This window comes from Alphaproteobacteria bacterium (assembly GCA_040220875.1).
Taxonomy (GTDB): domain Bacteria; phylum Pseudomonadota; class Alphaproteobacteria; order JAVJVX01; family JAVJVX01; genus JAVJVX01.
Genome location: JAVJVX010000006.1, coordinates 115,344 through 172,064 on the forward strand (window position 1 = coordinate 115,344; position 56,721 = coordinate 172,064).

Here is a 56,721-nt window from a genome sequence, read left to right on the forward strand (position 1 = left end):
AGGGTGGTCGCGGCCGCGATCGCGTGAAAGATCACGAAGCCGGGATGCAGGATCCGCACATCCACGAAGATTGCCATCGCGAGCCCCGCCAGAATGGCCACCGCCACGCCCCGCGCCGCGCCCCCCAGCGCATAGGCGAAAGTGAGCTCGCCCGGAGAGAGGGGCGGCATCAGCACGTCGACGATGGACCCGTCGACCTTTGCAATCATGATGGAGCTCGACGTATTGCCGAACGCATTTTGCAGCACCACCAGCATGATCAGCCCCGGCACCAGGAATTCCGCATAGGTGACGCCGCCGGGACCCAGACTGCGTCCGATCGCCACGGTGAAAATCACGAGAAAAATCAGGGCCTGCACGCAGGGCGCCAGCAGGGTCTGCGACCACACCTTGAGAAAACGCCTGATTTCCTTGAAAAGAAGGGTCCTGAACCCGAGCCAGTTAACCATGGGCCGGCATCGTTCCTTTACGTCGGGGGGCATGAGGTGGCCGCAGTATAGGCGGCCGACCTGTGACCGCAAGCCGCGCTTTTTCGGCGAATTTGTGCCAGTCTCGCGCCATGGAAAACAGCGAGACGGACCCGCCCCCGGCAACCGCAGCCCCCGAGCGGCGCGCGGCGCGCGGGCCGGGCGATCGGCGCCGGCCACGCAGGCCGACGGCAAAATCGCTGGAGAATGTCGCACTCTACTATCTGGAGTGCTTCGCCAGTTCGCGCGAAAACCTGCGCCGGGTGCTCGATCGGCGCCTCAGAAAGGCCCGGGCCGTTCATCCGGACGAGGATTACGCCGCGCTGGACGAGGCGATCGGCGATATGCTCGACCGGTTCGAGCGATCCGGCCTGCTCGATGACCGGGTTTATGCCGAGCATCTGGCCGAGAGTCTGTTGCGCCGGGGCGAGTCCCGCCGCCGCATCCAGCAGCGGCTGCGCCAAAAGGGCGTCGGTGCCGATGATATCGGGCACGCGCTCGCGCGGCTGAATGACCAGACCGCGCAGCCCGATCTGGTCGCCGCCTGCCGGCTCTTGCGCCGGCGGCGCCTCGGCCCCTACCGGCAGCGCGATCGTGCCGAACGCTTTGAAAAGGATCTGGCCGCCCTGGCGCGGGCCGGATTTTCGCTCGATACCGCGCGCGAGGTCCTCGGACTGGCGTCTCCGGAAGAGGTCGAGGCGCTGGAGCGCGACGCTGCCGAACCCGCCGCTCCCCAATAACCGTTACTCTAGTAACCGTCACCCTCGGGCCCGGGGCCGAAGCCGGGTCGGCTGGACGCCCGACGGGCGGACGGATGGCCAGGACCGGCATCCCCATAGCCATCCCCATTGCCATCCCCATTGCCATTGCCATTGCCATTGCGATTGCCATCCGCGCCCGCCTCCGGCTCGCCATCACCATCGCCCGCCGGGCCGGCGTCGAGCTGGATATGGGCCGGCGGCGCGTTGCCCTGCTGGTCCACACCAAAGTAGATCGTGCGATGGGGAAACGGAATTTCGATTCCAAGTTCATCGAACCGCGCCTTCATGCGCCGGTTGAATTCCCGACCCACGGCCCATTGCTGGATGGGCTCGGTCGTGATGCGCGCCTTGATGATCACCGCATTGTCGCCGAAGGAATCGAGGCCGAGAATTTCGAGCGGTTCCTTGATCAGCGGCCCGTATGTCTCGTCCTTCTGCATCTCGTCACTGATTTCGTGCAGCACACCGGCCACCTGATCGTAATCCTCACGATACGCAACGCCGATATTGAAGAGATAGCGCGAATAGTCCTTTGTCATATTCATCACGCTATCGACGGTACTGAAGGGAATCGTGTGCACATTGCCCGAAAGATCGCGCAAGCGGATCGAACGGACACTCATCGATTCCACAATTCCGGAATGATTGCCGAGCTCCACCACATCGCCGATCGAAATCGTATCCTCGGCCAGGATGAAGCCACCCGTGATGACGTCCTGAACCAGTTTTTGCGCCCCAAAGCTGACCGCAAGTCCCGCGACTCCGGCGCCGGCGATGAGCGGCGTGATATTTACGCCGAACTGGTCGAGCAGCATGAGCGCCACGACGATCACAAGCACGATGAACGCGACGCGCCGGATCATGGGCAGAAGCGTTTGCAGGCGAGCCGCCCGGCGCCCGTTCTCCGCCGCCTCACTGAGGCTGCGCAGCCGGCGTTCCAGCTCGATACAGAAGGCATTCCAGGCGACGATCGCCAGGGTCAGGACCAGAAGGACGGTAAGCGTCTGCCCGATAAAGTTCTGGCCGCCCGCCGAGGCGAGCCAGTCGATCGTGCTGAGGCCCCAGACCTCCAGAATCGCGATGAGGGCGATCAGGTTGATCACGGTTCGGACAGCGCCCTGAAAAACCGGCAGGAAGCGGTTGGTCCGTTCCTCGAGAGTGGGAAAGCGGCTCTTGAGGTCGTTCGAGAATGCAAGCGCACGATTAAGCGCCGTGCGCACTGCCAGACGAATGAGACGCGCCAGCAGCAGGACGAACACGCTCAGAAGCGTGGCGCGGGCAACATAGGCAAAGCCCCCTTCGGTATTTGCCAGCCAGACCGCGAGCACCGCCAGGATGTAGAAAATCGCCGCGATGTGCCAGAAATCCGACAGCCGGCTGGCCACGGCATGAACGCTTGCCGGCAGCCCGCCGGTTTCGGCCTGTTCCTTGCGGAGCCAGTCCGCCACCTGGCCCCGCGACTGAAAGACCACGACGATCAGCAGCGCCGCGATGATGAGGCCCAGAAAATCGGTCAGCGCAGTCTGCGCCGGGACCGCGAGCCCGGCCGCGCCGGCGGCCATGATGGCGGCGTATCCATAGACCGAGATCCGCACGAGCCGCTTGACCCAGACATATTGGTAGACGGCGCTCTGATCCGTCAGGCCGACGAAGCGAAGCCGTGCCGTGCGAGGCGCGTAAAACGCCCGCGCGGCCGCCGAGACGGCCCGCTCGATCAGGCTTGCGTTGATGAAGACCAGGGCCACGAGACGGGCTTCCGCCTCGAGCGCGACGAGGGCAAGGGCGGCCTGGGCGCCGGCCCAAAACAGCCCGATCGGAATCACATCGAGAACGGTGCGCAAGGCCAGAACGAGGGCGCGGCTTCCCAGACCCGGCACGGGCCAGGCTTCCACGGTGCGTCGGGGGTGGCGCAGCGCCCATCGGGCCAGTTCCTCGGCGGCGAAGCCGGCGGCGAGAATGAGCACGAGGTATCCCAGGGCAAGCCAAAGTCGGCCCTGCACGTCGGGGTTCTGCGCGCTTTCCCAGAGCCGGCCAAGACGGTCGGGAAGCTCGATAAAGAGTCGGGCGGTATCCGCGAGCGAAACGGCGGCGGCCTCGATCCGGGCGGCGGCAGCCCGGGCGGCCCCCTCGAAAATGCCGCTCTCCGGCGCCGCGGCCGCCGGGCCGGCCGCATCCCCTTGTGCGGCCTTTGCGTCCGTCGCCTCGAGGGCTTTCAGGCGATCGAGCAGCTTCTGGCGCTTGGCATCGTCCTCGAGGGTTTCGATGAGGGCCTGAATCCCCGCCTGCTCCCCGCTTCCCGCCGCCGGGGGCGCCGCCATCGACTGCGCCAGCGCGTTGCCCGGGGCAAGGGGGACGGCAAGCAGAAGCACCAGAAGCAACAGGCCGGAGAGAGCGCGCGTGCGCAACCGGCCGACAGGGCCGGGCGGGATCGCCATCTTCCGGTCAGGCTGTCTCATCGCGCCCCGTCTCCTCCCTCTTGTTCCAGCCCCGTCCCCGGCCCCATTGTCGGATCGGCGAGCGGCCGGGAAGTTTGCCCTTCGCTGCAACTCTCTTTAGCATTTTTACCAGCTAAGCGATGAAAGCCGAAGACCCAACCCCGGGGCGACCGCGCAACCGGCCGGACGGGCCTTCCCAACGAAACCTGACGAAAGGGGCGGGGCTTGGACGTTACGATTTACCACAATCCGAAATGCAGCAAATCGCGGCAGACACTCGATCTGCTTCGGGAAAAAGGCGTCACACCGCGCATCGTCGAGTATCTCAAGACACCGCCGGACGCGGCGGAGATTCGACAGATCCTGACAGAGCTCGGCCTCGCCCCCCGCGATCTGGTGCGCCGCAAGGAGTCCGCCTACAAGGAGGCCGGCCTCGACGACCCGGCGGTCGGCGACAGTGATCTGGTGGCGGCGATGGTCCGCCACCCGGTGCTGATCGAACGTCCGATTGTGCGCGCCAATGGCAAGGCCACCATCGGCCGGCCGCCCGAGCGGGTGCTCGACATCCTTTGATGCGACTGAATGACGCGACTGACCGACAACGACATCCTGAACCCCGACATCCTGAACCCCTGGAACCGGAAAGATAAATTCATGGACAAGCCCGCGATCACCATGCACGACATCAACGCCTACGCCCGCAAGCGCTGGAGCCCGCGATCCTTTGCCGACAAGGCAGTGGACCCGAAGACTCTGGCCTCGCTGTTCGAGGCGGCGCGCTGGGCTCCCTCATGCTTTAACGCTCAGCCCTGGGCTTTCATCGTGGCGACGAAGGACGAGCCCGAGGGGTACGAGAAACTCCTTTCCTGCCTGATCGAATACAACCAGGGCTGGGCCAGATCGGCGCCGGTGCTGGCCCTGTCGGTGGCGCAAAACAATTTCGCGCATAACGGCGAACCCAACGCGCACGCGCTGCACGATGTCGGCATGGCGGCGCTCAGCCTGACGCTGGAAGCGGCGGCGCATGATCTTTATGTCCACCAGATGGCCGGTTTCGATGCCGGGAAAGCGCGCGCGGCGTTTGGCATTCCCGAGGAATGGACACCCGTCGCGGCCCTCGCCATCGGCTTCAAGGGGGCGCCCGATGCCCTGCCGGACTCTCTGGCCGAAAAGGAAAAGGCGCCGCGCGAGCGCAAGCCGCTCTCGGCCTTCGTTTATTCGGGCGCTTGGGGGCAGGCGGCAGGGCTGGCCGGCGATTGAGGCCGGGACGTTCGACCCGTGGGACCGGCAGGGCAGCGTGGCGCGCCCGGGAAGACTCGAACTCCCAACCCCCAGATTCGTAGTCTGGTGCTCTATCCAGTTGAGCTACGGGCGCAAAACGGCCGAATTCCGTCAGGGCGGAAAGGCGCGGGGAAGCTAATCGAATAGCCCGGCCATGGCAAGCGGGGTGGGCTGGATAGGCGCAAATGGGGGATTGGACCCGCCGGGCCCGGCCGATCCCGGCGTTAACCCGACCTTAGTCGGAACGAATCACACTTCAAACTCGGTGGCAAGCCGGGTAAAACGGTTGTGGCGCATCCGGGCGTAAGGTAGTATCCGCTCGCAACTGACTGGATCAGAAGCGTTTTCGGGCTTGGAGGAAGCCTGTTCTTGAGTCTCGGGCCACGCCCCGCGACACCTCCTGCAACGTAGGTTCGGACAAACTTAAGGTAAGCACGCTTATGGCCCTGTGGAGAACGCCTGCTGGCATCTTGGCGGCAGCCCTGATCTTGAGCGGCTGCTCAACGGCTTCCGACGTTGGAGACTTCCTCTGGCCTTCCCTGGAAGGGGACGAACCCGCGGCGCCGGAAGTAGTCGAAGCGCCGGCGGAGATTCCGGCGCAACCGACAGCACCGCAACAGGCGCCCGCGCCCTATGGCGGACCTCAGGCAGCCCCTCCCGCGCCGGCCCCGACCGCGCAACCGCAATTCCGCCCGCCGCCCCCGGTTCAGAACACGGTGCCGGTGCAGTTACCGGAAGTCACCCCGGGCCAGCCGACGGGCACCTTCGTCGGCCAGAAGATTCAACAACTGCGCAACGACCTGACCAGCATGCAGGCGGCTATCCGCGCGCACGGCAACGAGCTGGCGCGAGTCCGCAACAACATCGGCCAGAACAGCCAGGCCTATCACGGGATCGCAGCCGCTATTCGCGCCCGTCTGCAAGCCGGAACCACACCGGGCAACCCGATCCTGGTGCGCCAGTGGAACGAGGTGCAGCAGCAGCTCGACCGGATCCTGTCCGATGTGGCGCAGCTCAACAGCCTGTCCAATCGTGCCGCGGCCGACGCCGGGCTCGCCGCCTTCCTTCTGGAATCGACCCGGGCCGCCTACGGCCTTGCGGGCGCGGTCGAGGAGGACCACCGGCAGCTCGGCATTCTCGAGGACGAGGTCAATAAGACCGTCGTCAGTGCCGACCGGGTCCTGAACGAGCTCAGCGAGGAAATCCGCCGCCAGACGGATTACGTCTCGCGCGAGCGCCAGAACCTGCAGGTTCTCTCGCTGGCGATCAAGAACGGGGAGCTGTACGGCTCCAGCCTCGCGAACCGCGCCTTCGGCCAGGGCGGCATGGACAGCAGTCTTGCCTCGGCCGAGCCCTCGCTCGGGTCCTTCTCACAGGGGCCGACCCGCCGTCCGCTCGTGGTGGTCCGTTTCGACCGCGAGGACGTCGAATACAAGCAGGCCCTGTACACGGCCGTGAGCCGGGCGCTGGAGCGGCGCGCCGGCGCGTCCTTCGACGTGGTCGCCGTTGCGCCGGCCATCGGCAATACGGCCGACCTCGCACGGGGCAGCAACTCCGCCCGGCGCTATGCCGAACGGGTCGCCCGCGCGCTGGTCGATATGGGCCTGCCCGCGGACCGGGTCAATCTCTCGGCCAGCACCAGCACGGAAACCGCCTCCAACGAGGTGCACGTCTACGTCCGTTAGAGCAGCGGGTTTCCGGACCGGAACACGAAACGGCGCTCCTCGGAGCGCCGTTTTATTTTGCAGGTGTTTGCGGACGGGCCGATTACGGACGGTCGGGCAGCGCAACATTGTCGATCAGCCGGACGCCCTCGATGAGGGCCGCGCCAAAGGCCCGTGCGGCGCCCTGCGCCGGCTCCCAACGCCGGCCGGGGCGGGACAGCGTGTCGGCGAGCCGGACTTCCACATAATCGATCCGTTCGAACCCGGCCGCCGCGAGTTCCGTGCCGGCGCGCGCCTCGGCCGCCGCAATCTCCTCGCCCGCCGCCACCTCACCCGCCAGCCTCTCGAGCGCGCGATACAGCCCCGACGCGACCGCGCGCCCCGCGGTCGAGAGCTTGGCGTTGCGCGATGAGAGGGCAAGCCCGTCCTCTTCGCGAACGGTGGCCACGCTTTCAATATCGACCGGCTGACCAAGATCGGCCACCAGGCGGCGGATCACCTGCAATTGCTGAAAATCCTTTTCGCCGAAAAAGGCGCTGTCCGGCTGGACCTGGTTGAGCAGTTTGGTCACGACCGTCGCAACGCCCTCGAAATGGCCAGGTCGGGCGGCGCCGCAAAGTCCGTCGCTGATACCACCGACCGATACTCGGGTCGCGAAACCCGCCGGGAAAATCTCGTTTACATCGGGCAGATAGGCGAGATCCGCCGCCTGCGCCGAGAGGGCGTCAAGATCGCGCGCCTCCTGGCGGGGATAGGTCGCGAGATCCTCGGCCGGCCCGAACTGTATCGGGTTTACGAAGATCGAGACCACGACCCGGTCGGTCCGGGCCCTCGCCTGGCGCACCAGTTCGAGATGACCGCGATGGAGTGCCCCCATGGTGGGCACGAACCCTATGCGCACGTTGTCCCGGCGCCACTCCACCAGGCGGTGGCGCAACTCCGCCGCCGTGCGGACAGTCGCGATGGAAGCCGCCGTCATCGGCCGAAATCCGCGTTCAGGTGCCGGTCTCGCGCCGGGCCGCTACCGCGGGGCCGTTGAAGCAGTGTTCCGGCCCCGGAAATTTCCGCGCACGCACATCGGCCGCATATTGTCCGACCGCCTCGCTCACCGGCCCCGCCAGCTCGGCATAGCGCTTGACGAATTTCGGCGTGAATTCCGTGAAGAGCCCGAGCAGGTCCTCGGTCACCAGCACCTGGCCATCACACGCGTTCGAGGCGCCGATGCCGATGGTTGGAATATCCACTTCCCCGGTCAGGCGACGCGCAACCTCCTCGATCACGCCTTCAACGACCAGGCTGAAGGCACCGGCTGCCGCCACTGCGCGGGCATCCTCGATGATCGCCTCGGCCTCGTCCTGGCGCCGGCCCTGGGCGCGGTAGCCGCCGAGCGCGTTGACGGATTGCGGCTTGAGGCCGACATGACCCATCACCGGAATGCCGCGCCGGCCGAGAAAGTCGATCGTTTCCGCCATCTCGCGCCCGCCTTCGAGCTTGACGGCCGCCGCGCCTGTCCCGGCCAGGATCCGCGCCGCATGGCGATAGGCCTGAGCCGGCGATTCCTGATAGCTCGCGAAGGGCATGTCCACGACGACGCAGGCCCGGGTCGAGGCGCGCACCACGGCCGCGCCGTGATTGACCATCATGTCCAGGGTGACCGGCAGAGTGCTGTCGAAGCCGTAAAGCGCCATGCCCAGGCTGTCGCCCACCAGCAACACATCGACATGCGGATCGAGCAGCCGGGCCATGGGCGCCGTATAGGCAGTCAGGCCGACGATCGGCGCGCCCGTCTTGCGCCCACGGATCTCCGGCACCGTCATGCGCTTCTGCCGCGCGCCGGTGTCCGGCGGTGATTCCGATACCGGGGATTTATGGATGCTCATGGGTGCCTCCTTTCGGCACACTGCAGTGCAATACAGCAAGCGCCCCTGTTTTACCCGCTCCGCAGGCCGGCTGCCAAGGGACCTCTCTCGGCCGCATTGCCCGGATTTCCCCCGCTTTCAGCCTTTATCCGGTCTTTCCAGCGGCAAAGTTCTAGCCCCGGCCCCTTTTTCCCGGGTGATGGTGGGTCGCGTGGAGGGGCCAGAATCGCTCCATCGTCAGATAGGTGAAAGAGGCGGACCAGGTGATCGTGAGCAGGCCCACGAAGCTCTCGCTCGCCGCCATCAGCCGCATGGCGCCGGTGGGGACGATATCGCCATATCCCAGGGTCGTGTAACTGACCGCGGAAAAATAGACGTAATCAGCCCAGATGCCGGTAAACGCGCCGGCGATTTCACCGCCAAAGGCCCCGGCGGCGGCAAATTTCTCGGCGCCGTAATAGGCCAGAGCGTAAATGCCAATCTCGGTGAAATGGGCCAGGGTGGCCGCGAGGACGACAACGACGACACGCAGCCGGGGATCGCCGTGCATTCTTGGCAGGAAGTTCCATATCCGGCGAAGGGCCTCGTAATGGATCGAGATGCAAATCACGATCAGTGAGAGTCCCAGCCATAACCCGTTCGCCATGTTCGCCCCTCCCCCTGACCGGCCTGCCTGCCCAAGCTCCCTGGCCAACCTGCCTGGCCGGCCTGTCCCGGCGGCCCGCGAGACGGTAGGCCCGCCGGCGCCGGTTCGCTAAGATACCCGCGCAAACCTCGATTGGGAAATTCCATGCGTTCTCTCCCGCCCCCGGCATACCGGCGTCGGCGCGCCACACCGGCGCCGCCTGCCGCCGCCCTCCTTTTCGCCGCCATGCTGCTTCTTCCTTCCTGCGAAGCCGGGCAGCCCGGCGCGCTGTCAGCGTCGGCGCCCGACCGGGCCGGCCCGGCAGACTCAATCGATTCCGCCGGCAGCGCGGCCCCGTCGCGCCAGCGGGCGGCGGCGCACGGGCGGGCGGACGATCCGGCCGGACAGTCCGAGCCGGAGGCGACGAAATTCATGGTCGCCGCCGCCCATCCGCTCGCCGTCGAGGCGGGACTGGAGATGCTGCGCGCCGGGGGCAGCGCGGTGGACGCGGCAATCGCGACCGAGATGGTCCTCACACTGGTCGAGCCGCAGAGTTCCGGTATCGGCGGCGGCGCCTTCCTGGTGCATTTATCGAAAGATGGCGCCCTCACGACGTATGACGGCCGGGAGACCGCGCCGGCCGCCGCCGGGGGCGACCTTTTCCTGCGCGACGATGGCACGCCCATGGAATTCTTCGAGGCGGTGGTCGGCGGACGGTCCGTCGGCGTGCCGGGCTTCATGCGCATGGCCGAGCTCGCCCACAAGGATCACGGCACGCTGCCCTGGGCACAGCTTTTCGAGCCCGCGATCCGACTTTCGGAAAATGGCTTTCCCGTTTCCGAGCGCCTGGCGCGCCAGATTGCGGAAGACAAGTATCTCGACACGTTCGAGGCGGCGCGCGCGTATTTCTTCACGGCAGACGGCGCCCCCAAACCGGCCGGCACGATCCTCCGCAATCCGGCCCTGGCCGAAACGCTGCGCCATCTGGCGCAAGCCGGGGCCGGCGCCTTCTATGACGGGCCATTGGCCGAGGACATCGTCGCCGCCGTTCGATCGACCGCACGCAATCCGGGCCAGCTAACGCCCAAGGACATGGAGACCTACAGGGCCAAGGAACGCCCGGCGCTGTGCGGCCCCTACCGCCGCTGGCTCGTCTGCGGCATGGGGCCGCCGACCTCGGGCGGGCTCGCCGTCCTGCAAACCCTCGGTATTCTGGAGGAGTTCGACCTGTCCGGCCTCGATCCCAACTCGGCCAAAGCCGTACATCTGATCACCGAAGCGATGAACCTGGCCTATGCGGACCGCAACCGCTATGCGGCCGATTCCGATTTCGTGCCGGTCCCGACGGCGGGTCTGTTGCGCACCTCATATCTGAAGGAACGGGCGCAACTCATTTCGTTCGACCGGGCCATGGGTCCGGCTGCACCTGGTACGCCAAAGGGGGCGGCGCTCGCCCCCAACGCGTCCGCGCCGCATAATTCGGGCTATTCCACCTCGCATATGAGCATTGTCGACGGCGACGGAAGTGTGGTGTCGATGACCGCGACGATCGAAATGGCATTCGGCTCGCGCGTGATGACCCGCGGTTTCCTGCTCAATAACGAGCTGACAGATTTTTCCTTCATTCCGGAAATCGACGGTCTCCCGGTAGCCAATCGCGTGGAAGGGGGCAAGCGGCCACGGAGCACCATGTCGCCCACCATCGTGCTGGACGGGGCGGGAAAGCCCTATCTGATCATCGGCTCACCGGGCGGCCCGTTTATAGCACCCTATGTGATAAAGACGCTGATCGGTGTGCTCGACTGGGACATGTCGGTCCAGTCGGCTATCGCCCTGCCGAATTTTGCCAACCGCAACGGACCGATCGAACTCGAAGCCGACACGGCACTCGGCGATCTGGCGCCGATCCTTCGCGCGCTCGGACATGACGTGAAAAGCCGCCGCCTGCGCAGCGGCCTCCATGGCATCCGGGCGACGGAAACTGGTTATGAGGGGGGTGCCGACCCCCGACTGCATGGCGCCGCCCGGGGAGAATGACAGGCCGGGCAACTGTGCCGGCGCGAAAACGGGCCCGGATTTTCATCCGGGCCCGTTCCGTCTCACCTTAACCAACCGGGTTTCATCCCGGCACCCAACCGGTGCCTGATCCGGGCAACCCCGCCGCCTCGTCCCATCAGCGGGTTTGGCCGGGACCGGAAGAGCATCGCAACCGCCTGCCGGGTGCCTTTCCAGGGGGAGATCAGCGGGGCACAGCAAGCCCGGCCGACGGCGGCGAAGCATGGCGAAACCGTAGCATCGGGGCCGACCCTCCCGATAGTCGAGGTCACCCGTTTGTGAGACGATTTGAAGAGCCGGGCGTGCCCGGCTCAATCGCCGAGCGGCAGATAGAGGCGGAACGTCGTGCCCTCGCAGCCGGTCCGGACCATCTCGATTCCGCCTCCATGGGCGGCGACAATCTCACGCGCAATGGCAAGGCCGAGGCCGCTGCCGCCTGCCTTCTCCGATCCGGCAAAGGGCTCGAACAGGGATTTGAGCGCGTTCGGCGGCAGGCCCGGACCGTTATCGCTGATATCGATTTCGGCGCTGGCGTTGCGGCGGCACGCCGAGACCGAGACCTTGTGAGCGCCGGCCTGGCGCGCGTTGCCGATGAGATTTGTCAGCACGCGGTCGATCTGGTCGCGGTCGGCCACAAGGCGAAAATCCTCGCCGACCCTGTTTTCCAGCGTGAAGTCGGTTGCCGCCTCGGCCTTAAGAGGGGTCGCAAGTTCCTCGATCAGAGGGCGGAGAAATATCGGCTCCGGCCGGACCAGTGGCGCATCACGACGCGCATATTCCAGCGTGCGAACGCACAACGTTACGGCCCGGTCGATCGACCGGATCAGCGTCGGCGCGACCTTTCGGACGTCAGGATCGGTGCTGGCCGACAGGCGGTCCGACACCAGGCTGGCGGCCGAGAGAATGTTGCGCAGGTCATGATTGATCCGGGTCATGGCCGCCCCCAGCGCAGCCAGCCGGGTTTTTTGCGACAGCGCGAGGCGCAGGTCCTTTTGCATGCCGGCCAGCGTTTCCTCGACGAGGCCGATCTCGTCACGCCGGCCCGAGGGCCGGATCTCGCGCGATGCATCCTCGGGATTCGCCTGGAAGTTCAGCATCGAGTCCGTGATCCGGCGTATCGGCCGCACCATCAGCCAGCGCAGGGCAAAAAACACGAGCCCGGCCGTGATGACCGAAATCATCACCGACAATTGCAGGATGTTCCACGAATAATGCAGCATCGCTGCGCGCATCGGCGCTTCGTCGATCAGGACCTCGATCAGGATCGAGGTGTTTTTGGGCGACGGGCCGATCACGCGCAAGACCCGATTCCCGTCCTGGCGCAATGTATCCACCGCGGCCAGAAGGTAATCGACGAAGCTGAACGTCTCGATATCGAGCGTGAGATCCGCCGTCGGCGGTGTCGACAGTGTGAGGATGCGCTTGCTGCCGTCGAGATCGATCAACACCACAAGATGCGCCCCCGCATGCCCCAGCAACTCGCGGCTGAGATCGGGGCTGACCATGAAGTCCGGCGTCGCCTCGAGGGCCAGGGCGGCGAGATGGCCGGTCTGCAGCTTTTCGTCCAGATAGGTTTTCCAGAAATTTGCCATCGAGGGGGCGTAGATCAGGAATTCCCCCAACATGACGAAAAGGATCGTCAGGATCAGCAAGCGGGAGGACAAGCCGGGCGCAAGTCCGGGGCGCGATTTCCTGTGCTGCACCGTGGCGGCCATCCCGTTGAAATCTCCGCTTCCTGTGCCCGGTGCCCGCCCGAACCGGTCCACGAAGCCGGCGGGCTGGCGCGATCCGGCGCTCGGCCTAGCCTAGCCTGATCCGGCCATGTTTTCCGGCCATGTTTTCCGGCCTAGATTGCGCCCGCCGGCCCCGGCGGGCAAGGCTGCGATCGCCCCGGCCAGTCAGGGCCCGGTGCCTCGAAAGAGGCGGTTTTCAGCCCATCTCCCGGTTGACTTCGCCCCCGTCTCCCCCTATACAGCCCGCGCATCATCCTCGCGACCCGTACGCGCGCCAAGGGAGCCAGACGTTGAAACGCACCTACCAGCCCAGCAAACTGATCCGGAAGCGCCGGCACGGGTTCCGGGCGCGTATGGCCAGCGCCGGCGGTGTCAACGTGCTGAAAAGGCGCCGCGCCAAGGGGCGCAAGCGCCTCTCCGCCTGACGGCCTTCCGTCCATGGGGGCGGTCATGCCACCCCGTCTCCAGCGCCTCAAAAATCGCAGCGATTTCCAGCGCGTGGCCCGCGCCCGCCACCGGGCCGTACGCGACGGCCTGATCCTCCAGGCGGCACCGGCGCCGCCCGGCCTGCCCCCAGGGACGACCCGGATCGGCTTTACCGCAAGCCGCCGCGTGGGTAATGCCGTCACCCGGAACCGGGCCCGACGCCGGCTCAAGGCGGTGGTGGACAGCGTCCTCCGTCCCCATGGCGCGCCCGGCCATGATTACGTGCTGATTGCCCGGCGTGACACCCCCGCGCGACCCTTTGGTGCGCTGGAAAAGGATCTCGCCCAGGCGCTCCGGCGGCTCAAGCTCTATGTTGACGCCGACGCCGATATAGGCGATGCAGCCCCGGTTACTCGATCCCACCCCTGACGCGCGAGCGGACCCGTCCATGTCGCCTATGAAAGTCATCGCCCAAGCGCTGGTTCTGTTTTACCGGGGCGGAATCTCGCCGTTTCTGCCCGTTTCATGCCGCTACGTGCCGAGCTGCTCGGCCTATGCGAACGAGGCGATCGGGACCCATGGCGTGTGGCGCGGCATCTGGCTGACGCTTCGCCGGCTCGCCCGATGCCACCCCTGGGGAGGCGCCGGCTATGATCCGGTGCCGCCCGCCTTCACGCCGGCCGCCCCGTGCGGCCACGCCACACCGCACGAACATCAGCCGGGCACGGGAGAGAGCTAGACCATGGGTGACCAGAAAAACCTCCTGCTGGCGATCCTCGCCTCGCTCGTCATTCTCCTTGGCTGGCAGTATTTCTTCGAACAGCCGCGCCTCGAGGCGGAGCAGGCAGCCCAGCGTCTTGCCGCGGAACAAACCCTGGAAGGAGAGCCAGGCGAGATCGGCCCGCCGCGACTGGAACCCGAGGACGGGCAGGACATCGCCGCTGGCGCCCCGGCACTGCCGGGAGACGTCCCGCGCTATGCCACGGTCGAAGATGCCCGCCAGGCGAGCCCGCGCATCCGCGTGTCGACGCCCAGCCTTCACGGCACGCTGTCGCTGACGGGCGCGCGTCTCGACGACCTGACCCTCGCCGATTACCGCGTCGAGGCGGATCCCGCCTCGCCGGAGGTGACGCTGCTGACGCCCAAGGGCATGGCCCGGCCGTATTACGTCGCCACCGGATGGCTTTCGGCCGACGGGACGATCGACCTGCCCGGCCCGGACACCCTGTGGTCGACGGATAGCACGATCCTCACACCCGATCGGCCCGTGACGCTTAGCTGGGACAACGGACAGGGCCTCGTTTTCGAGCGGCGCATCGAGGTGGACAAGGACTACATGTTCAGCTTCGAGGACAGGGTCATCAACAATTCGGGACGGGCCGTGACGCTGTTTCCCTACGCGCTGTCCTCGCGCGCCGGCGTACCCGAGACGATGGGATTCTTTATTCTCCACGAAGGTCCCATCGGCGTTCTGAACGAGACCCTCAAGGAATACGACTACGGCGATTTGATGGAAGAAGGGCCTGTGGCGGCCGAAACCGGCCCCGGCGGCTGGCTCGGCTTTACCGACCATTACTGGCTGGTGAGCCTGATTCCGGCCTATGACACGCCCTCCAAGGTGCGTGTCAGCCACGCGCGCAAGGACGGCGTGAACCGTTTTCAGGTGGATATGCGGGGCGAGGCCGTCAACATCCCGGCCGGCGCCAGCGACGGTGTGGCCACGCGCGTTTTCGCCGGCGCCAAGGAGGTGCGGCTTCTCGATTCCTACGAGGCCGCCTACGATATCGACCGCTTCGATCTGGCCGTGGATTTCGGCTGGTTTTATTTCCTGACCAAGCCGATCTTTTACGTGATGGAGATTTTTGCCGATTTCCTCGGCAATTACGGTCTGGCCATCCTTCTGCTCACGGTCATCATCAAGCTCCTTTTCTTTCCGCTCGCCAACAAGTCGTATCACGCCATGGCTTCGATGAAGAAGCTCCAGCCGAAGCTCACGGAGCTGCGTGAAAAATACAAGGACGACAAGGCGAAGATGAACCAGGAGCTGATGGAAATGTACAAGCGGGACAAGATCAATCCCGCGGCCGGCTGCCTGCCGATTCTCATCCAGATCCCTGTTTTCTTTGCCCTCTACAAGGTGTTGTTCGTCAGCATCGAGATGCGCCATGCGCCGTTTTATGGCTGGATACAGGATCTTTCCGCGCCCGATCCCACCAGCGTGCTGAACGCCTTTGGTCTCCTGCCCTGGAGCGTGCCCGAGCTTGGGATGCTCAACTTCCTGAATATCGGAATCTGGCCGCTTATCATGGGCGCCAGCATGTATCTGCAACAGAAGCTCAACCCCCAGCCGGCCGATCCGATACAGGCACGGATGTTCATGCTGATGCCGATCATTTTTACCTTTCTCCTCGCCCAGTTCGCGGCCGGGCTCGTGATCTACTGGGCGTGGAACAACATCCTGTCCATCGCCCAGCAGTGGGCGATCATGAAAAAGGATAACGCGGCCTAGACGGTGGCGAGGGAAAGGCGGATGCCGGGATGAACGACGCGGTGCTCTCGGCCGAGGAGGACGCGCTGGAAGCGGGCCGCCGGCTCTTCGCGGGTCCGTGCGTCTTTATCGCCGGGGCCGCGACCGCTGACCGGCTGCCGCCGGCGGGCTCCCCTGAAATCGCTTTTACCGGCCGGTCCAATGTCGGGAAATCGAGCCTCATCAACGCATTGTCGGGTCAGAACGCCCTGGCCCGCACGTCGCGGACACCGGGCCGCACGCAGCAGCTCAACTTCTTCGATCTCTCGGCCGGGCGGCTCGTGCTCGTAGACCTGCCGGGCTACGGTTACGCACGGGCCGGCAGGAAAGTCCGCACGCAGTGGAACGAGCTGGCCCGGCAATATCTGGAAGGCCGGGCGGCGTTGCACCGCGTCTGTCTGCTCGTCGATTCGCGCCACGGCCTCAAGGACAGTGACCGAGATATCCTCGAACTGATGGACGAAGCCGCGGTTTCCTACCTGCTGGTGCTGACAAAGGCGGACAAGCCCTCCGGGGCCGCCCTGGCCGCCTGCCTTCGCGAGACGGCGGCGGAAGCCGCGCGCCATCCGGCCTGTTATCCGGCCCTGGCGGTGACCAGCGCGGAATCCGGCCAGGGTATCCCCGAGTTGCGGGCGCTTCTCACGCAATCCGCTGCCGGGTGAGAAATTTGGCACATCCTCCGGAATTGGGATAATGTCCCGCCCCATGAAAACGACCAAGCCAGCCGAAAAAAACGTGTGGCTCGAAAAGGCCAAAACCCTTTCCGAGGCGCTCCCCTATATGCGCCGCTATGCCGGCAGCACCTTCGTGATCAAGTATGGCGGTCACGCGATGGGGGACGAGCATCTGGCCAGCACCTTTGCGCGTGACGTGGTGCTGCTCAAGCAGGTGGGGATCAACCCCGTGGTGGTGCATGGCGGCGGACCGCAGATCGCGGCCATGCTGGAGCGGCTCAAGATCAAGAGCGAATTTGTCGATGGTTTGCGCGTCACCGACGCGGCCACGGTGGACATCGTCGAGATGGTGCTGTCCGGCTCGATCAACAAACAGATCGTCTCGGCTATCAACAAGGCGGGCGGTAATGCGATCGGGCTTTCGGGCAAGGATGGCAACCTGATCACCGCGCGCAAACTGACCAAGACGCAACGGGCGACGGATTCGAATATCGAAAAGATTCTCGATCTTGGCTTCGTGGGCGAACCAAAAGAGGTGAACCCGCGCCTGCTTCAGGACATGCAGAATTCGGCCGTCATCCCGGTCATCGCGCCGATCGGCGTGGGCACGCGGGGCGAGACCTACAATATCAATGCCGACACGGCGGCGGGTGCCGTGGCATCAGCCATCAAGGCAACGCGGTTCTACCTGTTGACCGACGTCGCCGGCGTGCTGGATCGCGACGGCAATCTCCTGACCGACCTCGATCTCGAGGAGGCCGAGGCGCGGATCAGCGACGGGACGATCACAGGCGGCATGATCCCCAAGGTTGAGACCTGCATGAGCGCCGTCCGCGCCGGGGTCGAGGCGTCCGTCATCATCGACGGGCGCACGCCCCACGCGCTTCTGCTCGAGATTTTCACGGCCCATGGCGCGGGCACGCTCATCCGGGGGACCGGGAGTGACAAAGCGGGCGAACAGCCCGTCAGCGAGTAGGATCGCGCTCACGCGGCCACAGAGTCGCCGAGATCCAGGAAGAACGAGATCTGCCATTCCATCTCGGATGTCGAGAGGGGGAAATCGACGCCGGCTTTCGGATGCAATACCGAGGCGGGCGAGACGCGGGCCACGCGCATCTGCAGGGTGGTGGAAAGGCGCATGCCCAGGCCCGCTTTCCAGACCAGGGCGGTAATGCCCCGGGCGCTGGCCGAATCGATGATCTTGGTCGCGACCTCCTCCGGCAGATCTGCGAGACAGGCGAGGCCGGCGGCGATGAACGCACTCTCGCGCGCGGCCACGGCCTCGGAAAGAACATCGGCTGTCAGTTCGCCGGCCGCGTGGAGGCGGCGGGCACGGGCGGCGGGCGGCTCGCCGGCCGTGGCGTCGGACTCGGTCTCTTGAAGCCGCTTTTCCATGACGCGCGCGATCGAGTGGAGAACAGCCGGCGAAAGATCGGTCCGCCGGCTCAATTCCTTGAGCAGTGACCGGCTGACAAAGCGCGCGATCCGCGCCAGGGTGGGCCCCGGGATCTGTGTGCGGCGCACCAGCGGCGCGTGCCACGCCTTGATCTCGCGGGCATGATCAGCAATCACATCGAGAGTTTCCTCGCGGATTTGCGCGCTGTCATTCGCGAGGAGCTCGGCCACCGCCGGTATGTCCCCGGTGCTCACGAGCGCATCGGAGACAGGCGCCATCAGGTCACGCCGGCTGGCGATACGCGACAGGCTGCCCGAGCCCGGATGACTGCGGATAATTGCCAGCAGATCCTCCTCGGACAGCAGGGGAGAGAATTCCAGAAGGGGAGCGGCGACGGACAGGTCCGGATCACGGGCGAGCGCCCGAACGGCGCGCGCCACCTCGGGCGGCACATTCGATACCTCGGAAAGGGAGCGGGCCAGGGCGGCGCGGACCCGACTCAACTGGTCGGCCGCCAGAATATCGATCATCTCGGTGATCATGTTTTGCAGTTTTTCAGCCTGTCCCGGCGCAAGCCCGGGTGCGAACGTCCGGACCTTGCGCGCCAGGGCCAGCCTGACATCATCGTCGGGATCGCGTGCGAGGCGCACATCGGCCTGAAGCGGTGTCTTCGGGTTGGCCGCTGTCGCGGCCCTCACGCCGGAATCAGGATCGCCCGCCAGGTAATAGAGAACTTCGGGATGCGAATCGGCCCGCCCGGCCACGCGGCGGCGAACCTTGCCCTTGGCATGCTGGATCAGGTCGCGTTCGCGCGAATAGCCGAGCCGGCCCGGCAGTCTGAGGCGGAGGGCGTCCATCAGCTTCATGGCGCGGCCTCGGGAATCTGCGAATGCCCGGCCCGTGCCGCCCCGGTGTGGCCCGAACCCATGCGGGCCTTGCTTTCACGCTTGACGGCGTACATCTCGCTATCGGCCCGAGCGGCGATATCGGCGACAGATTCGGTCGAGTGGGGTTCGACCATGGCGAGCCCGATGGACAGCGCGACCGGCCGCCGGGGATCCGTGGTGTATTTGCCGAGCACCTCCCCCGCGTTCGCGAGTTGGGCCACCTTGGCGAGTGCGCCCGGACGATCGGTATCGTCAAGCCAAAGGGCGAATTCATCACCGCCCAGACGCGCAACCAGATCGTTGATACGCGTTTCCTGCGTGAGCAGCGCGGCCACCTCGCGAAGCGCCTCGTCCCCGGCCTGATGGCCCAGGCGGTCGTTCACTTCCTTGAAGTGATTGAGATCGATGAAGCAGAGCGCTGCCGGCCGGCCCGCGCGGCGAACTCGGGCCAGGCGGGTCTCCGCTTCCTCGTAGAACACCCGGCGATTGGCGAGGCCCGTCAGCGAATCGGTGCGCGACAGATCGGCCAGCATCTCCTTGTTTTCAACCTGCGCAAGCACAACGCCCATCTGACTGGCGATCCGCTCGAACAGGGTTTCGGCCCCCTCTTCCGCATCGGCGCCGAGCCAGACCATCAATGCCGCCTGCCGTACGCCGCGGCGCGTCACGGGATGCGCCAGAAGACGCCGTTCGCCAATGGGCCGGTCCGATTGGGCGCCCATGTCATCGAGGGCCGGAATGAGCCCCGCCAATTCGGCCGCCGCCGGCACCGGCCCATCGGCCGCCGCCAGAACAAGCCCGCCCGAGCCGCCCTCGGGTCTGAGAAGGGCCGACGCCTCGGCCCCGAGCCCGTGCCGGATGACCCGGACCGCCGTGGAGAGCATGTCGCCGGCCTCGATCTCATCGTGGATCTTGCGAAATATCCGGTCGAGAATCCGGTCGTGGTTGCGGACGCGCGCCAGATCGCGTGCCCGGGCGCGCTCGGCGGTGACATCGCGGCAAATGCCGCGCGCCCCCACCCGTCGGCGCTTGCCGTCGAGCAGGCCGATGGCGTGGGCCAGAAAAATGCGCGACGTCCCATCGGCCGCGAACATCGTCAACTCGACATCCTCGAGGGTCTCATCGGCGCGGAACGGGTCGGCCCCGTCGATCAGTTCGTCCACAAAATCGTGTGCCTGCCGGCCGACGAGGTCGCGCGCGCTGTAGCCCAGAGCACCCCGCGGGGAAACGAAAACGAACCGGCCCGTATTGTCTGTTTCCCAGGCGAAGTCGCTGGTGAGCTCGATCAGATCCTTGTAGCGCTCGCGCGATTCCACAAGCGCGGCACTCAGATTGCGGTCCAGCGTCACATCCCGCCCCAGCATCGTCACTGTTCCGTCGCTATCCGCCACAGCCGTGAAATCGAAAAGCCGCTCTCCCCGATCGGGCGCAAGGACGATGCGGGCGGTTCCGGGCACGCCGGACTGCCGCACCCGATCCGCCAGCTCGCGGAAAGCCACGACCGTGTCCGGCGTCAAGTCATCGCCGCAAGCACGGCGCGCGGCCAGGTTCAGCCAGACAGGGGTATTGCGGGCATCAACGCAAAGGGCCGGCTCGAGGCAGGCGGCGAGAAATCCGTCGGCCCTCGGACCGGAGGACGGACGCGAGCGCCCCAGATATGCGAAAAGACGGGAAAACATGGTGGCGCCCACGATCTAACCCGCCCGCCCGTTCGGCAGTGCCGCTGCCCTGGCCGGCCGGGGGCCGGAACCCGGGTGAGGCCCGGCGGCAGCGGTCAGGAACCGGCGGATATCCCTGTCCGGCCGGCCGAACAGGTAGCCCTGACCCATCTCGATGCCGCAGTCCAGAACCAGCGCCGCCGTCGCCTCGTCCTCGATCATCTCGGCCACCGAGCTGACCTGCAGTTCATGGCACAGCACGCCAATGGCCTTGAGGAAGGCACGATCGCGCGGTGATTTCAGCGCTTCTCGGACATATTTGCCGTCGATCTTGACCGCGTCCACGTTGATTGCGCGCAGGATCGAATAGGTCATCTCGCCAGTACCGAAATCGTCAAGGCTGATGGCATGCCCGGCCACGCGCAGTTCCTGAATCAATCGATTGGCCGCGTCCAGATCGTGGATCCGGCCGTATTCGGTAATCTCGAAGCCGAGCCGCCCCTTGAGTTGCCGATTGCCGCGCAGCATGGCGTTGAGGCGCGTGACAAAGGGCTGCGAATTGATTGAGGTGCCCGCGATGTTCACCGAGATTTTTGCCCCGGTCCGCCGGCCTTCGGCGCTCATCATCCAGTCCATAACCATGCGGATGATGGCAAGATCAAATTCTTCCATCTTGCCGACATCTTCGGCGAAGGCGACCATGGCCATGGGCGATTCTTGCGGGCCCTGATTACGCAGTCGCACCAGCGCCTCGAAGCGCCGGATCTGGCGGGTCCGAAGATCAAGAATGGGCTGATAAACCATGTCGAAGGCCCGCTCGCGCATGATGATTTGCAGGTCGCGGACCCTGGCCGAAGTCTCCTCGAGCACGCCCGACAGGCCGTCGGAGATGGTCTTGAGCGTAAAGGGCTTCTGACCGCGCCCCTTGAAGTGGCTGAAGGCATAAACCAGGACCCGGGCCGCCACGTTCTCGTCGAGCTCGCCCGCATCCATGGGCAGGGTCGCTGTCTCGACCTCGAGCCCCTTGCCTCCGGGATCGATCTCGGCGCTGTAGGTGGCGATCTGCTGACGCAACTCACCTATGTCAGTATTGGCGCGATGGACCAGGCTGAACTTGTCCTCGGCCATTGTGCCGGCCATGTCGCCATCGAGCGAAAACGACCGCAGGCAGGCGCCGAGATAGGCCTTGAGCTCGGTTTGCGCGGCCACGTCGAGTTGCTTCTCGAGTTTGGGCAGCCCCGGGATATCGACAAAGGTCAGACTGACCGCTTCGCCCGCCGCCTGCGCCGAGGCGAGGCGGTGCCCGGCCCGTTCGGCGAAGCTCGCCTCGGTAAAGAGCGCGGTCTCCCCCTCGCGCTGGGCCAGGTCGCGGACAAGCCCGGCGCTTTCGGCGCCGGGAATCCGGAAAGCGAGAAAATAGCGCCCGGCCATTTCGCGAAGCCGGTAGCCGAGAAGAATGACACGGGCCGCCGAACCGCCGCCCGGATTCAGATGGATCGTCAGGTTCTCGACGCGTTTGCCCTGGTTCATCGAATCGAGAACCTGGCGCAGGATCGGCCGGTCGCTCCCCCGCACCAGGTCGAGAACGGATATCCCCGCAAGCTCGCCCGGATCGCGGCCGGTCAGCGCGGATGTGGCGCCGGCAGCGAAAACGATGCGGCGCGCGGAATCCAGCTCGAGGAGCATGTCCGAGGTGGAAAAGGCAAAGGCGACGAACCGGTCCCGCTCACTTTTGAGCGTCCGGGCGCGATGGCTCGATCCGTCCTGAGTTCCCTCACCCACCATAAAATCCCAAGTCCTGGCCGGCCGGCCTGAAAGACACCGGCCCGGCGTCGCCCGCTGCACCCGAAGGGCGGGGCCAATCTTGGTGGCTGAGGGCTTAAGAAACCCTGTACCCGAAGGCGTCCCGGCGGCGGAAATGCAGATGTTTTTGCCGGCGAGGAAGGGCCGGCCCGAGAACCGGGCGGCGGTTGCCAAATCAGCCGAAAGCCCTAGATTCGCGAAAGCCCTTCATCGGGCCGATGGATGAGTGAGATCAGAGCGCCACATGGCCGAGAATTCCCCCGATAAAAACGCCGATCCCGGGTCCGAGGCATCCCTTCTGTCTCATGTCGAGCATTGGGTCTTCGATCTCGACAACACGCTGTACCCGTCAAGCGAAGCCCTGTTTAGTGAGGTCGATCAGCGCATGGGCGACTTTATCGCCACGCGCCTGTCACTTTCCTACGAGGACGCACGGAAGGTTCAAAAGGAATATTTTCATCAGTACGGCACGACGCTGCGCGGCCTGATGATCCATCATGACGTCGATCCTCATGAGTTCCTGAGCCATGTCCACACGGTCGATGTCGGCAGGCTGAGCCCCAACCCGCGCCTCGATTCCGTTCTTTCACGGATCGAGGGGCACAAGGTCATCTATACGAACGCCACGACACACCATGCGCGCAATGTGCTCGAGCGCCTTGGCGTCAGCCGTCACTTCCCCGACGTCTTCGATATCATCGCGGCCGATTTCATTCCGAAACCGGATATCCGCTCCTATCGCGCCTTACTGGCGCGCTATGACATTCGCCCCGAAGCGGCCGTGCTGTTCGAGGACGTGCCCCGCAACCTGGAGCCGGCGCGCGCGCTCGGCATGACGACGGTGCTGATCCAGACCGATCACGAGTGGTCGCGGTTCGGCGAGATTGGCGCCCATATCGATCATGTGGTCGATAACCTGACGGACTGGCTGCACCACGCCCTGCCCGAAATCGTGCCGGACCCGTCCGAGGCCTGATATCGGGCCGCCAGCCGCCGGTTCCAACATCTGTCCGCCTCACGCGTTGACTTTGCCGCGGGCGCTGGCCATGTTCGGCTCGCCCGGCGGGGCCCCGCCGAAGTAAACGTGCCAGGAAATCGGGAATAGCCGGAAATGAGCAACGACGATCTTGAAGTCCGGATCAACGACGCCTGGGAGGCGCGCGACAGCATCTCGCCCGATACCACGGGCGCCCATCGCGAGGCCGTCCTGGCCGCCCTCGACCAGCTTGACCGGGGCGAGCGGCGCGTGGCCGAGCCCGGCCCGGATGGCTGGACAGTCAATGAATGGCTCAAGAAGGCGGTGCTGCTGTTTTTCCGATTGAACGACATGGTGGCGGTGCCGGGCGGGCCGGTGGATCCGGCGCGCGGCCCGGCGAGCTGGTTCGACAAGGTGCCGTCCAAATTTGCGGGCTGGGATACCGCGGATTTTCGCGCCGCCGGATTCCGCGCCGTCCCCAACTGCGTCGTCCGCTACTCCGCCCATGTCGCGCCCGGCGTGGTGCTGATGCCCAGCTTCGTCAATATCGGCGCTTATGTGGATTCCGGCACCATGATCGACACCTGGGCGACGGTCGGCTCCTGCGCCCAGATCGGGAAGAACTGCCACATTTCGGGCGGGGCCGGTATCGGTGGCGTGCTGGAGCCGCTTCAGGCCAATCCCGTCATCATCGAGGATCAGTGCTTTATCGGCGCTCGCAGCGAGATTGCCGAAGGTGTCACCATCGGCACCGGCGCGGTCATTTCCATGGGCGTTTTCATCGGCGCATCCACGAAGATCGTCGATCGGGAGACCGGGGAGATCACGCGCGGTCGGGTGCCGCCCTATTCCGTCGTCGTGCCGGGGGTGCTGCCAGGCAAGACCCGCGACGACGGCAGCGTGGCGCCCGGTCTGGCCTGCGCGGTCATCGTCAAGAAGGTCGATGCGCAGACGCGCGGCAAGACGTCGATCAATGAACTGCTCCGCGATTAGGCCGCGGACAAAAGAAAACGGATCCCGCCATGGCGGACATCGACCCGGTTGATTTGTCGGTAGCGCTCATCCGCTGCCCCAGCGTCACGCCCGAAGAGGCGGGCGCGCTCGACGTGCTGGGCGAAGCCCTGAAGGGCCTCGGCTTTACCGTCACGCGGCTGCCCTTTTCCGATCCCGGAAGCCCCGCCGTCGATAATCTCTTCGCCCGGCTGGGCAGTGGTCGGCCGCATTTCTGCTTTGCCGGCCATACCGATGTGGTGCCCGTGGGTGATCGTGACGCCTGGACGGACGATCCGTTCGCGGCAACCCGCCGGGACGGCACGATCTTCGGCCGGGGTGCCGCCGACATGAAATGCGCGATTGCCGCCTTCACGGCCGCGACGGCTGACTTCCTGGCCCGTCGCGGGGACGGTTTCGCGGGCGCCATCAGCCTGCTGATTACCGGCGACGAGGAAGGCCCCGCCGTCAACGGCACCCGCAAGGTGCTGGAATGGCTGGCGGCGCAGGGAGAGGTGCCCGATGCCTGCCTCGTGGGCGAGCCGACCAACCCGGAAAAGCTTGGCCAGATGATCAAGATCGGCCGCCGCGGCAGCCTGGTGGGCGAACTGACGGTGCGCGGCACGGCCGGGCATTCCGCCTACCCCCATCTGGCGGACAACCCGATCCGGCGCCTCGTGCCGATGCTGGCGGCGCTGAACGAGGCCGAGCTGGATAAGGGCAACGCCCATTTCCAGCCGTCCACCGTCGAAATCACGACGATCGATGTCGGCAATGAAGCAACCAACGTGATCCCTGCGACCGCCTTTGCGCGGTTCAATATCCGGTTCAATGACGAACACAGCGGCGCCTCGCTCGAGACCTGGCTGCGCCGGACTTTTGATGCGATCGGCGGCGATTACGATCTGAGCGTCAGCGTTTCGGGCGAATCCTTTCTGACCGAGCCGGGGCCTCTGAGCGATCTCGTCAGCGCCGCGGCTGAACGGGTGACGGGAGTGAGGCCCGAATTATCGACCACGGGCGGAACGTCGGATGCCCGCTTCATCCAGGCCTATTGCCCGGTAGTGGAATTCGGGATGGTGGGAAAAACCATGCACAAGGTGGACGAGCAAGCCAGCGTTGACGATATCGAGGCGCTGCGTCGCATCTATGACGAGGTGCTGGACGGCTTCTTCCCCGCCTGAGACACTGGCCCCCTGAACGAGGTTAAAGCGCGGCGGGCAAGGACTGGACTCTTCATGGCCTCACAGGCAGACGTGTTTGGCGGACTTTACGCCGCTTTCCGGTTTGTCACGTTCGACCGGTCGGCGGAACGCCTTCTCGGCAAGTCGCGCGTCGCGTTCTGGTGGTCCTTTCTGGGCCCGCTCCTGGCCCTGCCGGGGTTCTTGCTGTTCAACGCGCTCTTCGTCGGCACCCTGGGCGAAGAGGTGCCGGGCGCCCTCGCGCTCCTGTCGGGAGCAATCGGCTACGGGCTGGGCGTGCTGGCGGTACCCCTGGTTCTGGCCTTCCTGTCGGATGCCTTCGAGCGGCCGGACAACTGGATCCCCGCGGTCATCGCCCTGAACTGGGCCGGCTTCATCGAGACAGCCATCGTGCTGTTTTTCGTGGCCCTCTATGCCACCGGCATGTTTCCGGCCGCGCTGGGCGGCTTCCTGCTTTTCGCCGCCATGATCTTCTGCCTCGTCTATGAATGGTTCGTGGCCAGAACCGCGCTCGGTATTTCCGGCCTTGCCGCCGCCGGCACGATCATCCTGCTCGCCATTGTCGCCTTCCTCATGGGCCAGGTGGCGGATATCCTGCTGCTCGCCTGACGCGCGGGCGCCCGGCCGACCGCGGCGGTTCCTAATCGCCGTAAAAGGCGACGACGGCGCGCGCCGCCTCGGCCGTCATGTAGTAGCGATTTTCGCCCCGCTCGTTATCCCACTCGACCGTGAGCACCCTGTCCTCAAATCCCGCCAGATCTCGGGTGAGGCTGGTCCAGAGCCCGCGCATCACCCCGGCAAGCTCGGCGCTGCTCGCCAGCCCGAGAGCGTGGCGGAGATCACGTGCATAGAGTCCCCCCTCGCCCGCCTGGGCGAATTCCCAGAGCGCGTTAGCGCCGTTGGACGCGGGCCCGTAACGCCGAAAGAACCGCGCCAGCGCCGCCTCGGGCAGGCTGGCACGGCCGGCCGCGTCCGTCCCGGTCTCCTGATCGCCCGCCACCCCGGTGGCCCCTTGCCCCGCCGCCAGCGGGATCACCAGACGGCCCCGGCGCGCGGCCCGAAGGAACTCGTCCATCGTCACTGAAACGGTCAGTTCAAGCCGGCCATCCGGGTTGAGCCGGGCCTTGGGAATCTCTCTCATGCATACACATAAGCATTTTTATGCATTTTTGTATATTATAGTTATCAGGTTTATTCGGTATTTTTATGCACAAGAATTATTGTGCATTATTATGCATAATCTACAGAAACAAGGTACAGGCCCCAGGGCGGAGCCGTAGGACCGCCGGCGGCGCGGTCGCGAGCGACCAGAGCCGCCCGGAGATCGGCCGCCGTCCATTTCCCCTCGCCCACCAGCCGCAGCGTGCCGACCAGATTGCGGACCTGATGGTGGAGGAAGGACCGGGCCTCGGCAGTGATGCGAATTTCATCCCCTTCCTGCCGGACATCGAGGCGATCGAGGGTTTTGACCGGCGATCTGGCCTGGCACATCTGGGCGCGGAAAGTCGTGAAATCATGTTCGCCGAGGAGATGCTGCGCGGCCGCATGCATTGCGGGCGCGTCAAGCGGCACCGGCACGTGCCAGACCCGATTCAGATCAAGGGTCGGGGCGGGGCCGCGGTTGAGAATGCGGTACAGGTAGCGCCGGCGGACGGCATCGAAGCGGGCATGGAAATCTTCCGCGACTGCCTGCGCCTCGAGCACCGAGACGGGGTGCGCCTTCAGATGGAAATTGAGCGCACGACGCACCGTATCGCCCACCACCTGCTTCTCGATATCGACATGGGCCACCTGGCCGAGCGCATGGACGCCGGCATCGGTGCGGCCGGCGCCATATACCCGCGTTCGTTCCCCACAGAAGGCGAAAACAGCGTCTTCCAGCACTTCCTGCACGCCCAGGCCGTTGGCCTGGCGCTGCCAACCCTGAAACGGCCCGCCGTCATACTCGATCACCAGGCGATAACGGGTCACGAGCCCGCCCCCGGACGTCTCTCCGCGCCCGTCAATGGTACCGGCGGCAGGCGGGTCCCGGGGGGCAACACATGCCCGCGGAGGAATTCGGCCGCACTCATCCGCGCCCTGCCGGCGCGCTGCACCTCGAGAAGATGAAGAGCCCCCGCACCGCAGGCAACACAGAGCCCGTCATCGAGAACTTCGCCGGGCGCTCCCGAAACCCCGGTCGCCGCCAGGGCGGCATGGAGCACCTTGACCCGGCGCCCGGGGCCCGGATCAGGCCCCCGACCCCTGGCCTCATCGGTGCCGGGCAAGACAAACCAGGCGCCCGGCCGGGGGGCGAAGGCGCGGATGAGCCGGAGAATGTCTTGCGCCGGTTGCGTCCAGTCGATCGCGGCCTCGTCCGGAGAAATCTTCGCGGCATAGCTGGCCTCGACCGGGTCCTGCGGGCGAGCAACGAGCCGGCCGGACAGGGCGAGGGTGTCGAGCGCCGCCAGTATCATCTCGGCCCCGAGATCGGACAGCCGGTCATGGAGCTGGCCCGCATCGAGCGCGTCGATCGCTACCGCCCGCCGGCTGACCACGGGGCCGGTATCGAGTCCCCTTTCCATCCGCATGATGGAGATGCCGGTCTCCCGGTCTCCTGCCAGGATCGCGCGCTGGATGGGGGCGGCCCCGCGCCAGCGCGGCAGGAGAGAGGCGTGGATGTTAAGACACCCGAAGCGCGGCGCCGCAAGGATCGCCTCCGGCAGGATCAGGCCATAGGCGGCCACCACCGCCACATCGGCCGCGAGCGCGCGGAACCGGTCGCGCTCCTCCTCCTGCCTGAAATCCCGCGGATGGTGCACCCGGAGGCCGAGGCGCTCGGCTTCGAGGTGCACCGGCGTCGCGAGTTCGCGGTGGCCGCGCCCACGCGGGCGGGGCGGCTGGGTATAGACGGCGGGAATATCATATCCGGCGCCGGAGATGGCCCGGAGCGCCGGCACCGCGAAGTCCGGTGATCCCATGAAGACCACCCTGAGCTGTCCCGTCGTCATGGGCTCAGGCCGGCGTCGCGGCGAGTTTCCTGGCCTTGATCAGTTTGCGAAGGATCATATTACGCTTGATGCTCGACAGCCGGTCGATGAACAGGATGCCATCGAGATGATCGATCTCGTGCTGCACCACCGTTGCCAGAAGGCCCGACAGACGCGCCTCGCGAATCTCGTTGTCCGCATCCAAGAAGCGCACCGTTGCCTCGGCAGGGCGTACGACCTCGGCGTAATGATCCGGGACCGACAGGCAACCTTCCTCCCAGCTATTATCCGCGTCAGAAACGTCGATGATTTCAGGATTGGCCATCTTGAGGGGCTGGGGCGATTCTCCGTCGCGCGCGATATCCACCACGATCACCCGTTTGAGCACGCCCACCTGCGGCGCGGCCAGACCGATCCCCGGCGCCGCGTACATGGTCTCGAGCATGTCGTCCATCAACGCCCGCACGTTGTCGTCCACCCGGTCGACCGGGGTCGACACCTTTTTCAGGCGCGGATCGGGGGCTGTCAGGATTTCGCGTTTGGCCATATCGCTTTCCGCCTCGAGGCTAGCATATCCGGTCTACCTAGGAAGCCGGCACGTGAAGGTCAAGGCTGACCAGCGCTTCGGGCGCCGGCGCGCCCGGACGGGCAGGGCGGAAATTTCCACCCGCCGTCCGGGTCGTGCTAGATTCGCCGCCACTTCGGCCAACCGGAAAGTGAGGCGCCATGGTGGATCCCTGGTTTCTGGCGATACTGACGGCCGCCATTCTGGGGGCGGCCGGCATCATCGGCGCGTGCCTCTTCGCCGCGCTCAGGCGGCCAGCCGCCAGCCCCGCGGCCGAGGGCGACAAGATGGCCGAACTTTCGGCCCGCCTCAGCCAGCTCCTCGAACACAACCAGACGAGCCAGGACCAGATGTCCCAGCGCCTCCTGGCGCAGGAGCGCCATCTCAACGAACGCCTGGGTCAGGTGGGTGACAAGCTGACCACGACGCTGGACAAGCTGTCAGACAAGAACGAAACCTCGCTCACCGATCTCAAGCAGCGCATCGCGGTGATCGACGCGGCGCAGAAGAATATCGCTGATCTGTCCGGCCAGGTGACGACGTTGCAGGAAATCTTTTCCAACAAGCAGGCGCGCGGCGCGTTTGGCGAGCGCATGATGGAAGACATGGTGCGCGACCAGTTGCCGCCCAGCGTCTACGGATTCCAGGTGAAGCTTTCCAACGGCACGCTGGTGGATTGCGTCCTCCGGTTTCCCGAGCCCCTGGGCCAGCTCAGTGTGGACAGCAAATTTCCGCGCGAAGCCTACCAGGCGCTGCGCAAGGCAGGCGACCCCGAAGGCGAGGCCCGGGCGCGTCGGGCCTTTGGCGCGGCGATCAACAAGCATGTCAAGGACATTGCGGGCAAATACATCATCCCCGGCGAGACGGCCGAGGTCGCGCTGATGTTCGTGCCGAGTGAGGCGATCTTCGCCGAACTGCATGACCGGCATACCGATGTCGTGGACGCGGCGCTGCGCGCCAAGGTCTATCCCGTCTCGCCTTTGACGTTCTGGGCGACTCTCAACGTCATGCGGACGGTGATGCGCGACGTGCGCATGCATGAACAGGCGCGTCTCATCCAGCACGAGGTCCTCGAGATGATGAAGGACGTGAACCGGCTCGATGATCGCGCCAGCAAGCTGGAAAGCCATTTCGATTTGGCGCGCGACGATATCCGCAAAGTACGGATATCGACTGACAAGCTGCTCAAGCGCGGCGAGAAGATTCAGGGGGCGGAACTGGAGCCCCCCGAGGGCGAGGCCACGGAGAAAGCCATTTCGCTCGACGAACACCGCGCCGGGCGGCACCATTAGCCGGTGATGGTGGCGGGCCGGCCGGGGCGCCCCTAAACGGGGTTCCGGGTGCGCAGCGCCAGTTGCAGCGTTCCGTCATCCATGTAGTCCAATTCGCCTCCAACCGGCAGCCCCCGCGCGAGCCGGGTAATTTGCACCCCCGTTTCGCCCAGGTGATCGGCGATGTAATGGGCCGTCGTCTGGCCATCCACCGTGGCGCCGAGAGCAAGGATGACCTCGCGAATTTCGCCCGCCCCGACGCGGCCCCTCAGGGAGGCGAGATTGAGATCTTCCGGCCGGATTCCGTCCAGCGCCGACAGGGTTCCGCCCACGACATGATACAGCCCCTTGTAGGAGGCCGTGCGCTCGATCGCCCAGAGATCACCCACCTCCTGCACGACGCAGACCAGCGACTTGTCGCGCTCGGAATCACGACAGACCGAGCACGGATCGACTGTGTCGAGATTGCCGCAGACGGCACAGTTTCTGACGCTCTCCGCCGCGCCCGCCAGCGCCTGGGCCAGCGGCTGCATCAGGCTTTCGCGGCGCTTGAGAAGAAAGAGCGCGGCACGGCGCGCCGAGCGCGGTCCGAGACCGGGAAGTTTCGCCAGGAGATGGATCAGGCGGTCGATGTCCGTCGTGACCATGGCGCGGTTATACCCCGTCTTCGCCGTCGCGAACGTTCAGAAAGGCAGGTTGATGCCAGGCGGCAATTCGAGCCCGCCCGTGACTTTGGACATTTCCTCGCTGGCCATGGCCTCGGCCTTCTGCCGGCCGTCATTGACGGCGGCGACGATAAGATCTTCCAGGACCTCGACATCCTCGCCCGAGACCAGTGCGGGATCGATCCGGACCTTGCGCAATTCACCCTTGCCCGAGACCACAGCCTCGACCATGCCGCCCCCCGCCTGACCCGTTACCTCGGCTTCGGCCAGCCGTTCCTGCGCGGCCTGCATATCGGCCTGCATCTTTTGCGCCTGCTTCAACATCTGGCCCAGATTCTTCACGGTCCCGTCACTCCTTTTCCGAAATCGCCTCTCGGGCGGGCGGCGTCACGCGCCGGATCTCCGCCCCCTCGAAGGTCTCGAGTATCGCAGCCACCAGCGGGTCCCGGGCGGCCGCCTCAATCCGTCCCGCCTCACGCGCCTCGGCCTGTTCGGCCAGCGTCGGCGTCCCCGGATGGCTGTCGGTGACGCTGACAATCCAGCGCCGCCCCGTCCACTCACCCAGGTGGCGCGCGGTGTCCGGCGCCAGACTGCGCGGCGCGCGAGGTCCCGGATGAAGCTCGAGCCGCCCCGGCTCGAAACGGACGAGATGCACATGGGCATTGAGATGGGAATAGAGCTGGATCTGCTTTTTCTCCCGGAACAGCGACACCAGCTCCTCGAAAGAGGCGGGCATGGGGCCGGCCGCCGTGTCCTCGGGCACCGGATCGGGCAATGGATCGGACAATGGATCGGGCCGGGGCGTCGGCCGGGACGCCACCCCTGAGGCTATCCCTGAGGCGATCCCTGAGGCTACTCCGGACGGCACTGGCGAACCCGCCCGCGACGTCACCTGCGTTGCTGCCGGGGTTCCCATGTCGGCCGCTATCCGGGTCGCCGCGCGGGGAGTCTTTTCGTCCGTCAGGTGCTGGGCCGGCCCCGACGCGGCGCCGCGATTTCCGGGTCCGCCGGACGCGGGCGCCTCTCCCCCTGCCGGACCCTTCTCGGCCTGCAACTGGCGCACGAGCTCGTCCGGGCTCGGCAAATCGGCCGCGAAGCCGAGGCGCACCAGCACCATTTCCGCCGCCTGGGCCGGCAGAGGTGCCGTCTGCACCTCGCCCAGCCCTTTGATCAGCATCTGCCAGGCGCGCGTCAGGATCGCCATCGACAGCCCGTCGGCCATGGAACGCCCGCGGACGCGTTCCGCCTCGGGGATATCGGGGCTATCGGCCAGCGATGGCACCAGCTTGATCCGGGTAACCCAGTGCACCACATCCATCAGATCCTGAATGACGAGGACCGGATCGGCGCCCGATTCGTGGAGCCCGTCGAATATGTCGAGGGCCCCCGCGGTCTGACCCGACATCAGCGCCTCGAGCAGATCGAAGATGCGGGTTCGGTCCGCCAGGCCAAGCATGTCACGCGCCTGATCCTGATCGAACGCTGCCGACTGGTCAGACGCATGGGCGATCGCCTGTTCGAGCAGCGAAAGCCCGTCGCGGACCGAGCCATCGGCCGCCCGTGCGAGGAGGGCGATCGCTTCGGGCGTAACCGCCGCCGCTTCCGCCTCGGCCACCCGGGTCAGGTGCTCCGCCAGCAGCGTCATGTCTACCCGGCGCAGATCGAAGCGCTGGCAGCGCGACAGCACGGTGACCGGCACCCGGCGCACTTCCGTCGTGGCGAAGATGAACTTCACGTGCTCGGGCGGCTCTTCAAGCGTCTTCAGAAGCGCGTTGAACGCCTGTTTCGAGAGCATGTGGACTTCGTCGATGATGTAGACCTTGTATCGGGCGGATACGGGCCGGTACCGAACGCCATCGATAATTTCGCGGACATCGTCGATGCCGGTGCGGCTCGCCGCATCCATCTCGATGACATCCACATGCCGGTCGGCCGCGATATCGCGGCAATGCACGCATGTCCCGCACGGCGTCATGGTTGGGCCATCGGTGCCGTCAGGGCCGATGCAGTTGAGCGCGCGGGCGATGATGCGGGCGGTCGAGGTCTTGCCTACCCCCCGCACGCCCGTCAGCAGATAGGCATGCGCCAGGCGTCCCGAGGCGATGGCATTGGACAGCACGCGCACCATCGCGTCCTGTCCGATGAGGCCGGCGAAATCCGCCGGCCGGTACTTTCTCGCCAGGACACGGTAGGGCGCCGGGTTCGCAGCTTCGGGGGAACGCTCGATTTCGTCGCTTGGTGACACGATAGCCTGTGGGTCCTGAACCTGTCGGTGCTGGGTTGAGCGGCGCCCGGGCGTCCGGCCGGGCTTCGTCCGAAGCCGGCGGGCGCACGGTCGGCCCCCATCCGGCGGCCGGGATGTCAGGGTGGGAGACCGGACAGCGACCCGAGCGAAATCTCGTTACGGCTGCTTCCTTCCGGACCTGACCGGGTTGGCGAGCGGCTCGTCCACCGCCGGGCTCCCGCGTCACTATATCAGTATTGGGCCGGGTCCCTGCAACGCCTAACATGGCGCGGCCCGGGCGGCCGGCTTTCTCTTATAATCCGGCGGCCAACTCCCTATAATCGCGCCGGAGCAACCCGTCCCCGGCAGGAGCCTCCACTCTGTCTTCGCCGGCTGCCCAGACACCCTGATCCGGAAATCCGTCCAGAAACCCGTCATGTGCCGAATGCTTGCCTATGTGGGGCCGCCCGTCCCCCTGGAGCGACTGATCCTCGAACCGGATCACTCGCTTTACACCCAGAGCTACGCGCCCCGCGAAATGTCGAGCGGCGTCGTCAATGCCGACGGGTTCGGCTTCTCGTGGTACGATTCCGCGCGCGGCGAAGAGGCCTTCTGCTACAAGTCGATACTGCCGATTTGGGGCGACGGGAACCTTCGGGGCCTGGCGCGTTACGTCACCTCGGGTCATGTCCTCGCCAATGTGCGCAGCGCGACACCCGGACAGGGGGTCGATCACGCCAATACGCATCCGTTCGTTTCGGGCCCGTTCTCGGGGATGCATAACGGCTTCGTCGACAACTTCCACGAAACGCTGTACCGGCGGCTGCGCGAATCGCTTTCCGACGAAAGTTTCCGCCTATTGCGGGGCAGCACCGATTCCGAGCATATCTTCGGCGCGTTTCTGGATGGCGCGCGCGACGGCGCCGACCTTGCCGCCGCCCTCGAAGCCGCCCTCGACCGCGCCGCCGGCCTCGCCCCGGATACCCGCATGAGCCTCGCCTTCGTGGTCAGCGACGGCAGGACCATGGCCATCAGCCGCGCCAGCCGGCATATGCCCGCGCCGTCGCTTTACATGGCCCGTGGGCACAGGACCTTTGCGGACGGAGTCCTGATCGCAAGCGAACCCTTCGATGAGGACCCGGCCTGGCGGATGCTGCCGGCCCAGACTGTCCTGTCGGTCAGCCCTGGCCTCGAGGTCATCAGCCGGCCCTGGGCCGGCGCCTAGGGAGCGCGCATGGGCGCGAGCACCGATGATATCCGGAACGAATTCCGCGGCCGGCTCGAATCCGCCCGGAAAACGACGCTGACGCTGGCGGCCGGGCTTGCGGATGAGACGTTTCGCGGCCAGGTCCATCCCGGCTTCAGCCCGATCGCCTGGCATCTCGGCCATATCGCGTTTACCGAATGGATCTGGCTTCTCGAGGCCTGCGCCGGCGAGGCCGGCCCGGACGATGCGCTGCGCCGGTTATATGCGTCGGACGGGTTGCCCAAGGAGGAGCGGCGCCGGGTCCCGCCCTGGGGCGAGATCACGGCGTTCGCCGAGGCGATCCGCGCCCGCGCCGTCGCCGCGCTGCACGCGATGAGCCCCGAGCAACACGGCGGCTACTGGCGCTTCGTTATCCAGCACGAGTGCCAGCATGGCGAGACCATCACCTTTCTGCGCCAGATGGGGGGCCTGCTGGCGACGCCTTCGCCCGAGGAGGGGGCGCGTGACGTTCCCGTCGGCGATATGATCGTCCTTGCGCCGGGAAAATTCCTGATGGGCTCGGACTCGCCCGATGCCCTCGACAACGAGCGCCCCGCCCACGAGGTGACAACCGACGCCTGTCTGATCGACCGGTTTCCGGTGACCCAGGGAGAGTTCGCCCGGTTCATCCGGGCCGGCGGCTATGAAAACCCTGAATGGTGGTCGGCGACCGGCTGGCAGTGGCGGACCCGCACCCTGCCCCGAGGCGCCGATATCCGGCCCCTCTACTGGCGCGCCGGGGGACCGGGGCATCCCGTCTCAGGCGTCTCCCTTTACGAGGCCGAGGCCTTTGCCGCCTATGCCGGCAAACGGCTGCCGACCGAGGCCGAATGGGAGAAGGCCGCGCTGGCGCCGAACGGTGCCGCCCTCTATCCTTGGGGCGACGCGCCACCGACTGCCGAGCTGGCCAATCTTGGTGGCGCGGTGGGCGGCACGACGCCGGTGGGCTGCCATAGCGCCGGCGCCAGTGCTGTCGGCGCCGAGGACATGATCGGCAATGTCTGGGAATGGACGACCAGCCCCTTTGCGCCATATGACGGGTTCAAGGCGTTTCCATACAGAGGGTATTCGGCTGCATATTTCGACGGGCGCCATCGGGTCCTGAAGGGCGGGAGCTGGGCGACCCAGGCGCCGGCCGTGCGCCGTTCGTTCCGCAACTGGTATTTGCCCGGCGTGCGCGAAATCTACGCCGGTTTTCGCTGCGCCCGCGATCTGTAAGGGAAATCGGGCATTTTTCCGCCGGCCCGTCCAGCCACGCCCGACCTGGCCGGGCCTGGCCGGACCTGGCAAAAGAAAATGCACCTGTTCGCACCGGTTTTGACGGCCTAGGCTGATGCTTCCACCAATTGGGCAAGAGTTGTCATGAGCACGAAAACAAGTCCCGAGCGCTTTACCTTCACGCAGCTTTCCCCGGCAGGCGGCGCGCAGGACGACGGGCCCCTGATCATCGACGGGCTTTCCCAGACGCCCAAGCGTCTGCCCAGTAAATATTTTTACGACGAGCTCGGTTCGGACCTTTTCGAGCAGATTTGCGAGTTGCCGGAATACTACCCGACGCGGACCGAGGAAGGGATACTGGCCGCGCACGCGGGCGATATCGCCGCAACGACCGGCGCCTGCGAGATCATCGAGCTGGGCAGCGGCAGTTCCAGGAAGACGCCGATGCTTCTCGGCGCCTACGAACGCCACGGCCATCCGCTCGATTACGTGCCGATCGACGTGAACGGCGATATGGTGCGCGCCAGCGCAGCACCATTGCTGGAACGGTTCGACGGACTCAGGGTTCGGGGCATCGGGGGCACCTACGAGCAGGCGCTGGCGGAAATCCGCACTGCCGGCCCCGATGGAGACGATGCCCGACCGGCGCAGCGGATGGTCGTGTTTCTGGGATCGACGATCGGTAATTTCCTGCCGGCACAGATCGGCGGTTTTCTCGACCGGCTTCATCGCGCGCTCGATCCCGGCGATTTTTTCCTGGTCGGAACCGACCTTCAAAAGGATCCGGCCATTCTGGAAGCCGCCTATAACGACAGCGACGGCGTGACCGCGGAATTCAACCTCAATATGCTCCGTCACCTGAACCGTCGTTTCCGCGGTGACTTCGTCTTGTCGAAATTCCGGCATTTCGCCTATTACAATCGCGAGCTGGACCAGATCGAAATGCATCTCGAAAGCGAGACCGACCAGCTCGTCAGCCTCTCGGCCCTCAATTTCGATTTCCGGCTGGGCGCCGGCGAAAAAATCCGGACCGAAGTGTCGCGGAAATTCAACGTCGGGCAATTGTCCGGGACGATGGCCGCTCACGGCTTCCAACAGATCACGAGCTGGACGGATGATAATAACTGGTTCGCCGTCACGCTGAGCCAGCGGGTTTAACGCAACCAGAACCGCCTCAAGGCACACCCCCGCCCTTGCGAGCATCGGCCCCATGACCCTTCGAATGAACTTTTATTCAGGCGCGCGGATCGACCGGGCTTCCCATATCCGCGCCGATGTGGCCTGGATTCGCGACCGGCTGCTCCACCCGGAGACTCGTCTGGTGCCAGTCTGGCAATCGCAGAACCTGATTCGCCGTGGAGAGAGGCCGAGCGCCGGAATGCCGCGCGTCGCCGATCTCCCCGATATCGCCGACAGGCTCGGGGACGGGTCGCAACTGGCGCTGCTGGGCCTGGTGGAGGGCGTTCCGTATTTCGCGTTTAGCGTGCGCGATGACGATGAGGAGCTGTCCAGCCGGTTTGCGCCCCATGGCGAATTCATGGGGCTGCGCACGGTCGGCTCGGTGCTGGACGATCACGAGGCCGCGTTGCTGGCCTATGCGCGGGGGCTGATGCACTGGCACAGCCGGTCGGGGTTCTGTTCCGTTTGCGGCCATCCGACACGTTCGGTCGCGGCCGGCCACCTCAGGGTATGCACGAATGAGCGCTGCGGCGCCGAGCACCATCCGAGGACCGATCCGGCCGTGATCATGCTGGTATCGAATGGCGACCAGTGCCTGCTGGGCCGCCAGGCATCCTGGCCCCGGGGCATGCATTCGACGCTGGCGGGATTCGTCGAACCCGGCGAGAGCCTCGAGGAGGCAGTGGTCCGGGAGGTGTTCGAGGAATCCGGGATCCGGGTGCGCAACATCCGCTACCATTCGAGTCAGCCCTGGCCGTTTCCGGCCTCGATCATGATCGGCTTTTACGCGGAAGCGGATAGCACCGAAATCGCGCCCGTCGCCGACGAGCTCGAGGCGGTCGGCTGGTACAGCCGCCAGTGGCTGAAGCAGGCCCATGACGAGTTGGAATTCCGCCTGCCACCGGCACTGTCGATCGCGCGCCGACTGGCGGATGACTGGATCGGAGAGAATATCTAGCGACCGCGCCCCTGATAACGGAACGGGTTGGCTGGATACGTCCCCAGCACCTTCACCTCGGCCGAATAGAAATTCAGCTCTTCCAGCGCCAGTTGCACGTTGCGCGCGCGCGGATCACCTTCGATATCGGCGTAAAACATGGTGGAGGTGAATCCGCCATCCAGCATGTAGCTTTCAAGCTTGGTCATGTTGACGCCATTCGTGGCGAAGCCGCCCATGGCCTTGTAAAGAGCCGCCGGGACGTTGCGCACACGAAAAACGAAGCTGGTCAGCACGTGCTCTGTCCCGGGCGGGATCTCCACCGCCTCGGTCCCCAGAATCAGGAACCGCGTGGTGTTGTGGTCGGCGTCCTCGATATCGGAGGCAAGAATATCGAGACCATAGATTTCGGCCGACAGGGCGGATGCGATGGCACCTATGGCAGGGTCGCCGCGTTCGGCGATTTCCGCCGCCGCCCCTGCGGTATCCGCGTGGGCGCGCGCCCGGAGGTCGTGCCGGCGGAGAAATTTGTGGCATTGCGAGAGCGCCTGGACGTGGCTGTGCACCTCGCGGAGACCCTCCACCGTCGCCCCTTTCACACCCAGAAGCTGGTGATTGACCCGATGAAAATGCTCCCCCCGGATGATGAGGGCGGTATGGGGCAGGATCATGTGGATTTCCGCCACCCGGCCGGCCACCGAGTTCTCGATCGGGATCATGGCGAGCACCGCCCTGCCGTTCTCCACCGCTTCAAACGCGGCCTCGAAGGTCGGACAGGGCAGCGGCGTCATCCCGGGATAGGCCTCGCGGCAGGCCAGATGGGAGTACGCCCCCGGCACCCCCTGAAAGGCGATCGTATTTTGCGGAGAGGGAGGGTCGGTATCCGTCATCAGGCGGCCTGGCCGTGGTTTTTTCCGGTGTTGCGGCGGGTCGAAGGGCCGCGATCGCGGTCCGAAATCAGGCTGGCCGGGCGAGACTGGCGCGCGCCCGCTCAAGGTCGGCCGGAGTATCGACACCCAATGGAACAGTGTCAACGTGCGCGGCATTGATGGTCATGCCGTCCTCGAGGGCGCGAAGCTGTTCCAGTTTCTCGGATTTTTCACGCTCACTCGGCGGCAGGCCGACGAAGCGGATCAGGGCCGGTCGGCGGTAGGCGTAAAGCCCGATATGATGGAAGGCGGGTGTCTCGGGAACCCTTGGCAACCGGCGCACGAAATCTGTCGCCCGGCCCAGGCCGGCCGCGTCCATCTTCGGCACCAGCGCCTTGACGACGTGGGGCGTCTCGCCTTCGCCGGGGCCGAGATCGGCCACCACCGTTGCCATATCGGCCGCCTTCGGTGTCTCGGGCGACCATCCGGGCTGGCCCTCTGCCGGGGGATCGAGGGCATCAAGGGCCGCGCGGATCACAGCGGGATCCAGGGTTGGCAGGTCACCCTGCACGTTGACGATGGCGGGGTAGCGCGCATGGCGGTCCAGTACCGTCAGCGCCTCGTAGATCCGGTCGCTGCCGGACGGGTGATCGGGCGCGGTCAGGACCGCCTGTCCGCCCGCCGCCATAACGGCCTCGACGATCTCCGCCTCGGCCGCGGCCACCACAACCGGGCCGACCCCCGCTTCCACCGCCCGGCGCCAGACGTGGACGATCATCGGCAGGCCCGCGATATCGGCGAGCGGCTTGCCCGGCAGCCGGGTCGAGGCCAGACGCGCGGGAATGAGCACGATCGCCCGCCCCTCGCCGGGCGGTCTCGCGGCTGGCGTCACCGTTTCGGCCATGCGCCCTTCCTTCCGGCCCCGGCCGGGGCCTGCGCCACCCGCGGACTGGGGTCGCGAAAGATCAGAAAATCAAGACCTTATACGAATTGGACAGAGCCGGGTGAAGTGGCTAATCTCCGCCCCAATTTCGGGGTTCGATATCAGGTCTCAGCGGAAGTCACGGCATGAATTCTTTCGAAATCAACAAAATCGTGGGAGCGGTGCTGGTCACGGCGCTAGCCATCAAGACTTTTGATGTGGTGGTCGACCATTTCGCCCACCCCGAACCGCTCGAAGAGAAGGCCTTTGCCGTCGCCGTGCCCGAGGACGGAGTCCCGCGGGCGACCACCGAGCTGACCGAGGCCGCGGAGATCAAACCGGTGGCGCCGCTGCTGGCCAGCGCGTCGGTGGAGAACGGCGAACAGGTTTTCCGCAAATGCGCCATCTGCCACACCCTGGACAAGGGGGGCGCCAACAAGCGCGGCCCCAATCTTTACGGCGTGGTGGGCGGTCCGAAAGCCCATATTCCGGGCTTTAACTACTCCCAGGCCATGGTCGAAGCCGGCGGCACCTGGGATTACGAGGCGCTGAACAAATATCTGGAAAAGCCGCGCGATTATATACCCGGTAACCAGATGGCTTTCGCCGGGCTCAAGAGTGTCGAGGACCGCGCTGCGGTGATTGCCCTCCTCCGCTCCAAAAGCGACAACCCGCCCCCGCTGCCCGAATAGGGGGAGCGAGGCGACCCACCGCCGTGCCGAAAGCGGGCCGGCAGAACAGGGGAAGATGACCGCCGTACCCTTGGACGTGCCGCAGGGCACGGTGGAGTTCGCCCACGAACTCGCTGATGCGAGCGGCGAAATCCTGCGCCGCTACTTCCGCGGCCGGTTCGAGACCACGCGCAAAAGCGACGAGAGCCCCGTTACGGAGGCCGACCGCCTGGCGGAACAGGCGATCCGCCGGCAGATATCCGAGACCTTTCCCGATCACGGGATCATTGGCGAGGAGTTCGGGGCCGAGCGTGAGGAAGCCAACTTCGTCTGGGTCATCGATCCGATCGACGGGACCAAGAGCTTCGTCACCGGCAAGCCGCTCTTCGGCACGCTGATCGCGCTGCTGAACCGGGGGGCGCCGGTCCTGGGCGTGATCGATCAGCCAATTCTGCGCGAGCGCTGGGTTGGCGTGGCGGGGCGCGAAACCCTGTTCAATGACCGCCCGATTCGAACCCGTCCCTGTTCCGTGCTTTCGGAGGCCATGCTTTACGCGACCTCCCCCCATATGTTCAAAGGCACGGCGGCGGCGGCATTCGACCGTGTCCGCGAGCGGGTCGCCTGGCCTAATTATGGCGCCGATTGTTACGCCTACGGGCTCGTCGCCTCGGGCTTCGCCGACCTTGTGGTCGAGGCCGATCTGAAACTTTTCGACTTCGCCGCTCTCGTCCCGGTCATTACCGGCGCGGGCGGCGTGATGTGCGACTGGTCGGGCGACCCGCTGTCACCCGCCTCTGCGGGCGAGGTGATCGCCGCCGGCGATGCGGCCCTCATCCCCCAGATCCTGCCCCTTCTGCGGGGCTGCTGACTTCCCGCCACGAACACCACCCTTGTCAGCCCATTAATTTGACGATTTTCCGGATGCCCGGAACGACACCCCTTGCCCGGGCGAAGCGAGCAGATAGACTTCGGCCCGGCCCTGCGCCCGTTCCCATTCATCCTTTTGCTGGACCCGGCATGCGCTTCCTTACCCCCGTTCCACTTTTGATCTTGCTCATTTTAGGCTGCGATCCGGCGCCCCCCGCCCTCGCCCAGGAGGAAGTCCCGGCCCGGCACGGCATCGCGATGCATGGGACGACGAAATACGGACCCGACTTCACCCATTTCGATTACGTCAATCCGGATGCGCCCAAGGGCGGGACAGCGCGCATGGCGGCAATCGGCACCTTTGACAGCCTCAATCCGTTTATCCTGAAAGGCACGGCGGCGGCCGGGATCGGCGCCATACACGATACGCTGATGGCCAACTCGGGCGACGAGGCCTTTTCCGAATACGGCCTGATCGCCAAATCGATCGAGGTCCCGGCGGACCGGTCCTGGGTCATCTTCAACCTGCACGAGGAGGCGCGGTTCTCCGACGACTCGGCCATCACCGCCGATGACGTGATTTTCAGTTTCGATACGCTCAGCCACAAGGGACACCCGTTCTACCGCGCCTATTACGGCAGCGTTGCCGAGGCCGAAAAACTGGGGCCGCACCGGGTACGGTTTTCCTTCAAGCCCGGCGAAAATCGCGAACTGCCGCTGATCCTGGGCCAGTTGCCGGTTCTCTCGAAGGCGTACTGGACGGCGGCCGATTTCGAGAAGACCACGCTGGAACCACCCGTCGGCAGCGGCCCCTATACCGTCGCCGAGCTGGACCCGGGACGCAGCATCACCTATCGCCGCAACCCCGAATACTGGGCCCGGTCCCTGCCGGTGCGCCGGGGCACCAACAATTTCGATGTCATCCGTTATGACTATTACCGCGACAACACAGTGGCGCTGGAGGCATTCAAGGCGGGCGAATACGATTTCCGCCGCGAAAACTCCTCCAAGAACTGGGCCACGGCCTACGATTTTCCGGCCGTCGAAGACGGGCGCGTGAAGGTCGAGGAGATCCCCAACGACGTGCCGACCGGCATGCAGGGCTTCGCTTTCAATATCCGGCGGTCGATGTTCATGGATCGCGGCGTACGCTGGGCACTCGCCCATGCCTTCGACTTCGAGTGGTCGAACAAGAATCTCTTCTACGGGGCCTATGAGCGGACCAAGAGCTATTTCTCGAATTCCGAGTTGGCCTCGCGCGGGCTTCCTCTGGGGCGCGAGCTGGAAATTCTGAACCGGTATCGCGGCCTCGTTCCGGAAGAGGTCTTCACTCAACCCTACGAGCCGCCGAGCACGAAAGACCGGCGGCTTCGTGACAATCTGCGCGAGGCGCTCCGCCTGCTGGAACAGGCGGGCTGGATGGTCCGAAATGGACAGCTGACGAATCTGGAGACCGGCGAACCGATGGAATTCGAGATTCTGTTGGTCAGTCCCGATTTCGAGCGGGTGGCCCTGCCATTCGCCAAAAACCTCGAACGGCTGGGAATCAAGGCGAATGTCCGCACCGTGGATACCGCGCAGTACCAGAACCGGCTCGATAATTTCGATTTCGACATGGTCGTCGCGGGTATCGGGCAGTCCCTGTCGCCGGGGAACGAGCAGCGCGATTTCTGGGGCTCGGAAAGTGCCAATACGCCGGGCGGCCGCAACCTGATCGGCATCGTCGACCCGGTGGTGGACGAGCTGGTGGAGCTGGTGATCGCCGCGCCCGATCGTGAAAGCCTCGTGGCCCGGACGCGCGCCTTGGACCGGGTCCTGCTTTGGGGTCATTACGTCATCCCCCACTGGCACATCCGCCATTTCCGGGTCGCGTACTGGGACAAGTTCGATCGCCCCGCCATCACGCCCGAATACGATCTCGCCTTCGATACCTGGTGGGTCGACCCGGCCCGCACCGAGCCCTGAGGCGCCTGCCGCCGTGCCCGCCTATATCCTTCGCCGGCTGCTGCTGATCGTTCCGACCCTTTTCGGAATCATGGTGGTCAATTTCATCGTGGTCCAGGCCGCGCCCGGCGGGCCGGTCGAACAGGCCATTGCCGAACTGCGCGGGGTCGCTGTGGGGGCGACCGCGCGGATCGGCGGGGCGGATAGCGGCGAAATGCGGCAGCGCGACGCCAGCGACGGCGGCAGCTCCAGCTATCGCGGCGCCCAGGGTATCGATCCCGCGTTTCTGCGTGAACTCGAGGCGCAATACGGTTTCGACAAGCCGGCGGGCGAGCGGTTCTGGCAGATGATGGGCAATTATCTGCGCTTCGATTTCGGCGAGAGCTTCTTTCGCGACCAGAGTGTCATCGATCTCGTCCTCGACAAGCTGCCGGTGTCCATTTCGCTCGGCCTCTGGTCGACGCTCATCATCTATCTCATTTCCATTCCCCTTGGCATCACCAAGGCGATCCGCGACGGCAGCCGCTTCGATGTCTGGACGAGCGCTATTGTGATCGTGGGCTACGCCATCCCCGGGTTTCTTTTTGCCATTCTGCTCGTCGTGCTGTTCGCTGGCGGCAGCTTTCTCGACTTCTTCCCGCTGCGCGGCCTGACCTCGGAAAACTGGGACGACCTCGGCCTCTTTGCCAAGATCGCGGATTATTTCTGGCACCTCACCCTGCCGGTGCTGGCGATGGTAATCGGCGGTTTTGCCGGGCTGACCATGCTGACCAAGAATTCCTTTCTGGAAGAGATCAACAAGCAATACGTGACGACCGCCCGCGCAAAAGGGCTTGGGGAGGGCGCGGTCCTTTACCATCACGTGTTTCGCAATGCGATGCTGATCGTGATTGCGGGATTCCCGGGCGCCTTCCTTTCGATTCTTTTTACCTCCTCCCTTCTGATCGAGGTGATTTTCTCGCTCGACGGACTTGGTCTGTTGGGCTTCGAATCCGCCATAAATCGCGACTACCCCGTGATGTTCGGAAGCCTCTATTTCTTCACTCTCATCGGCCTTTTACTGAAGCTGGTGAGCGATCTCATGTATGTGCTGGTGGATCCACGCATCGACTTCGAATCGCGAGGCGTGTGACGTGGCGACAAGGGCAATAGGAATGTCGCGCTGGCGCCCGTCACCCCTGACACGCCGGCGCCTCGATGCGTTCCGGCGCAACCGCCGGGGCTATTACTCGCTATGGATTTTTCTGGTGCTGTTCGGACTGAGCCTGTTTGCCGAGTTTCTGGCGAACGACCGGCCCATCCTCGTCCGGTTCGACGGTGCCTTCTACATGCCGGTCGTGACCGATTATCCCGAGACCGCCTTCGGCGGCGATTTTCCGACTGCGGCCGACTACCGTGACCCGTACGTGCGGGACCTCATCACGGAAAAGGGCTGGATGGTCTGGCCACTAATTCCCTACAGCTACGATACGATCAACCGCGCACTCGACCGCCCGGCTCCGGCCCCGCCTTCGCCCGACAACTGGCTTGGCACCGACGATCAGGGGCGCGATGTCCTGGCGCGGCTGATCTACGGCTTTCGCATCTCGGTGCTGTTCGGCCTCACCCTGACCATATTGAGTTCGATCATCGGCGTGGCTGCCGGCGCGGTGCAGGGCTATTTCGGTGGTTGGACGGACCTGATGTTCCAGCGCTTCATCGAGATCTGGAGCGGCCTGCCAACGCTTTATCTGCTGATCATTCTCGCAAGCGTCGTGCAGCCAAATTTCTGGTGGCTGCTGGGGCTCATGCTGCTTTTCAGCTGGATGGGGCTGGTCGATGTCGTGCGCGCGGAATTTCTCCGGGCGCGGAACTTCGATTATGTGCGCGCGGCGCGCGCGCTTGGCCTGTCGAACATCGCCGTGATGTGGCGCCACGTATTGCCCAACGCCATGGTGGCGACACTTACCTTTTTGCCCTTCATCCTGAACGGATCGATTACCACACTGACCTCGCTTGATTTTCTCGGGTTTGGCCTGCCGCCGGGCTCGGCCTCGCTGGGCGAACTGCTGGCCCAGGGCAAGGCCAATCTGCAAGCGCCGTGGCTCGGCATGACCGCATTCCTCGTTTTGGCCGTGATGTTGAGCCTTCTGATTTTCATTGGCGAAGCGGTGCGCGACGCGTTTGATCCGCGCAAGGCATTGCCCGAGGCACGGCGATGACGGCGTCACCAGAGGAGACGCTGGTGCGGGTGGAGAATCTGTCCGTCGCCTTCAGCCTGGGCCGGGATGAGACGGCACTGGCGGTCCGGGGCGTTGATTTCGACATCCGGCGGGGCGAGACCCTGGCCCTGGTGGGCGAAAGCGGCTCGGGCAAGACGGTGACCGCGCTTTCGCTTCTCCAGCTTCTGCCTTACCCGGCGGCGAGCCATCCGAGCGGCCGCATCCGCTTTGAAGGCGAGGACCTTCTCGGCGCCAGCGCCGAAACGCTCCGCCGGGTGCGCGGCAACCGGATTTCGATGATCTTCCAGGAGCCCATGACCTCGCTCAACCCGCTGCACACGATCGAGCGCCAGATCGGCGAAACCCTCAGCCTGCACAAGGGGCTGAAAGGGGGCGCCGTACGGGCCCGCACCCTCGAACTGCTGGAGCTCGTCGGGCTGGCGGACGGGGAAAGCCGTCTCAATGCCTTTCCGCATCAGCTTTCCGGCGGGCAACGTCAGCGGGTGATGATCGCAATGGCGCTGGCAAACGAGCCTGACCTGCTGATTGCGGATGAGCCGACCACCGCGCTCGACGTGACCATTCAGGCGCAGATTCTGGCACTTCTGAAGGATTTGCAGGGACGTTTCGGCATGGCGGTCCTGCTGATCACCCATGACCTCGGGATCGTGCGTCACATGGCCCACCGCCTTGCCGTCATGCGCGCGGGCGAGATCGTCGAAACCGGCCCGGCCGAGGCAATTTTCGCCAAGCCCGGCCACCCCTATACGCGCGCACTGATGGCGGCCGAGCAGCGCGATACCCCGACACCCCGGTCGCTCGATACCGAGGTCGTGCTCGATTCGGAAGACCTGAAAGTGTGGTTTCCCGTCCGGCAGGGGCTGCTCCGGCGCACGAAGGATCATATCAAGGCGGTGGACGGGCTGAGCCTGTCCCTCAGGCGCGGCCGGACGCTTGGTGTCGTGGGCGAAAGCGGCTCGGGCAAAACCACCCTCGGCCTCGCCCTCCTGCGACTGACCCAGAGCACCGGGGCGATCCGTTTTCAGGGTGAGCGGATCGACGGCCGGGACTGGCGCCAGCTGCGCCATTTGCGCCGGCGGATGCAGATGGTTTTCCAGGACCCGTTCAGCTCCCTCAGCCCGCGGTATTCGGTGCGCCAGATCATCGAGGAGGGGCTGAAGCTGCATCGCATCGGGGCCGATGCCGGCGCCCGGACGCGGCTTATCGAGGAAGTGCTCGAGGAGGTCGGCCTCGACCGCACCACGATCGACCGCTACCCCCACGAATTTTCGGGCGGGCAGCGCCAGCGCATCGCCATCGCCCGAGCCCTTGTCCTGAGGCCCGATCTCCTGGTCCTGGACGAGCCCACCTCAGCCCTCGATATGTCCGTCCAGGCCCAGGTAATCGACCTTCTGCGCAGGCTTCAGGCCCGGCACAACCTGGCCTATCTGTTCATCAGCCACGACCTCAGGGTGGTCCGGGCTCTGGCCGACGACATCCTCGTGATGCAGAACGGCCGGGTGGTCGAGGCAGGCCGGGCGGACCGCATTTTCGAGGCACCCCAGGCGCCCTATACCCGGGCGCTTTTCGCCGCCGCCCTCGATCACCGCGCTGTGGCCGGCGGCATCGTCGCCACCTGAGCTCGCGCGCCCACGCCCAGCCCCCGGTTTAATCAAACAATATCAATGTTTTATCTTGGTCCGGGCGGTGTCCGCGACCCGTGGTCCAGCGTCGTCCCGCATCCGGGCCGACTCGCTTCCCGAATCGTCTTGCTATTGCAAATCATTCGCAATAAGGTGCCGCCTGATTGCGAATGATTATGACTTTCGTTCGCAGAAAACAATACCGGTTGCGTGGCGGGCGCCGACGGCCCCGCCCAGGGATCCAGCCGGGCCCGAATCTGCAGAACAAAGGGGGAGCACTTCCATGAATGACATCAACCGAAAGGCGCGCATGTTCCGGACGGTGGCCGCCGGTGCCGTATTGGCGGCGCCGATCCTGGCCCTGTCCGGCGCCGCCGCCAGCGCCCAGTCGCCCACCCCGCAGGAGATGTGGGACGCGCTGCAGCGCCAGCAGGAGAAGATCGACGCCCTCGAGCAGCGCCTCGAGGAAACCGATACCAGGGTGGAGGCCTCGGCCGACGCGATCGAGGCGGCCGGGACCGGCGGCGAGGGCTGGTGGAACCGGACGTCACTCGGCGGCTATGGCGAGCTTCATTACAATGGGGGCGACAAGGACGAACTCGATTTCCATCGGTTCGTTCTGTTCATCAATCACCAGTTCAGCGACCGCACCCGACTTTTCTCGGAGCTGGAGCTGGAGCATTCCCTTGCCGGGGACGGGGCGCCGGGCGAGGTAGAGCTCGAACAGGCCTTCATCGAGCACGATTTCAGTCAGTCCACGACCGGACGGGCGGGCCTGTTCCTCATCCCCGTGGGCATTCTGAACGAGACCCACGAGCCGCCGACCTTTTACGGCGTCGAGCGCAATCGCGTCGAAAGCAACATCATCCCGACCACCTGGTGGGAAGGTGGCGCCGGCTTCGATTACACGACGCAGAACGGCCTGCGCTTCGACGCGCTCGTGCATGGCGGGCTGGACGTGCCAATCACCGGCTCCAACGCCTTCCGTGTCCGCAGCGGACGACAGAAAGTCGCCGAATCGACGTTGCGCAGTCCCGCCCTGACGGGCCGCATCCGCTATACCGGCCTGCCGGGTATCGAACTGGCCACCACCTTCCAGCATCAGTTCGATGTGACCCAGGGCGATGCGGGCGACCCTGATACGGACGCGACCCTGTGGGAAGCGCATGTCGATGCCGAACGCCAGATCGCGCAGCAGGTCAGCCTGGGACTCCGGGCGCTCTATGCGCGCTGGGACCTCAAAGGCTTCGCGGCAGAGGCCGTCGGGCGGGACAAGCAATACGGCTGGTATGTCGAGCCATCCTTCAAGGTCGCCACCGGTATCGGCGGGCTCGGCTTTTTCGCGCGCTACAGCGAGGATGACAACAACGCCGGCAATTCGATCGACACCAAGACAAGCCAGGTCACTGTCGGGATGAACTACTGGCTTCACCCCAATGTGGTCCTGAAATGGGATTTCGATTTTCAGGACACGCCTGCGGGGGTGGCCGATGACGATCGGCTCAATCTGGGGATCGGCTTCCAGTTCTAACGTGCGTCTCCCTTGGTGCGTCTCCCTTGGCGCGTCTCCTGCCGGGCACGGGACTTGACCTTTTCAAAGCGCTCATGTCCCGTGCTCGGACCCTTTTTCCAAGCTTGGGGGGATTCCGGAACCCAATGCCTTCGCGGTTGCCACTTCATCTGGCCGTCCTGCTGACGGCGCTTTACCTCGCCGCCCCGGTGGCGGCGGAAGATGTCTATCTTGCGCCCGATGCCTTTCTGGACAGCGTGTTTTCGGGCAGCCCCCCGCGAGCGGAAACCATCTGGCTGACGGGCGCGCGGCGCGACGCGGCGGCGCGCATCCTCAATCGTCGGCCGGCGGCCCTCCGGGTCCGCTACTGGCGGGACGGGCCGCGCACCGCGTGGATCCTGGAGGAGATCGGAAAGACCCTGCCGATCACGGCGGGATTCGTCGTCGAGGAAGGGCCGGAGGGCGGTGAGCTGGCCAGGCTGGACGTGCTGATTTACCGGGAAAGCCACGGCTGGGAAGTGCGCCACGATTTCTTCACGGAACAGTTTGAACGGGCCCGCCTGACGGAGAAGCTTACGCTTACCCGTGCGGTCGATGGAATCTCGGGCGCGACGCTCTCGGTCAGCGCCATGAAGGCCATGGCCCAGCTCGCGCTGTATCTCCACGGCGAGGTAATGACTGAAGCCGGGGAGAGGACGCGATGAGCCGGCCGTCGTCCCGCAAAACCAACGGCGATCGCAGTTCCTGGCTGCGCTGGCACCGCCGTGTCGGGCTCGCGGCGGCGCTTGTCATCGTCATCGTGGCGATCACGGGTGTCCTGCTCAACCACGTCGAGGAATTCGGCCTGCGCGAGACCACAACCACCCTTCCGTTTCTGACCCGGCATTACGCTCCCTCGAGCGACGTCGCCATGACCGGGACCGCACTCAACGGCACCTGGCTGGTGGCGGCCGAGGGACGGCTGTTTCTCGATGGTCGTGGTGTGGCCGAGATCGGCGAGGGATTTCGCGGCGCGGTCGTGCTCGACGACATAATTGCCGTGGCAAGCGCCTCGGATATCGTTCTTCTCACCCATGACGGATTCCTGATCGAACGGCTCGGCCAGGCCAGCCTGCCCGGCGCCGTCGAACGAATCGGCCTGGTCGACGGACAAGTCGCGGTCGCGACCGCGCGCGGTTCGTTTGCGGCCGATGACGAGTTTCTGGCCTGGCGGCCGCTCACAGGTGGCTCCGCGGGAGACACCGCGCCGACAGCGGTGGTCTGGGCCCTGCCCGGCACGGTACCGGACAATATCCGGACCGAGGTGCTGGGGGCGCTCGGCCGGGCCGGCGTATCGCTGGAGCGACTGGTGCTCGATCTGCACACGGGGCGAATTCTGGGAAGCTGGGGGGTCTATCTGGTAGACCTTGCGGCGCTCAGCCTGATCTTCCTTGTCGTGACCGGTATTTTCCGCCGCCGCCCGCGGAACGGCGGCCGAAAGGATGGATCATGGTCATGACGTCCTCGGACAGAAGCGTCGGACGACGGCGGGTCCTGACGGTTCTGGCAGGGCTCCCCGTCATGGCGGCTGGCCTGGCGGCCGCGGCCCGGCAGACGAATGCAGGGGCGCCGGCCATCGCCCGCTGGACGGGAAGCGCGCTCGGCGCGGATGCAGGCCTGCAGGTCGCGCATCCGGATGCGCGCGTGGCGGCGCAACTCGTCGCATCCTGCCGGCAAGAGATCGAACGGATCGAACGGCTGTTCAGCCTGTACCGGCCGGACTCGGCTCTGGCACGCCTCAACCGCACCGGAACGCTCAACCGGCCGCCGGCCGATTTCCGCCTGCTGCTGGATTATTGCCGGCAAATCTTCGAAAGCACGGCAGGCGCCTTCGATCCTACCGTTCAGCCCTTGTGGGAAGCTTGCCGCGATCATTTCTCAGCCGGCACCGCGGACGAAGCGGCCCTCGACGAGCGTCTTGCCAGGGCGCGGAGGCTGACAGGGTTTCAGCATGTGCAGGCAGATGATCGCGCCATCCGCTTCGCCCGGGACGGCATGGCGGTGACGCTGAACGGAATTGCACAAGGCTTCCTGACGGACCGGATCGCCGCCCTGCTCCGCCGGCACGGTGTGAACAGCGCGCTCGTCGAGACCGGCGAAACCTACGGCTTGGGCCAGCGGCCCGATGGCAGTGGCCCCTGGCGGATCGGCCTGGCGGCGCCGGGGTATCGCAGCCTGTCGCGGATCGTAAGCCTGTCGGACCGCGCCGTCGCGACCTCGGCCCCCGATGCCGCCCGGTTCGACAGGGAGGGCCGGTATCACCATCTGTTCGACCCTGCCACGGGCCGGCCCAGCCAGCGCTATCGGAGCGCGTCGGTCATCGCCCCCACCGCCTGGCTGGCCGACGGGTTTTCCACCGCATTCAGCACAATGAGCCGGGCCGAAATCGAGGCCGCTCTCGCGCGCCACCCCGGCACGGGCGCCCTTTTAATCGACCGCAAGGGCCGGCAGCAGATTCTGGGCGATATGCCGATATAGGGCCGAATTAATCGCCGGTCGCGCCGCCCGCCCTTCGGCCGGCAACGGAATCGGCCAGTTCGGCCAGAAAGACGGATCCGGTAACCGTCCGATGGACGATGATGGAACGCTTGTCGCGCGTATCGGTGCGCCGCCGGACGAAGCCGAGACCTTCCAGCCGGTCCAGCGCGCGGGTCACCGCCGGCTTGCCGATACCGAGCCTGGCCGCGAGCCCGCGGACCGTGGGCAGGCCGCCCTCGAGATAGACCGCCAGCATGACTGCCGTCTGACGCAGGGTCAGGTCGGGCCCGTCGAGGCGGAGGATTTCCTCGACCGCCGCCTGCCAGGTCCGAAGCGCGGCAGGGCCCGATTTTTCCACCATGAACGGCCCTCGCTCGCCCTGCCGGGCCGCCCGTGCCGGCCCGGTCATTTCGCACCCGAAACAATGTAGGAAATTTTCACCGGCCCGCCAAGCCGCGCCGCACTAGCCGGCGGCGAACCGCGCGCGGATCAGGTGGTAGGCGGCACGCAGGCCGAGCGCCTCGCCGCCTTCCGGCCGGCCCGGCCGGCTCGAGATGTTGTAGGCCATGACATCCATATGGGCCCAGGGGACTCCCGGCCCGACGAAATGAGCGAGGAAAAGGGCCGCGGTAATGGCGCCGGCATAGGGCGTGGAGCCGGTATTGGAGATATCGCCCACCTTGCTGTCGATCTGGGTGCGATAACCCTGATGCAGCGGCAGGCGCCAGAGCGGGTCGGCCAGCCTCTCGCCGGCCGCCATGAGATCCAGGGCGAGATCATCCTGATTGGCGAACAGCGCCGCGATATCGGTGCCGAGCGCGACACGCGCCGCTCCCGTCAGCGTCGCCCAGTCCAGCAGGAGGGCCGGCTTTTCCCGGCTGGCCTCGAACAGCGCGTCGGCCAGGATGACGCGGCCTTCCGCATCGGTATGACCGATCTCGATGGTCGTCCCCTTGCGCGTCGGCACCACGTCGAGCGGCCGCATGGCCCGGCCGGAAGGGCTGTTCTCGACCGCCGGAATGAGGACGCGCAGGCGGATCGGCGTCCCCGCCTCCATCAGCGCGCCCGCGAGGCCAAGGACATGCGCCGCGCCACCCATGTCCTTCTTCATCAGCTTCATGGCCTGATCGGGCTTGAGATTGAGACCGCCCGTATCGAAGGTGACACCCTTGCCGACGAGTGTGACTTTGGGATCGCGCGGCCGGCCCCAGACGAGATCGATCAGGCAGGGCGGCCGGTCGCTCCCCTGACCGACGGCATAAATCGCCGGGTAGTTTTTTTTGAGCAGCGCGGCGCCCGAGATCACGTGGCACCGGGCACCGAATTCCCGCGCAAGATCGCGCGCCGCCGCGGCCAGTTCCGCGGGCCCAAGATCGGAGGCCGGCAGATTCACCAGATCGCGGGTGCGCCCGACGGCCCGTGCGAGCCGGGCGACATGGGCACTGTCTACCCCGTCCGGCCAGGCGAGGCGCGCCCCCTGTTCGCCCGAGGGCGTCGACTTGAAGCGCTCGAACCGGTAGGCACCGAGCGCCCAGCCAAGGCAAAGCTGCTCCAGCATGGCCAAATCCGGCGCGGGATCGGAATGGTCCGGCTCGATCCGGTAGCGGCCCGGCGCCAGGGCGCCCGGCAAATGGGAAAGCCCGTAGAGCACCGCCTCGGGATCGGCTGAATCGAACCCCACCAGCACATGCGATACGAGCCCATCCACGGCCGGGACCGCGAGGAAACGATGGGTCTCAGCCTTGAAGCCGGTCGCCTCAATCCAGCGCCGCTCGCGCGCGCCCGCCTTTTTCCGGTAACGCGCGAGCCCCGCCGGACTGACAAGACGAAGCCCGATGGTCCGCCCGCCGCCTCGCACCGGCGCGAAACCGGGGGGATCGTTTACGATCGTCCGAGGACGGCGCCGTGAAGATGAAGGTGGACGGGACGCCATCAGCGGTCTCCTCCATTTTCGGATGGCAACAGCCCGCGTTCGCGATAGAACCGGGCGGCGCCCGGGTGGAGCGGCGCGCCCAGCCCCCTGAGTGCGCTCGTCAAGCGGATGTTCTGCCCCAGTGGGTGACCGGCCCTCAGGATCGGCAGCGTGCGGTCATGCCAGAGCGCCCTGGTTATCTCGTAGACCAGTTCTTCGGGCTGGTCGGCGGAAATAATCCACTGGGCGTCAACGCCGAGGGTGGGGACATCCCGCGTCTGGCCCCGGTAGGTGCCGGCCGGTATCGTGGCCGGCTGCACGAAGCGGGACGTGCGGATGATTTGATCGACGGGCGCACCAAACAGCGGCAGAAACCTGAGATCCAACCTGCCGGTCAGCGCGGCGACCGATTTTATGGGCGCGCCGGCCAGGACGAAAAAAGCGGTGATCTTCTTCTCCATCAGCGCGGCGCCCGCGGCGTCGGGCCGCAGGTAGAGCGGCGTGACATAGGCCGTCTCGAAATCCGCTTCGGCCAGCCCGTAGGCGGCCAGGACGCGCCGTGCGATGACCATGGTGCCGGAACTCTCCCCGCCCAGGGATAGCGGCTTGAAACCGAGCCCCCGGATCGAGGTGATGGCGCTATCCTGTCTGACGACGAGATGCATGGCTTCGGGAAAGAGCGAGGCGATGCTCCGCAGCTTCTGGTCGCGGCCCGGGACATCGAAGGGAGCGGCGCCATGATAGGCCGCATGGGCGAGATCAGCCTGGACGAGCGCCGATTCCAGATCACCGCTGCGCAACCGGGCCAGATTGTCTACCGACCCCTCGGTAGCCTGTGCCACCGCCACGAGACCGTCGACCCCGCAGCTTCCCCCGGCGGCGCAGGACGGCGTGCCGGGCGGGCGCGATATGCCGGTGGCGATCAGCCCGCCCACGGGGAAATACGTGCCGGAACTGGGACCGGTGCCGATGCGGAAATAGGTGATTTCCGGCACCAGGGTTTGGGCAGCGGCGGCGGCCGGCCAGGCGGAGAGGGCGAGCAGGCCGAGAAGCCCGGGCAGAAGGGCCAGGCGCAAGCGGCGCGGCTTCCGCCGGACTGTCCAGTTTGCCCAAACCCGCCGAGTGATCATGAAAGTCAAAATAGCGCGGGCACGCACCGAAAGCCAGAGACGCCTCGCACCGGACAGCGGAACGAATGGCCGTTCAGGGCGTAGCGGTACCGAGCGTGTTGAACAGCAGGGCGTCATTGGGAGCAAGGGTATCGGCGTAGCAAAGCTTGCTGTGGCTCAAATCCAGATCGAGAAGCATCTCGGCCATTTTATGAGCGACAAGGCCCGGATTGATGACCGGCACCGGCAGGCGCTCGACCAGGTAGTGATGCGCCCGGTGCATGGTCGTGGAACCAATGACGATGACCTGGGCGCCGTCCTCCTCGATGGCTTTCTCGCACTCCTCGGCAATGCGGGGAAAGACCTCGCCTTCCTTGCCGGCCAGCAGTTTCTGGGGATCGGGGCCGATATCCGCGCTGCGGATGGAGGCGACCCGATGCCACAGCCCCTGGTCGTCGAAGGTGCGCTTGTACAGGATCTTCCAGCGGTCCCACATGGTCACGACGGAAAACTTGTTGCCGAGCATGCACGCAAGGAGGAAAGAGGTCGCGCCTGGTCCGATGACGGGGATGGACAGGCGCGAGCGCAGGGCGAGCACCGCCGAATCGCTGGTGGTATTGATGCAGATGGCATCGACCCCCTCTTCGGCCGCCCGCAATCCTGCCTCCAGCACGAAGGCTTCCGCGATGGCGATCTCGTAATAGCTGTCCATGGTGGTGGCACCGGCCCGGGTGCAGCAGAACTCCACCTCGATACCGGGCTTGATGTGTTCCGGCGGGATCTGGACGGCGACATCTTCCGCCAGCGCTTCCTCGGGAACCCAGACGGGGTAGATAACGCGAATGCGCTTGGTCACGGGGCAATCTCCTCTATGGGACTATCAGGGCGGGACCGTCGGACTTCAGCAGTCCATGTTTCAGGACCCATGTTAGTGCATTATCGAGCCCCGGCAATTACGGCGACGACGACCGGACTTGCCGTGCCCCCTGCGGATGCTAGAGTTCGCCGCCCTGCCGACCCCGGCCGGTCGGCCATCATCAAAAAGGACAGGCGAGGTCTCCGCGTTCATCGGAGGAAAAATGGCGCTGCCATCCAGGGAAAGAATTATTCTCGTGACCGGCGCGACCGGCCAGCAGGGCGGCGCGACGGCGCGACAGCTTCTGGCTGATGGCTGGCATGTCAGGGCCATGACCCGCGCCCCTGACGGCGCGCCGGCCCGCGCCCTGGCCGAGGCGGGAGCCGAAACCGTTTACGGCGATCCCGACAGGCCGGACACGATGGTCGAGGCGTTTCGGAACGTGTACGGGGTGTTTTCGGTTCAGGCGTTTTTCGGCGAGGATGTTGCCCACGAAATCGCGCAAGGCCGTGCCATCGCGGATGCGGCGGCGAAAGCCGATGTCGAGCATTTAGTCTATACCAGCGTGGAGAGTTCCGATCGGGCGACGGGCGTTCCGCATTTCGACAGCAAATTCGAGCTTGAGAACTACGCGAAGAGCCTGAGCCTGCCGCTCTCCGTCCTGCGGCCGGCGTTCTTCATGGATAATTTCGCGACCCTGCCCGATTTCCGGGCCGGCGTTCTGTCGGGGACGCTTGCCCTGCCGCTGCCGGCGGACGTGCCGCTGCACCTGATTGCGACCTCCGATATCGGCAAGGCGGCGGCGGCGGTGTTCCGCGCGCGCGAGGAGTTTCTCGGCCGCGCGGTCGGACTGGCGGCCGAGGCCCTGACCGGCCCCGAAATCTGCCGAGTTTTTTCAGGCGTCCTGGGACGCGAGATTGCCTACGCACCTTTTCCGGTCGAATCTCTGAAAGACACGGCCAGGGAGTTCTATCTCATGTTCTCGTGGTTCAGGGATGTGGGATACGGTACCGATATCGCCGCCTGCCGCCAGTTGCTGCCCGATATCCTCTCGCTCGAGGACTGGGCGCGCGGCGTGGACTGGTCGGGCTAGGCGGCTATCACTGGCACCGGTGTTCGTGTCACCGGGCGAAAAGGGGGAGGATATCGAGACCATGACTGGGACCGGACCCGCAAACGGGCAAGGCGACGAGGCGCTCCACCAGCGCTTCCTGCCCCTCAGCGCCTATATGACAGCCCCGGCCGACCCGTGCCCGCCCCTCTCCACCGATATCGTCACCGACGCCGTGGTGATCGGCGGCGGGTGGACCGGACTCCACGCTGCCCTCTCGCTCCGCGAGAAGGGCATGGACGTGGCCCTGGTGGAGCAGTTCCACTGCGGCTATGGCGGCAGCGGGCGAAGCGGCGGGCATCTCGTGGGACCCGGCAAGGAAATGCGCCGCTTTTTCAAGAACCCCGATTCGGATGCTGCCCGGCAATATGCGCGCTACATCGCGCGCGTCGTGGATATTGCCGAAGCGAAGCTGTCCGCCTACGGGATCGAGGCCGATTACATCCCTTCCGGCAATCTGTTCGGCGCCACGCATCCCAAGATGCTGCAGGAAACCGCAGCCCTGGCGCAGGCCGCGCAGCGCGCCGGTTTCGAGGTCGAGCATTGGGACGAGCGCGATTGCCGCACGCGCGAGCTGCCAACGGCCTGGCTGGGCGGGATGTATTGCCCGCGCGGCGGCACGCTCAATCCGGGCAAGTATGTTCTGGGATTGCGCGATGCGGCGAAGCGGGCCGGAGTCAAACTGTTCGAGAACACGCCGGTTACGGCGATCGAGGATGGCCAGCCGGCCACCCTGCGCACGCCCGAGGGGAGCGTGCGCGCGAACCGGGTGATCATCGCCGCCGGCACCTTCACGCCGACGACACTGAAACGGCTGACCAACCGGGTCGCGACGTTTCGCATCGGCGCGTTCGAGACGGCACCGCTGTCGGAGTTCCAGCGCGACCGCCTCGGCT

Annotated in this window: 54 protein-coding genes, 1 tRNA gene and 1 other RNA gene (2 of these 56 running past the window's edge); 32 read left to right on the forward strand and 24 right to left on the reverse strand. The window is 65.6% G+C overall.

The genetic code is table 11. The annotated features are described in order from the left end of the window. On the reverse strand, positions 1-449 hold the 5' portion of the coding sequence (locus RLQ26_06575) for an ABC transporter permease (GenBank protein MEQ9088389.1). 313 nt of this gene lie to the left of the window's left edge; only the first 449 of its 762 coding nucleotides appear in the window; the start codon lies at positions 447-449; the stop codon falls past the left edge of the window. Between the two features lie 62 nt (positions 450-511). Between RLQ26_06575 and RLQ26_06580 the strand changes: the two genes are divergently transcribed. After that, entirely contained in the window at positions 512-1,207 is a 696-nt protein-coding gene (locus RLQ26_06580; GenBank protein MEQ9088390.1) for a RecX family transcriptional regulator, read from the forward strand. 8 nt (positions 1,208-1,215) lie between these two features. Here RLQ26_06580 and RLQ26_06585 read toward each other — a convergent pair whose 3' ends face one another. After that, positions 1,216-3,684: a mechanosensitive ion channel gene (locus RLQ26_06585; GenBank protein ID MEQ9088391.1), complete on the reverse strand. Its 2,469-nt coding sequence runs from the start codon at positions 3,682-3,684 to the stop codon at positions 1,216-1,218. 204 nt (positions 3,685-3,888) lie between these two features. On the opposite strand from RLQ26_06585, the gene arsC reads away from it, so the two are divergent. Next, positions 3,889-4,236: an arsenate reductase (glutaredoxin) gene (arsC, locus tag RLQ26_06590; GenBank protein MEQ9088392.1), complete on the forward strand. Its 348-nt coding sequence runs from the start codon at positions 3,889-3,891 to the stop codon at positions 4,234-4,236. 9 nt (positions 4,237-4,245) lie between these two features. After that, positions 4,246-4,923, forward strand: coding sequence for a nitroreductase family protein (locus RLQ26_06595; protein ID MEQ9088393.1), 678 nt, complete (start codon positions 4,246-4,248; stop codon positions 4,921-4,923). Between the two features lie 38 nt (positions 4,924-4,961). Here the strand turns inward: RLQ26_06595 and RLQ26_06600 are convergent. Beyond that, positions 4,962-5,038: transfer RNA gene (locus tag RLQ26_06600), tRNA-Arg, on the reverse strand. A gap of 628 nt (positions 5,039-5,666) precedes the next feature. On the opposite strand from RLQ26_06600, the gene RLQ26_06605 reads away from it, so the two are divergent. Beyond that, the gene (locus RLQ26_06605) at positions 5,667-6,629 is read left to right on the forward strand and encodes a hypothetical protein (GenBank protein MEQ9088394.1); all 963 of its coding nucleotides are present in this window, start codon (positions 5,667-5,669) and stop codon (positions 6,627-6,629) included. 82 nt (positions 6,630-6,711) lie between these two features. On the opposite strand, the gene panC is transcribed toward RLQ26_06605, so the two are convergent. From panC to RLQ26_06620, 3 genes are all read right to left on the reverse strand, one after another. Beyond that, positions 6,712-7,587: a pantoate--beta-alanine ligase gene (gene panC / locus RLQ26_06610; protein MEQ9088395.1), complete on the reverse strand. Its 876-nt coding sequence runs from the start codon at positions 7,585-7,587 to the stop codon at positions 6,712-6,714. 16 nt (positions 7,588-7,603) lie between these two features. Next, complete coding sequence (gene panB / locus RLQ26_06615; protein MEQ9088396.1) at positions 7,604-8,488, reverse strand: 3-methyl-2-oxobutanoate hydroxymethyltransferase; 885 nt, start codon at positions 8,486-8,488, stop codon at positions 7,604-7,606. A 151-nt stretch (positions 8,489-8,639) separates the two neighbouring features. Then, the gene (locus tag RLQ26_06620) at positions 8,640-9,113 is read right to left on the reverse strand and encodes a potassium channel family protein (GenBank protein ID MEQ9088397.1); all 474 of its coding nucleotides are present in this window, start codon (positions 9,111-9,113) and stop codon (positions 8,640-8,642) included. 144 nt (positions 9,114-9,257) lie between these two features. Between RLQ26_06620 and ggt the strand changes: the two genes are divergently transcribed. After that, on the forward strand, positions 9,258-11,129 hold the full coding sequence (gene ggt / locus RLQ26_06625; GenBank protein MEQ9088398.1) for a gamma-glutamyltransferase: 1,872 nt from the start codon (positions 9,258-9,260) through the stop codon (positions 11,127-11,129). A gap of 329 nt (positions 11,130-11,458) precedes the next feature. On the opposite strand, the gene RLQ26_06630 is transcribed toward ggt, so the two are convergent. Next, positions 11,459-12,862, reverse strand: coding sequence for a HAMP domain-containing sensor histidine kinase (locus RLQ26_06630; protein MEQ9088399.1), 1,404 nt, complete (start codon positions 12,860-12,862; stop codon positions 11,459-11,461). Between the two features lie 308 nt (positions 12,863-13,170). On the opposite strand from RLQ26_06630, the gene rpmH reads away from it, so the two are divergent. The 6 genes from rpmH to argB are packed head-to-tail and all read left to right on the forward strand — an operon-like array spanning position 13,171 to position 17,483. Then, positions 13,171-13,305 (forward strand): 50S ribosomal protein L34, encoded by a 135-nt coding sequence (gene rpmH / locus RLQ26_06635; protein MEQ9088400.1) that lies wholly within the window; start codon positions 13,171-13,173, stop codon positions 13,303-13,305. Positions 13,306-13,330: 25 nt separating this feature from the next. Further along, on the forward strand, positions 13,331-13,735 hold the full coding sequence (rnpA, locus tag RLQ26_06640) for a ribonuclease P protein component (protein ID MEQ9088401.1): 405 nt from the start codon (positions 13,331-13,333) through the stop codon (positions 13,733-13,735). A 19-nt stretch (positions 13,736-13,754) separates the two neighbouring features. Further along, a complete protein-coding gene (gene yidD / locus RLQ26_06645) occupies positions 13,755-14,045 on the forward strand; it encodes a membrane protein insertion efficiency factor YidD (protein MEQ9088402.1) in 291 nt (96 codons plus the stop codon). A 3-nt stretch (positions 14,046-14,048) separates the two neighbouring features. Continuing rightward, entirely contained in the window at positions 14,049-15,815 is a 1,767-nt protein-coding gene (gene yidC / locus RLQ26_06650) for a membrane protein insertase YidC (GenBank protein ID MEQ9088403.1), read from the forward strand. 29 nt (positions 15,816-15,844) lie between these two features. Next, positions 15,845-16,495, forward strand: coding sequence for a ribosome biogenesis GTP-binding protein YihA/YsxC (gene yihA / locus RLQ26_06655; protein MEQ9088404.1), 651 nt, complete (start codon positions 15,845-15,847; stop codon positions 16,493-16,495). A 43-nt stretch (positions 16,496-16,538) separates the two neighbouring features. After that, complete coding sequence (gene argB / locus RLQ26_06660) at positions 16,539-17,483, forward strand: acetylglutamate kinase (GenBank protein MEQ9088405.1); 945 nt, start codon at positions 16,539-16,541, stop codon at positions 17,481-17,483. Positions 17,484-17,491: 8 nt separating this feature from the next. On the opposite strand, the gene RLQ26_06665 is transcribed toward argB, so the two are convergent. The 3 genes from RLQ26_06665 to RLQ26_06675 are packed head-to-tail and all read right to left on the reverse strand — an operon-like array spanning position 17,492 to position 22,233. Next, positions 17,492-18,769, reverse strand: a complete 1,278-nt coding sequence (locus tag RLQ26_06665; GenBank protein ID MEQ9088406.1) for a DUF2336 domain-containing protein — start codon at positions 18,767-18,769, stop codon at positions 17,492-17,494. Further along, positions 18,766-20,469 (reverse strand): sensor domain-containing diguanylate cyclase, encoded by a 1,704-nt coding sequence (locus tag RLQ26_06670; protein ID MEQ9088407.1) that lies wholly within the window; start codon positions 20,467-20,469, stop codon positions 18,766-18,768. Before RLQ26_06670 ends, RLQ26_06665 begins: the two co-directional genes overlap by 4 nt. A gap of 15 nt (positions 20,470-20,484) precedes the next feature. Then, positions 20,485-22,233 carry an EAL domain-containing protein gene (locus RLQ26_06675; GenBank protein MEQ9088408.1) on the reverse strand — a complete coding sequence of 583 codons (1,749 nt, stop codon included), beginning with the start codon at positions 22,231-22,233 and terminating at the stop codon, positions 20,485-20,487. Positions 22,234-22,495: 262 nt separating this feature from the next. On the opposite strand from RLQ26_06675, the gene RLQ26_06680 reads away from it, so the two are divergent. The 4 genes from RLQ26_06680 to RLQ26_06695 all read left to right on the forward strand — a co-directional run bounded on the left by RLQ26_06680 (position 22,496) and on the right by RLQ26_06695 (position 26,028). Then, positions 22,496-23,227 (forward strand): pyrimidine 5'-nucleotidase, encoded by a 732-nt coding sequence (locus RLQ26_06680; GenBank protein ID MEQ9088409.1) that lies wholly within the window; start codon positions 22,496-22,498, stop codon positions 23,225-23,227. Positions 23,228-23,362: 135 nt separating this feature from the next. Beyond that, positions 23,363-24,220, forward strand: a complete 858-nt coding sequence (gene dapD / locus RLQ26_06685) for a 2,3,4,5-tetrahydropyridine-2,6-dicarboxylate N-succinyltransferase (protein ID MEQ9088410.1) — start codon at positions 23,363-23,365, stop codon at positions 24,218-24,220. Positions 24,221-24,249: 29 nt separating this feature from the next. Next, complete coding sequence (dapE, locus tag RLQ26_06690; GenBank protein ID MEQ9088411.1) at positions 24,250-25,401, forward strand: succinyl-diaminopimelate desuccinylase; 1,152 nt, start codon at positions 24,250-24,252, stop codon at positions 25,399-25,401. 54 nt (positions 25,402-25,455) lie between these two features. After that, on the forward strand, positions 25,456-26,028 hold the full coding sequence (locus tag RLQ26_06695) for a hypothetical protein (GenBank protein MEQ9088412.1): 573 nt from the start codon (positions 25,456-25,458) through the stop codon (positions 26,026-26,028). Positions 26,029-26,059: 31 nt separating this feature from the next. On the opposite strand, the gene RLQ26_06700 is transcribed toward RLQ26_06695, so the two are convergent. From RLQ26_06700 to def, 4 genes are all read right to left on the reverse strand, one after another. After that, positions 26,060-26,560 (reverse strand): hypothetical protein, encoded by a 501-nt coding sequence (locus RLQ26_06700; protein ID MEQ9088413.1) that lies wholly within the window; start codon positions 26,558-26,560, stop codon positions 26,060-26,062. 89 nt (positions 26,561-26,649) lie between these two features. Continuing rightward, positions 26,650-27,390: a tRNA pseudouridine(38-40) synthase TruA gene (gene truA / locus RLQ26_06705; protein ID MEQ9088414.1), complete on the reverse strand. Its 741-nt coding sequence runs from the start codon at positions 27,388-27,390 to the stop codon at positions 26,650-26,652. Next, positions 27,387-28,409 carry a methionyl-tRNA formyltransferase gene (fmt, locus tag RLQ26_06710; GenBank protein MEQ9088415.1) on the reverse strand — a complete coding sequence of 341 codons (1,023 nt, stop codon included), beginning with the start codon at positions 28,407-28,409 and terminating at the stop codon, positions 27,387-27,389. The genes truA and fmt overlap by 4 nt, the downstream gene beginning before the upstream one ends. A 4-nt stretch (positions 28,410-28,413) precedes the next feature. After that, complete coding sequence (def, locus tag RLQ26_06715) at positions 28,414-28,935, reverse strand: peptide deformylase (protein MEQ9088416.1); 522 nt, start codon at positions 28,933-28,935, stop codon at positions 28,414-28,416. Positions 28,936-29,114: 179 nt separating this feature from the next. Between def and rmuC the strand changes: the two genes are divergently transcribed. Further along, positions 29,115-30,245: a DNA recombination protein RmuC gene (gene rmuC, locus RLQ26_06720; GenBank protein ID MEQ9088417.1), complete on the forward strand. Its 1,131-nt coding sequence runs from the start codon at positions 29,115-29,117 to the stop codon at positions 30,243-30,245. A 32-nt stretch (positions 30,246-30,277) separates the two neighbouring features. On the opposite strand, the gene recR is transcribed toward rmuC, so the two are convergent. The 4 genes from recR to ffs form a co-directional block, all read right to left on the reverse strand. Then, positions 30,278-30,871: a recombination mediator RecR gene (gene recR / locus RLQ26_06725; GenBank protein MEQ9088418.1), complete on the reverse strand. Its 594-nt coding sequence runs from the start codon at positions 30,869-30,871 to the stop codon at positions 30,278-30,280. Between the two features lie 36 nt (positions 30,872-30,907). Next, positions 30,908-31,231 (reverse strand): YbaB/EbfC family nucleoid-associated protein, encoded by a 324-nt coding sequence (locus RLQ26_06730; protein ID MEQ9088419.1) that lies wholly within the window; start codon positions 31,229-31,231, stop codon positions 30,908-30,910. A gap of 7 nt (positions 31,232-31,238) precedes the next feature. Next, positions 31,239-33,134 (reverse strand): DNA polymerase III subunit gamma/tau, encoded by a 1,896-nt coding sequence (locus RLQ26_06735; GenBank protein ID MEQ9088420.1) that lies wholly within the window; start codon positions 33,132-33,134, stop codon positions 31,239-31,241. Positions 33,135-33,257: 123 nt separating this feature from the next. Continuing rightward, an RNA gene (gene ffs, locus RLQ26_06740) (signal recognition particle sRNA small type) lies at positions 33,258-33,350 on the reverse strand. 199 nt (positions 33,351-33,549) lie between these two features. On the opposite strand from ffs, the gene egtC reads away from it, so the two are divergent. The 4 genes from egtC (at position 33,550) to nudC (ending at position 37,714) form a co-directional block, all read left to right on the forward strand. Then, a complete protein-coding gene (gene egtC / locus RLQ26_06745; protein ID MEQ9088421.1) occupies positions 33,550-34,338 on the forward strand; it encodes an ergothioneine biosynthesis protein EgtC in 789 nt (262 codons plus the stop codon). Positions 34,339-34,347: 9 nt separating this feature from the next. Continuing rightward, positions 34,348-35,577, forward strand: coding sequence for an SUMF1/EgtB/PvdO family nonheme iron enzyme (locus RLQ26_06750; GenBank protein MEQ9088422.1), 1,230 nt, complete (start codon positions 34,348-34,350; stop codon positions 35,575-35,577). Positions 35,578-35,721: 144 nt separating this feature from the next. Continuing rightward, entirely contained in the window at positions 35,722-36,735 is a 1,014-nt protein-coding gene (gene egtD, locus RLQ26_06755) for an L-histidine N(alpha)-methyltransferase (protein MEQ9088423.1), read from the forward strand. A gap of 52 nt (positions 36,736-36,787) precedes the next feature. Then, the gene (gene nudC, locus RLQ26_06760; GenBank protein MEQ9088424.1) at positions 36,788-37,714 is read left to right on the forward strand and encodes an NAD(+) diphosphatase; all 927 of its coding nucleotides are present in this window, start codon (positions 36,788-36,790) and stop codon (positions 37,712-37,714) included. On the opposite strand, the gene RLQ26_06765 is transcribed toward nudC, so the two are convergent. Beyond that, positions 37,711-38,583: a prephenate dehydratase gene (locus RLQ26_06765; GenBank protein MEQ9088425.1), complete on the reverse strand. Its 873-nt coding sequence runs from the start codon at positions 38,581-38,583 to the stop codon at positions 37,711-37,713. The genes nudC and RLQ26_06765 overlap by 4 nt on opposite strands. A gap of 67 nt (positions 38,584-38,650) precedes the next feature. After that, positions 38,651-39,466, reverse strand: coding sequence for a 3-deoxy-manno-octulosonate cytidylyltransferase (locus RLQ26_06770; GenBank protein MEQ9088426.1), 816 nt, complete (start codon positions 39,464-39,466; stop codon positions 38,651-38,653). 164 nt (positions 39,467-39,630) lie between these two features. On the opposite strand from RLQ26_06770, the gene RLQ26_06775 reads away from it, so the two are divergent. From RLQ26_06775 to RLQ26_06820, 10 genes are all read left to right on the forward strand, one after another. After that, on the forward strand, positions 39,631-40,176 hold the full coding sequence (locus tag RLQ26_06775; protein ID MEQ9088427.1) for a cytochrome c family protein: 546 nt from the start codon (positions 39,631-39,633) through the stop codon (positions 40,174-40,176). 55 nt (positions 40,177-40,231) lie between these two features. Beyond that, positions 40,232-41,023 carry a histidinol-phosphatase gene (gene hisN, locus RLQ26_06780; GenBank protein ID MEQ9088428.1) on the forward strand — a complete coding sequence of 264 codons (792 nt, stop codon included), beginning with the start codon at positions 40,232-40,234 and terminating at the stop codon, positions 41,021-41,023. A 149-nt stretch (positions 41,024-41,172) separates the two neighbouring features. Next, positions 41,173-42,987 carry an extracellular solute-binding protein gene (locus tag RLQ26_06785; protein MEQ9088429.1) on the forward strand — a complete coding sequence of 605 codons (1,815 nt, stop codon included), beginning with the start codon at positions 41,173-41,175 and terminating at the stop codon, positions 42,985-42,987. A 13-nt stretch (positions 42,988-43,000) separates the two neighbouring features. Then, complete coding sequence (locus RLQ26_06790; protein ID MEQ9088430.1) at positions 43,001-44,098, forward strand: microcin C ABC transporter permease YejB; 1,098 nt, start codon at positions 43,001-43,003, stop codon at positions 44,096-44,098. A 22-nt stretch (positions 44,099-44,120) separates the two neighbouring features. Continuing rightward, positions 44,121-45,167 carry an ABC transporter permease gene (locus RLQ26_06795; GenBank protein MEQ9088431.1) on the forward strand — a complete coding sequence of 349 codons (1,047 nt, stop codon included), beginning with the start codon at positions 44,121-44,123 and terminating at the stop codon, positions 45,165-45,167. Then, complete coding sequence (locus tag RLQ26_06800; GenBank protein MEQ9088432.1) at positions 45,164-46,807, forward strand: ABC transporter ATP-binding protein; 1,644 nt, start codon at positions 45,164-45,166, stop codon at positions 46,805-46,807. The genes RLQ26_06795 and RLQ26_06800 overlap by 4 nt, the downstream gene beginning before the upstream one ends. Positions 46,808-47,093: 286 nt before the next feature. Continuing rightward, the gene (locus RLQ26_06805; protein ID MEQ9088433.1) at positions 47,094-48,341 is read left to right on the forward strand and encodes a porin; all 1,248 of its coding nucleotides are present in this window, start codon (positions 47,094-47,096) and stop codon (positions 48,339-48,341) included. Between the two features lie 125 nt (positions 48,342-48,466). Further along, entirely contained in the window at positions 48,467-49,024 is a 558-nt protein-coding gene (locus tag RLQ26_06810; GenBank protein ID MEQ9088434.1) for an FMN-binding protein, read from the forward strand. Next, positions 49,021-49,818 (forward strand): PepSY domain-containing protein, encoded by a 798-nt coding sequence (locus tag RLQ26_06815; protein MEQ9088435.1) that lies wholly within the window; start codon positions 49,021-49,023, stop codon positions 49,816-49,818. Before RLQ26_06810 ends, RLQ26_06815 begins: the two co-directional genes overlap by 4 nt. Next, on the forward strand, positions 49,815-50,837 hold the full coding sequence (locus RLQ26_06820; GenBank protein ID MEQ9088436.1) for an FAD:protein FMN transferase: 1,023 nt from the start codon (positions 49,815-49,817) through the stop codon (positions 50,835-50,837). Before RLQ26_06815 ends, RLQ26_06820 begins: the two co-directional genes overlap by 4 nt. A 7-nt stretch (positions 50,838-50,844) precedes the next feature. On the opposite strand, the gene RLQ26_06825 is transcribed toward RLQ26_06820, so the two are convergent. The 4 genes from RLQ26_06825 to RLQ26_06840 form a co-directional block, all read right to left on the reverse strand. Continuing rightward, the gene (locus RLQ26_06825; protein ID MEQ9088437.1) at positions 50,845-51,246 is read right to left on the reverse strand and encodes a helix-turn-helix domain-containing protein; all 402 of its coding nucleotides are present in this window, start codon (positions 51,244-51,246) and stop codon (positions 50,845-50,847) included. A 54-nt stretch (positions 51,247-51,300) separates the two neighbouring features. Continuing rightward, entirely contained in the window at positions 51,301-52,770 is a 1,470-nt protein-coding gene (locus RLQ26_06830) for a leucyl aminopeptidase family protein (GenBank protein MEQ9088438.1), read from the reverse strand. Beyond that, positions 52,770-53,825 carry a TAXI family TRAP transporter solute-binding subunit gene (locus tag RLQ26_06835; protein ID MEQ9088439.1) on the reverse strand — a complete coding sequence of 352 codons (1,056 nt, stop codon included), beginning with the start codon at positions 53,823-53,825 and terminating at the stop codon, positions 52,770-52,772. Before RLQ26_06835 ends, RLQ26_06830 begins: the two co-directional genes overlap by 1 nt. 127 nt (positions 53,826-53,952) lie before the next feature. Next, positions 53,953-54,714: an aspartate/glutamate racemase family protein gene (locus RLQ26_06840; protein MEQ9088440.1), complete on the reverse strand. Its 762-nt coding sequence runs from the start codon at positions 54,712-54,714 to the stop codon at positions 53,953-53,955. A 223-nt stretch (positions 54,715-54,937) separates the two neighbouring features. Here RLQ26_06840 and RLQ26_06845 point away from each other — a divergent pair, with 223 nt between their 5' ends. Both RLQ26_06845 and RLQ26_06850 read left to right on the forward strand, forming a co-directional pair. Beyond that, on the forward strand, positions 54,938-55,807 hold the full coding sequence (locus RLQ26_06845; protein ID MEQ9088441.1) for an NmrA/HSCARG family protein: 870 nt from the start codon (positions 54,938-54,940) through the stop codon (positions 55,805-55,807). A gap of 61 nt (positions 55,808-55,868) precedes the next feature. Next, positions 55,869-56,721, forward strand: the 5' portion of a protein-coding gene (locus RLQ26_06850; protein ID MEQ9088442.1) for an FAD-binding oxidoreductase. 521 nt of this gene lie beyond the right edge of the window; only the first 853 of its 1,374 coding nucleotides appear in the window; the start codon lies at positions 55,869-55,871; its stop codon lies beyond the right edge, outside the window.

Bases quoted from the DNA above. Each gene is read 5' to 3' on its own strand.
- RLQ26_06585 (MEQ9088391.1), bottom strand. From the start codon at position 3,684: ATGAGACAGCCTGACCGGAAGATGGCGATCCCGCCCGGCCCTGTCGGC.
- RLQ26_06595 (MEQ9088393.1), top strand. From the start codon at position 4,246: ATGACGCGACTGACCGACAACGACATCCTGAACCCCGACATCCTGAAC.
- panC (MEQ9088395.1), bottom strand. From the start codon at position 7,587: ATGACGGCGGCTTCCATCGCGACTGTCCGCACGGCGGCGGAGTTGCGC.
- panB (MEQ9088396.1), bottom strand. From the start codon at position 8,488: ATGAGCATCCATAAATCCCCGGTATCGGAATCACCGCCGGACACCGGC.
- RLQ26_06620 (MEQ9088397.1), bottom strand. From the start codon at position 9,113: ATGGCGAACGGGTTATGGCTGGGACTCTCACTGATCGTGATTTGCATC.
- ggt (MEQ9088398.1), top strand. From the start codon at position 9,258: ATGCGTTCTCTCCCGCCCCCGGCATACCGGCGTCGGCGCGCCACACCG.
- RLQ26_06630 (MEQ9088399.1), bottom strand. From the start codon at position 12,862: ATGGCCGCCACGGTGCAGCACAGGAAATCGCGCCCCGGACTTGCGCCC.
- rnpA (MEQ9088401.1), top strand. From the start codon at position 13,331: ATGCCACCCCGTCTCCAGCGCCTCAAAAATCGCAGCGATTTCCAGCGC.
- yidD (MEQ9088402.1), top strand. From the start codon at position 13,755: ATGTCGCCTATGAAAGTCATCGCCCAAGCGCTGGTTCTGTTTTACCGG.
- yidC (MEQ9088403.1), top strand. From the start codon at position 14,049: ATGGGTGACCAGAAAAACCTCCTGCTGGCGATCCTCGCCTCGCTCGTC.
- yihA (MEQ9088404.1), top strand. From the start codon at position 15,845: ATGAACGACGCGGTGCTCTCGGCCGAGGAGGACGCGCTGGAAGCGGGC.
- argB (MEQ9088405.1), top strand. From the start codon at position 16,539: ATGAAAACGACCAAGCCAGCCGAAAAAAACGTGTGGCTCGAAAAGGCC.
- RLQ26_06665 (MEQ9088406.1), bottom strand. From the start codon at position 18,769: ATGAAGCTGATGGACGCCCTCCGCCTCAGACTGCCGGGCCGGCTCGGC.
- RLQ26_06670 (MEQ9088407.1), bottom strand. From the start codon at position 20,469: ATGTTTTCCCGTCTTTTCGCATATCTGGGGCGCTCGCGTCCGTCCTCC.
- RLQ26_06675 (MEQ9088408.1), bottom strand. From the start codon at position 22,233: ATGGTGGGTGAGGGAACTCAGGACGGATCGAGCCATCGCGCCCGGACG.
- RLQ26_06680 (MEQ9088409.1), top strand. From the start codon at position 22,496: ATGGCCGAGAATTCCCCCGATAAAAACGCCGATCCCGGGTCCGAGGCA.
- dapD (MEQ9088410.1), top strand. From the start codon at position 23,363: ATGAGCAACGACGATCTTGAAGTCCGGATCAACGACGCCTGGGAGGCG.
- dapE (MEQ9088411.1), top strand. From the start codon at position 24,250: ATGGCGGACATCGACCCGGTTGATTTGTCGGTAGCGCTCATCCGCTGC.
- RLQ26_06695 (MEQ9088412.1), top strand. From the start codon at position 25,456: ATGGCCTCACAGGCAGACGTGTTTGGCGGACTTTACGCCGCTTTCCGG.
- RLQ26_06700 (MEQ9088413.1), bottom strand. From the start codon at position 26,560: ATGAGAGAGATTCCCAAGGCCCGGCTCAACCCGGATGGCCGGCTTGAA.
- fmt (MEQ9088415.1), bottom strand. From the start codon at position 28,409: ATGACGACGGGACAGCTCAGGGTGGTCTTCATGGGATCACCGGACTTC.
- def (MEQ9088416.1), bottom strand. From the start codon at position 28,935: ATGGCCAAACGCGAAATCCTGACAGCCCCCGATCCGCGCCTGAAAAAG.
- rmuC (MEQ9088417.1), top strand. From the start codon at position 29,115: ATGGTGGATCCCTGGTTTCTGGCGATACTGACGGCCGCCATTCTGGGG.
- recR (MEQ9088418.1), bottom strand. From the start codon at position 30,871: ATGGTCACGACGGACATCGACCGCCTGATCCATCTCCTGGCGAAACTT.
- egtC (MEQ9088421.1), top strand. From the start codon at position 33,550: ATGTGCCGAATGCTTGCCTATGTGGGGCCGCCCGTCCCCCTGGAGCGA.
- RLQ26_06750 (MEQ9088422.1), top strand. From the start codon at position 34,348: ATGGGCGCGAGCACCGATGATATCCGGAACGAATTCCGCGGCCGGCTC.
- egtD (MEQ9088423.1), top strand. From the start codon at position 35,722: ATGAGCACGAAAACAAGTCCCGAGCGCTTTACCTTCACGCAGCTTTCC.
- nudC (MEQ9088424.1), top strand. From the start codon at position 36,788: ATGACCCTTCGAATGAACTTTTATTCAGGCGCGCGGATCGACCGGGCT.
- RLQ26_06765 (MEQ9088425.1), bottom strand. From the start codon at position 38,583: ATGACGGATACCGACCCTCCCTCTCCGCAAAATACGATCGCCTTTCAG.
- RLQ26_06770 (MEQ9088426.1), bottom strand. From the start codon at position 39,466: ATGGCCGAAACGGTGACGCCAGCCGCGAGACCGCCCGGCGAGGGGCGG.
- RLQ26_06775 (MEQ9088427.1), top strand. From the start codon at position 39,631: ATGAATTCTTTCGAAATCAACAAAATCGTGGGAGCGGTGCTGGTCACG.
- hisN (MEQ9088428.1), top strand. From the start codon at position 40,232: ATGACCGCCGTACCCTTGGACGTGCCGCAGGGCACGGTGGAGTTCGCC.
- RLQ26_06785 (MEQ9088429.1), top strand. From the start codon at position 41,173: ATGCGCTTCCTTACCCCCGTTCCACTTTTGATCTTGCTCATTTTAGGC.
- RLQ26_06795 (MEQ9088431.1), top strand. From the start codon at position 44,121: ATGTCGCGCTGGCGCCCGTCACCCCTGACACGCCGGCGCCTCGATGCG.
- RLQ26_06800 (MEQ9088432.1), top strand. From the start codon at position 45,164: ATGACGGCGTCACCAGAGGAGACGCTGGTGCGGGTGGAGAATCTGTCC.
- RLQ26_06805 (MEQ9088433.1), top strand. From the start codon at position 47,094: ATGAATGACATCAACCGAAAGGCGCGCATGTTCCGGACGGTGGCCGCC.
- RLQ26_06810 (MEQ9088434.1), top strand. From the start codon at position 48,467: ATGCCTTCGCGGTTGCCACTTCATCTGGCCGTCCTGCTGACGGCGCTT.
- RLQ26_06815 (MEQ9088435.1), top strand. From the start codon at position 49,021: ATGAGCCGGCCGTCGTCCCGCAAAACCAACGGCGATCGCAGTTCCTGG.
- RLQ26_06820 (MEQ9088436.1), top strand. From the start codon at position 49,815: ATGACGTCCTCGGACAGAAGCGTCGGACGACGGCGGGTCCTGACGGTT.
- RLQ26_06825 (MEQ9088437.1), bottom strand. From the start codon at position 51,246: ATGACCGGGCCGGCACGGGCGGCCCGGCAGGGCGAGCGAGGGCCGTTC.
- RLQ26_06830 (MEQ9088438.1), bottom strand. From the start codon at position 52,770: ATGGCGTCCCGTCCACCTTCATCTTCACGGCGCCGTCCTCGGACGATC.
- RLQ26_06845 (MEQ9088441.1), top strand. From the start codon at position 54,938: ATGGCGCTGCCATCCAGGGAAAGAATTATTCTCGTGACCGGCGCGACC.